The organism is Ruegeria sp. SATB027, assembly GCF_059613825.1.
Window position 1 is genome coordinate 1 of sequence record NZ_JBXWTH010000034.1, and the last position, 57,671, is coordinate 57,671.

At 55.6% G+C, this 57,671-nt stretch carries 46 protein-coding genes (1 of these 46 running past the window's edge); 25 read left to right on the plus strand and 21 right to left on the minus strand.

What is annotated here, in order from left to right:
* The 3 genes from AC2FPW_RS08790 to AC2FPW_RS08800 all read left to right on the plus strand — a co-directional run.
* Positions 1 to 723, plus strand: a 723-nt coding sequence (locus tag AC2FPW_RS08790; RefSeq protein WP_496813314.1) for a hypothetical protein, incomplete at its 5' end; no start/stop codon positions are given.
* 157 nt (positions 724 to 880) lie between these two features.
* On the plus strand, positions 881 to 1,672 hold the full coding sequence (locus AC2FPW_RS08795) for a sulfotransferase family 2 domain-containing protein (protein WP_496813316.1): 792 nt from the start codon (positions 881 to 883) through the stop codon (positions 1,670 to 1,672).
* Entirely contained in the window at positions 1,611 to 2,597 is a 987-nt protein-coding gene (locus AC2FPW_RS08800; protein ID WP_496813318.1) for a hypothetical protein, read from the plus strand. The genes AC2FPW_RS08795 and AC2FPW_RS08800 overlap by 62 nt, the downstream gene beginning before the upstream one ends.
* 19 nt (positions 2,598 to 2,616) lie before the next feature.
* On the opposite strand, the gene AC2FPW_RS08805 is transcribed toward AC2FPW_RS08800, so the two are convergent.
* Positions 2,617 to 3,423 carry a capsular polysaccharide synthesis protein gene (locus tag AC2FPW_RS08805; protein ID WP_496813320.1) on the minus strand — a complete coding sequence of 269 codons (807 nt, stop codon included), beginning with the start codon at positions 3,421 to 3,423 and terminating at the stop codon, positions 2,617 to 2,619.
* 340 nt (positions 3,424 to 3,763) lie between these two features.
* On the opposite strand from AC2FPW_RS08805, the gene AC2FPW_RS08810 reads away from it, so the two are divergent.
* A complete protein-coding gene (locus AC2FPW_RS08810) occupies positions 3,764 to 5,110 on the plus strand; it encodes an O-antigen ligase family protein (RefSeq protein WP_496813322.1) in 1,347 nt (448 codons plus the stop codon).
* A gap of 23 nt (positions 5,111 to 5,133) precedes the next feature.
* On the opposite strand, the gene AC2FPW_RS08815 is transcribed toward AC2FPW_RS08810, so the two are convergent.
* From AC2FPW_RS08815 to AC2FPW_RS08830, 4 genes are read right to left on the minus strand one after another with little or no spacing between them, the layout of a single operon-like run.
* Complete coding sequence (locus AC2FPW_RS08815; RefSeq protein ID WP_496813324.1) at positions 5,134 to 5,814, minus strand: polysaccharide deacetylase family protein; 681 nt, start codon at positions 5,812 to 5,814, stop codon at positions 5,134 to 5,136.
* Complete coding sequence (locus AC2FPW_RS08820; protein ID WP_496813326.1) at positions 5,811 to 6,854, minus strand: lipid II:glycine glycyltransferase FemX; 1,044 nt, start codon at positions 6,852 to 6,854, stop codon at positions 5,811 to 5,813. The genes AC2FPW_RS08815 and AC2FPW_RS08820 overlap by 4 nt, the downstream gene beginning before the upstream one ends.
* A 7-nt stretch (positions 6,855 to 6,861) precedes the next feature.
* Positions 6,862 to 8,082 carry a GNAT family N-acetyltransferase gene (locus tag AC2FPW_RS08825; protein WP_496813328.1) on the minus strand — a complete coding sequence of 407 codons (1,221 nt, stop codon included), beginning with the start codon at positions 8,080 to 8,082 and terminating at the stop codon, positions 6,862 to 6,864.
* Positions 8,079 to 9,038 (minus strand): glycosyltransferase family 2 protein, encoded by a 960-nt coding sequence (locus tag AC2FPW_RS08830; protein WP_496813330.1) that lies wholly within the window; start codon positions 9,036 to 9,038, stop codon positions 8,079 to 8,081. The genes AC2FPW_RS08825 and AC2FPW_RS08830 overlap by 4 nt, the downstream gene beginning before the upstream one ends.
* A gap of 152 nt (positions 9,039 to 9,190) precedes the next feature.
* Between AC2FPW_RS08830 and AC2FPW_RS08835 the strand changes: the two genes are divergently transcribed.
* From AC2FPW_RS08835 to AC2FPW_RS08845, 3 genes are all read left to right on the plus strand, one after another.
* Positions 9,191 to 10,297 carry a GNAT family N-acetyltransferase gene (locus AC2FPW_RS08835; protein ID WP_496813332.1) on the plus strand — a complete coding sequence of 369 codons (1,107 nt, stop codon included), beginning with the start codon at positions 9,191 to 9,193 and terminating at the stop codon, positions 10,295 to 10,297.
* A 34-nt stretch (positions 10,298 to 10,331) separates the two neighbouring features.
* Positions 10,332 to 10,964, plus strand: coding sequence for a GNAT family N-acetyltransferase (locus AC2FPW_RS08840; protein WP_496813334.1), 633 nt, complete (start codon positions 10,332 to 10,334; stop codon positions 10,962 to 10,964).
* A gap of 108 nt (positions 10,965 to 11,072) precedes the next feature.
* Positions 11,073 to 12,140 carry a DegT/DnrJ/EryC1/StrS family aminotransferase gene (locus tag AC2FPW_RS08845; RefSeq protein WP_496813336.1) on the plus strand — a complete coding sequence of 356 codons (1,068 nt, stop codon included), beginning with the start codon at positions 11,073 to 11,075 and terminating at the stop codon, positions 12,138 to 12,140.
* Between the two features lie 13 nt (positions 12,141 to 12,153).
* On the opposite strand, the gene AC2FPW_RS08850 is transcribed toward AC2FPW_RS08845, so the two are convergent.
* Positions 12,154 to 13,680: an oligosaccharide flippase family protein gene (locus AC2FPW_RS08850; protein WP_496813338.1), complete on the minus strand. Its 1,527-nt coding sequence runs from the start codon at positions 13,678 to 13,680 to the stop codon at positions 12,154 to 12,156.
* Positions 13,681 to 14,007: 327 nt separating this feature from the next.
* On the opposite strand from AC2FPW_RS08850, the gene AC2FPW_RS08855 reads away from it, so the two are divergent.
* Positions 14,008 to 15,270 carry a nucleotide sugar dehydrogenase gene (locus AC2FPW_RS08855; protein WP_480529090.1) on the plus strand — a complete coding sequence of 421 codons (1,263 nt, stop codon included), beginning with the start codon at positions 14,008 to 14,010 and terminating at the stop codon, positions 15,268 to 15,270.
* Positions 15,257 to 16,513, plus strand: a complete 1,257-nt coding sequence (locus AC2FPW_RS08860) for a glycosyltransferase family 4 protein (RefSeq protein ID WP_496813340.1) — start codon at positions 15,257 to 15,259, stop codon at positions 16,511 to 16,513. The genes AC2FPW_RS08855 and AC2FPW_RS08860 overlap by 14 nt, the downstream gene beginning before the upstream one ends.
* Positions 16,514 to 16,761: 248 nt before the next feature.
* On the opposite strand, the gene xrtD is transcribed toward AC2FPW_RS08860, so the two are convergent.
* The 5 genes from xrtD to AC2FPW_RS08885 all read right to left on the minus strand — a co-directional run bounded on the left by xrtD (position 16,762) and on the right by AC2FPW_RS08885 (position 23,939).
* Positions 16,762 to 18,381: a VPLPA-CTERM-specific exosortase XrtD gene (gene xrtD, locus AC2FPW_RS08865; protein WP_496813342.1), complete on the minus strand. Its 1,620-nt coding sequence runs from the start codon at positions 18,379 to 18,381 to the stop codon at positions 16,762 to 16,764.
* A gap of 119 nt (positions 18,382 to 18,500) precedes the next feature.
* The gene (locus AC2FPW_RS08870) at positions 18,501 to 20,048 is read right to left on the minus strand and encodes a hypothetical protein (protein WP_496813343.1); all 1,548 of its coding nucleotides are present in this window, start codon (positions 20,046 to 20,048) and stop codon (positions 18,501 to 18,503) included.
* 12 nt (positions 20,049 to 20,060) lie between these two features.
* Entirely contained in the window at positions 20,061 to 20,651 is a 591-nt protein-coding gene (locus AC2FPW_RS08875; RefSeq protein ID WP_480555470.1) for a polysaccharide biosynthesis/export family protein, read from the minus strand.
* Between the two features lie 138 nt (positions 20,652 to 20,789).
* On the minus strand, positions 20,790 to 23,240 hold the full coding sequence (locus tag AC2FPW_RS08880) for a tetratricopeptide repeat protein (RefSeq protein ID WP_496813345.1): 2,451 nt from the start codon (positions 23,238 to 23,240) through the stop codon (positions 20,790 to 20,792).
* A 69-nt stretch (positions 23,241 to 23,309) separates the two neighbouring features.
* Positions 23,310 to 23,939 (minus strand): sugar transferase, encoded by a 630-nt coding sequence (locus AC2FPW_RS08885; protein WP_496813347.1) that lies wholly within the window; start codon positions 23,937 to 23,939, stop codon positions 23,310 to 23,312.
* 656 nt (positions 23,940 to 24,595) lie between these two features.
* Here AC2FPW_RS08885 and AC2FPW_RS08890 point away from each other — a divergent pair.
* Genes AC2FPW_RS08890 through AC2FPW_RS08905 form a run of 4 tightly spaced genes read left to right on the plus strand, consistent with a single transcriptional unit; the run spans position 24,596 to position 28,786 of the window.
* On the plus strand, positions 24,596 to 25,513 hold the full coding sequence (locus AC2FPW_RS08890) for an ExeA family protein (RefSeq protein ID WP_496813349.1): 918 nt from the start codon (positions 24,596 to 24,598) through the stop codon (positions 25,511 to 25,513).
* Between the two features lies 1 nt (position 25,514).
* Complete coding sequence (locus tag AC2FPW_RS08895; RefSeq protein ID WP_496813351.1) at positions 25,515 to 27,053, plus strand: GumC family protein; 1,539 nt, start codon at positions 25,515 to 25,517, stop codon at positions 27,051 to 27,053.
* Between the two features lie 34 nt (positions 27,054 to 27,087).
* Positions 27,088 to 27,921, plus strand: a complete 834-nt coding sequence (locus AC2FPW_RS08900) for a CpsD/CapB family tyrosine-protein kinase (protein WP_209507440.1) — start codon at positions 27,088 to 27,090, stop codon at positions 27,919 to 27,921.
* On the plus strand, positions 27,902 to 28,786 hold the full coding sequence (locus AC2FPW_RS08905; protein ID WP_496813353.1) for a glycosyltransferase family 2 protein: 885 nt from the start codon (positions 27,902 to 27,904) through the stop codon (positions 28,784 to 28,786). Before AC2FPW_RS08900 ends, AC2FPW_RS08905 begins: the two co-directional genes overlap by 20 nt.
* Positions 28,787 to 28,852: 66 nt before the next feature.
* Here AC2FPW_RS08905 and AC2FPW_RS08910 read toward each other — a convergent pair whose 3' ends face one another.
* On the minus strand, positions 28,853 to 29,383 hold the full coding sequence (locus AC2FPW_RS08910; protein ID WP_496813355.1) for a VPLPA-CTERM sorting domain-containing protein: 531 nt from the start codon (positions 29,381 to 29,383) through the stop codon (positions 28,853 to 28,855).
* Positions 29,384 to 29,637: 254 nt separating this feature from the next.
* Positions 29,638 to 31,626 carry an acyltransferase family protein gene (locus tag AC2FPW_RS08915; protein WP_496813356.1) on the minus strand — a complete coding sequence of 663 codons (1,989 nt, stop codon included), beginning with the start codon at positions 31,624 to 31,626 and terminating at the stop codon, positions 29,638 to 29,640.
* Positions 31,627 to 32,172: 546 nt separating this feature from the next.
* On the opposite strand from AC2FPW_RS08915, the gene AC2FPW_RS08920 reads away from it, so the two are divergent.
* The 3 genes from AC2FPW_RS08920 to AC2FPW_RS08930 all read left to right on the plus strand — a co-directional run bounded on the left by AC2FPW_RS08920 (position 32,173) and on the right by AC2FPW_RS08930 (position 34,842).
* Entirely contained in the window at positions 32,173 to 32,301 is a 129-nt protein-coding gene (locus AC2FPW_RS08920; protein ID WP_280922689.1) for a hypothetical protein, read from the plus strand.
* Between the two features lie 277 nt (positions 32,302 to 32,578).
* On the plus strand, positions 32,579 to 33,820 hold the full coding sequence (locus tag AC2FPW_RS08925) for a hypothetical protein (RefSeq protein ID WP_496813358.1): 1,242 nt from the start codon (positions 32,579 to 32,581) through the stop codon (positions 33,818 to 33,820).
* Positions 33,817 to 34,842 carry a glycosyltransferase family 2 protein gene (locus tag AC2FPW_RS08930; protein ID WP_496813359.1) on the plus strand — a complete coding sequence of 342 codons (1,026 nt, stop codon included), beginning with the start codon at positions 33,817 to 33,819 and terminating at the stop codon, positions 34,840 to 34,842. The genes AC2FPW_RS08925 and AC2FPW_RS08930 overlap by 4 nt, the downstream gene beginning before the upstream one ends.
* Positions 34,843 to 34,878: 36 nt before the next feature.
* Here the strand turns inward: AC2FPW_RS08930 and AC2FPW_RS08935 are convergent, their stop codons facing one another.
* From AC2FPW_RS08935 to AC2FPW_RS08950, 4 genes are all read right to left on the minus strand, one after another.
* Positions 34,879 to 35,688 carry an FkbM family methyltransferase gene (locus AC2FPW_RS08935; RefSeq protein WP_209507445.1) on the minus strand — a complete coding sequence of 270 codons (810 nt, stop codon included), beginning with the start codon at positions 35,686 to 35,688 and terminating at the stop codon, positions 34,879 to 34,881.
* A 62-nt stretch (positions 35,689 to 35,750) separates the two neighbouring features.
* Complete coding sequence (locus tag AC2FPW_RS08940; protein ID WP_496813360.1) at positions 35,751 to 37,715, minus strand: hypothetical protein; 1,965 nt, start codon at positions 37,713 to 37,715, stop codon at positions 35,751 to 35,753.
* A gap of 232 nt (positions 37,716 to 37,947) precedes the next feature.
* On the minus strand, positions 37,948 to 39,294 hold the full coding sequence (locus tag AC2FPW_RS08945; RefSeq protein WP_496813362.1) for a sensor histidine kinase: 1,347 nt from the start codon (positions 39,292 to 39,294) through the stop codon (positions 37,948 to 37,950).
* Positions 39,284 to 40,015 carry a response regulator transcription factor gene (locus tag AC2FPW_RS08950; protein ID WP_496809215.1) on the minus strand — a complete coding sequence of 244 codons (732 nt, stop codon included), beginning with the start codon at positions 40,013 to 40,015 and terminating at the stop codon, positions 39,284 to 39,286. Before AC2FPW_RS08950 ends, AC2FPW_RS08945 begins: the two co-directional genes overlap by 11 nt.
* Positions 40,016 to 40,119: 104 nt before the next feature.
* On the opposite strand from AC2FPW_RS08950, the gene asnB reads away from it, so the two are divergent.
* Positions 40,120 to 42,036 carry an asparagine synthase (glutamine-hydrolyzing) gene (gene asnB, locus AC2FPW_RS08955; RefSeq protein WP_496813363.1) on the plus strand — a complete coding sequence of 639 codons (1,917 nt, stop codon included), beginning with the start codon at positions 40,120 to 40,122 and terminating at the stop codon, positions 42,034 to 42,036.
* 3 nt (positions 42,037 to 42,039) lie between these two features.
* Here the strand turns inward: asnB and AC2FPW_RS08960 are convergent, their stop codons facing one another.
* Positions 42,040 to 43,524, minus strand: a complete 1,485-nt coding sequence (locus tag AC2FPW_RS08960) for an NAD(P)/FAD-dependent oxidoreductase (protein WP_496813364.1) — start codon at positions 43,522 to 43,524, stop codon at positions 42,040 to 42,042.
* Positions 43,525 to 44,195: 671 nt separating this feature from the next.
* Here AC2FPW_RS08960 and rfbF point away from each other — a divergent pair.
* The 6 genes from rfbF to AC2FPW_RS08990 all read left to right on the plus strand — a co-directional run bounded on the left by rfbF (position 44,196) and on the right by AC2FPW_RS08990 (position 50,690).
* On the plus strand, positions 44,196 to 44,969 hold the full coding sequence (gene rfbF, locus AC2FPW_RS08965; protein ID WP_394444067.1) for a glucose-1-phosphate cytidylyltransferase: 774 nt from the start codon (positions 44,196 to 44,198) through the stop codon (positions 44,967 to 44,969).
* A complete protein-coding gene (gene rfbG / locus AC2FPW_RS08970; protein ID WP_496813365.1) occupies positions 44,966 to 46,045 on the plus strand; it encodes a CDP-glucose 4,6-dehydratase in 1,080 nt (359 codons plus the stop codon). The genes rfbF and rfbG overlap by 4 nt, the downstream gene beginning before the upstream one ends.
* Positions 46,042 to 47,274: a methyltransferase domain-containing protein gene (locus AC2FPW_RS08975; RefSeq protein ID WP_496813367.1), complete on the plus strand. Its 1,233-nt coding sequence runs from the start codon at positions 46,042 to 46,044 to the stop codon at positions 47,272 to 47,274. The genes rfbG and AC2FPW_RS08975 overlap by 4 nt, the downstream gene beginning before the upstream one ends.
* Positions 47,274 to 48,152 (plus strand): NAD-dependent epimerase/dehydratase family protein, encoded by an 879-nt coding sequence (locus AC2FPW_RS08980; protein WP_496813369.1) that lies wholly within the window; start codon positions 47,274 to 47,276, stop codon positions 48,150 to 48,152. Before AC2FPW_RS08975 ends, AC2FPW_RS08980 begins: the two co-directional genes overlap by 1 nt.
* Entirely contained in the window at positions 48,149 to 48,550 is a 402-nt protein-coding gene (locus tag AC2FPW_RS08985) for a GtrA family protein (RefSeq protein ID WP_496813370.1), read from the plus strand. Before AC2FPW_RS08980 ends, AC2FPW_RS08985 begins: the two co-directional genes overlap by 4 nt.
* A gap of 103 nt (positions 48,551 to 48,653) precedes the next feature.
* A complete protein-coding gene (locus tag AC2FPW_RS08990; RefSeq protein ID WP_496813371.1) occupies positions 48,654 to 50,690 on the plus strand; it encodes a B12-binding domain-containing radical SAM protein in 2,037 nt (678 codons plus the stop codon).
* 35 nt (positions 50,691 to 50,725) lie between these two features.
* On the opposite strand, the gene AC2FPW_RS08995 is transcribed toward AC2FPW_RS08990, so the two are convergent.
* Together AC2FPW_RS08995 and AC2FPW_RS09000 are read right to left on the minus strand one after the other, a co-directional pair.
* Positions 50,726 to 52,777, minus strand: coding sequence for a glycosyltransferase family 39 protein (locus tag AC2FPW_RS08995; RefSeq protein ID WP_496813373.1), 2,052 nt, complete (start codon positions 52,775 to 52,777; stop codon positions 50,726 to 50,728).
* Entirely contained in the window at positions 52,774 to 53,757 is a 984-nt protein-coding gene (locus AC2FPW_RS09000) for a glycosyltransferase family 2 protein (RefSeq protein ID WP_209507460.1), read from the minus strand. Before AC2FPW_RS09000 ends, AC2FPW_RS08995 begins: the two co-directional genes overlap by 4 nt.
* Before the next feature lie 243 nt (positions 53,758 to 54,000).
* Between AC2FPW_RS09000 and AC2FPW_RS09005 the strand changes: the two genes are divergently transcribed.
* On the plus strand, positions 54,001 to 55,506 hold the full coding sequence (locus AC2FPW_RS09005; protein ID WP_496813375.1) for a PepSY-associated TM helix domain-containing protein: 1,506 nt from the start codon (positions 54,001 to 54,003) through the stop codon (positions 55,504 to 55,506).
* A gap of 47 nt (positions 55,507 to 55,553) precedes the next feature.
* Here AC2FPW_RS09005 and AC2FPW_RS09010 read toward each other — a convergent pair whose 3' ends face one another.
* Positions 55,554 to 56,990 (minus strand): lipopolysaccharide biosynthesis protein, encoded by a 1,437-nt coding sequence (locus tag AC2FPW_RS09010; protein WP_496813376.1) that lies wholly within the window; start codon positions 56,988 to 56,990, stop codon positions 55,554 to 55,556.
* 307 nt (positions 56,991 to 57,297) lie between these two features.
* Here AC2FPW_RS09010 and AC2FPW_RS09015 point away from each other — a divergent pair, with 307 nt between their 5' ends.
* On the plus strand, positions 57,298 to 57,671 hold the start of the coding sequence (locus tag AC2FPW_RS09015; protein ID WP_496813378.1) for a glycosyltransferase family 2 protein. 553 nt of this gene lie beyond the right edge of the window; only the first 374 of its 927 coding nucleotides appear in the window; the start codon lies at positions 57,298 to 57,300; its stop codon lies off the right edge, out of view.

The window sequence follows — 57,671 nt, forward strand, 5'->3', positions numbered from 1 at the left end:
GGTACATCCGGTACGGATACCGGTGGTACATCCGGTACGGATACCGGTGGTACATCCGGTACGGATACCGGTGGTACGTCTGGATCGACATCGCCTTCTGTCCCATCCGGTCAAATGGTCTTTGACGACTTTGTTCTGGATATCGCGAACCTGCCAGATAACGGTCAGGCCGAGCTTATCGGTGATGCGACGGTTGTGGACACGGCGTCGGGTCCGGTGATCCAACTTGACGGAGACCGGGATCTTGTGAAATTGGGGCGTCTGACCGAGTTTGAAGATTCCGAGCAGATTGCTTTCACGGTTGAGTTTACCAGATCTGAAGCAGACGGCAGCACCCAGCGTTTGGTCTGGAACAAGGGCCATGTGGGACTGACGTTGACAGGTGATGGCCTGATTGCGCATGCCGCAAACAATGATGGCAAATTCACCAAGGGATTCCATGTCGATAATCTGGGCCTGAATGATACCGAAACCCATACGATCACCTTCTTGGTCGACCAGAATGCAGATCGTCTACAGGTTCTCGTCGATGGGAATGTGGTGCTTGATGAAACCAATACCGATTTTGATTTTGTCGATGCGCACGGCGGCAAGGAATGGGGTTGGGATCTAGGTTTTGCGAGAAATCGTTATATCGATGGTGAAATCAGCGCGTTTGCAATCGACGACGAGGTCGTTTTTGTAGACACGCAGGTTGTGCAGGACGATTTTTCGATTGCCTGACACGATATGCATCGGCGAAATGTCGGCGCATATATGGTTGAAAAATTACGCTGGCTGGGTGCAAGATCGCACCTGGCCAACTGTATTTCAGGACAGACATTCCCTGCCCTGGAGAATTGCGGCTGTTTCAGGCCGATCGTGTTGAAAGTTTCGAGTTATGATTTTGTCTGACAGCCATCGTTTTGTGTTCATTCACGTGCCGAAATGTGCGGGAACGTCTGTTCGTAATGCTGTTTTGTCATTCCATGATGCAGACAGCCGGTTTCTGAAACTGGTCGAGCGACATCCTGAACTGGGTGAAATAGACTATCGTCATCTTCCACTGTCGCTGCTGCGTGACCTTGATCCTGAGGCCTTCGGGAAACTGAAGGAATACGAAAGCTATGCACTGTTGCGGGACCCGTATCAGCGCTTTCAATCGGCCATGTCGCAACGCGCCAAAATGTATCTGGGCAAGGAATTTGCGCAGCTCAGCGATGATGAAATCCGCGCAGAAACCGAGAAGGTAGTGGCATATCTTCGTTCTGATCCTGCGGTGATTTCTCCGGAATATGTGCATTTTTCCCGACAGTCCGATTTTGTCGGGATCAACGGCGAACGGTTGGTGCGCAATCTCTATCCGGTCGAACATCTTGATCTTTTTGTTCAGGCTCTGACCCGGCAGATCGGCCTCGCTTCGCTGGAAATCGGGCATGCCAACAAGACCACGGTGTTTCGTCACCCGCAGCTGAAACGGGTTATGTATGGGGGGAGTGCGCTGGCCCGTCGCGTTTTGCCTAGCCCGGTGCACGAAGCATTGCGTGTCTCCGCCCGTCGCGTTCTGATGAAATCCGGTGGCACGCAACCGCATCCGGTCTTGAGTGAACCTGTTTTCCAGGACTTTATTCGTGACTATTATGCCGAGGATATTGCCCTGCACCGGGATGTTCTGGCAGGTGTTGCAGCGTGATCCGGCAGGCAAGGAACGGAGCGGGCAGGTGCAACCGGTAAAGGAATGGCGCATACATCTGGGTGCGCATAAGACCGCGACAACACATGTTCAGGATACGCTGCTAGCACATCGGGACCAGATGGCGCGACGGGGTGTGGATTATATCCCCCGGGAAGCTTTTGGTCCGTTACAGCGCCGCTATTCAAACCCCAGTCATTGGCGAAGAAGGTTCTGGTCAAGACCATTGGCCAATCAGTTTATGCGCCAGACTCAGGCGCTGCGCGGCGGAGCAGAGACGGTTCTTGTTTCGGACGAAGATCTGCTGGGCTATTCCGACGGTTTATTGTCGCCTGTCTTTTACCCGTCTTTTCGCGGGGCGCATATTGTCACCGAGATGCAAAAAACGGCTCCTGTTACGCTCTTTCTGGGGGTGCGCTCTTATGACAGGCTGTTGCCCTCAGCCTATGCTCAGATGATGAAATCCTTTGCGCCGGATCCGTATTGGCAATCCCGGATCGGCGCGGACGTTCTGAAGACGCCGCCCAGTTGGTTCGATCTGATCGAGCGTCTTATGGCGGCCTTTCCCGGTGCAGCATTGCGGGTCTGGCGACAGGAAGACTACAGCGCACACTGGCAGAAGATTCTGACAGCTTTTGCAGGCCGGAACGTGGGTGCATTCCCACAGATTCCACCACCCACAAGAACCACATCGCCATCGCAAGAGGCGATTCACCAGGCTGAGGCTCTGGATCGTTCACTGTCAGTTGAAGAACGCCGTATGTGGGTTAAGAAGATCTTCTATAATGACGGGCCGGATGCCGTCGCTGGCACCCCGTTTCGGCCATATCAAAGTGAAACGGTCAGCGCGTTGCGACAAAAATACGAGCAGGATCTACAAAGGATCGCCCGAGATTACCCGGATATGTTGATCCGGATAGAATGATGCAGCCAACCCTTGCGGGTCAGCCGACCTTGGGGCGTTTGGGAACTTCGGTTTCCGAGACGCGCAGCAATTTCTTCGCAATTTCAAGATGCTGAGCGTTCCATTGCCAGCGTAACTTTTGTACGGGTGCCGCGCCATCGTCCAGAATGCGGGCTACCCGGGCATGATCGCGTTGCCGCAAGAGGCATTCATGTACCAGATGCGGTCCGACACATCCGAATTTAGGGACTTCACGCAGGGCGCGCCGGAACGGGCGGCGCATGTAAATCAGCAGTTCAAATAATGTCTGACACCAGAAATACAGATGCGGTTTCTGGCGATTTTTCCAATACTGAACACTGTAGTCATACCAGTCCGCCATTATAACATTTTGCGGTTCGGAGGCCAAAAACCACGTTGCCACTTCACGCGTATATCCGGGCCATGTGAACCATCGGGTTTCCGGGGTCCAGAAATAGGCAAAGAACCCTCGCTGTCCGACAATCGGCAGCCAGTCATTCAATGGTTTGATACAGAACGCGGTCGCATCCGCCCAAACACCGCCGTGTTCTTTCAAAAGCTTGAACCGCAGAATGTTGGAATAAGATTGTATCGATATTTCTGGCGAGAGCTTTGGCATATCGACAAACTCTGCGACCGTGTCCTTGTCGAGAATGCGGAGGGTCCAGTCCGGGTTTTTGTCTTGCCAGGATGCAATGCACATCCGCACGATTTCGGGGGCTTCATCAATTCCTTTATCCCAGAACATCCAGATGTTCTTGGGGATGATCCGCGGCACAGCATTATCGAACCCGTCGGGTTGTGTCTTGCCGGCTTTGCGGGTCAATCTGCGGGCAAAACTGCGAAGCTGTTTACCCTTAACCAAAGATACAAATAAAAATAACCAAGGGTTCCCGGCCAAATCCAACGCTCCTATCGTAACCCATGTCGGTGTTTTAACGACCATTCCAGAGCCGCGCCAGAAAACTATCGCGATTGGCCTGCATCTATTTTTTGCTGTGTATTCACCGCCATGCTTGCGAAACAGTCGCAAGAAATACGGGGTATTGTTTTTCCTAAAGCGGTGATGGACCCTTGGATGATGCGGATTATACTTCCCTGGCGTACACGTTAAGCATTGTTGGTAGTATCGCACCGATCAGGTGTTCTCCAGAAAGGCACGGTTCATGTCACTTGTTATGCAGTCCGGTCACCAGACCGCTGCCGGCGCGGCCGAAAAGTCCCGTCACGGGTTCATAATCGCGCTTTTGATTCTGTCTTTCGTCATGCCGTTCTTTTTCTTCTTCATCGGCCTGAGGCTGAGCGCGTATCGTTTGTATTTTCTGGCCGCCACAATTCCGGTGCTTATTCAGTGGGCCAAGGGTGCGGCAGGCCCGGTGCGGTCGCCTGACATTCTGGTTTTGCTTGCGGCGATGTGGGCGGCGTTGGCCCTGTTTGCCAACCACGGGATAGGACGTTGGCAATTCGCAGGTATTCTGGTTGTGGAAACAGTCGTTCCATATCTGTTTGCGCGCGTCCTGATCCGGGACTACGTGACATTTCGAACGGCGGTGTGGTGGCTTTTTGCCATCGTTCTGGTGTTGGTCCCCTTCGCACTGTACGAAAATATCACGGGGAAACCGATCCTGCTGAACATATTTGGCGGGGTGTTTCAGGTCTATGCAGACGTGAATCAGGAGCCGAGATTGGGGCTGGAGCGGGCGCAGGCCTCAATGCCCCATCCGATTTTGTTTGGCGTTTTCTGTTCACCCGTTCTTGCGCTGTCCTGGTATGTGCTCAGCCCGGAAGGCGCATTCTTCAAGCAAACTCAACGCTCGATTATTGTTAGTACGGCTGTTTTCAGCTCTTTGTCTTCTGGCGCCTTCATGGGGGTTATGTTGCAGGCTTTCCTGATCGCCTGGGATGAGATTCTGAAGAAGATCAAAAGCCGATGGGTGATTTTCGCCATCATATTCGGCATTATCTATACCATCCTCGAACTGGCGTCGAACCGGAATGCGTTTCAGATCATTGCGACAGAGCTTACATTCTCCGCCGGGTCTGCCTGGAACAGAATTCACATCTTCAACCACGCCATTGACGATATTTTCCGCAACCCGATTTTTGGGATTGGTCTGGGTGAATGGACTCGCCCCAAATGGATGAAGCCAAGCGTTGATAATTTCTGGCTGCTCATCGCCCTGAGATACGGGATTCCGGCCCTGATCTTTCTGGGTCTGGCCGTCATTATCGCAAGTTATCAAATCATCCGTGCTCCTTTGACTGGCCTCTATGCACGGGTTCGAACCGGATTTCTGATTTCGTTCCTAAGTCTCAGTGTGTCTGCATTCACCGTGCATTTGTGGGATGCCACCTATTGCCTGTTCATGTTCCTTCTTGGCAGCGGCATGTGGTTGATTGATGCCCGGGAAACACCCGAAGGTGAGGGCGAACAGGTGCAGGGAACATCCGCCCGACGGGAAATCCGCTATACGCGCTTTCCCAAAGGACCTGACCCGGAACCTGCCGAGTAACAAGGTTATACGTTGGAATGTGTTTAACCGGTCACCGTCCAGCGACGCCGGGTCATTCCGACGGCGCGGCGCAGGCGGCGCAGGGCGGGCATGTGACCTGACAGAACGGCCTGCATTTCATCGGGCGACATATCACCACGCAGCGAGGTGCGGGGGCGCAGGAATGCACCTTGCCGCCATTGACCACCGTCACTTGACCACGCCGTCGTATAACCTGATGCACGCAAGGCCCGTAATACCCGCGCATCGTAACGTCCGAATGGAATCCCGGCCTCGGTTATCGACCGGCCGCAGATATCCTCAAGCTGTGCCCGGGATGTCTCCAATTCCTGCCTGAGCATCGCATCGTTCAGTGTCGGCCAGCTGACATGGTCAATTCCATGGCTGCCGATCAACATACCTGCGCTCTGCAGGTTATGCAGGTGCTTCTTGTGCAGCGATCCCGTTTGCCCGAGGCGCCCGGTCAGAACAAAGAAACGTGCATGAAGACCCCGGTCAATCAGGGCGGGCAGCGCAATATCATGATCAGACAGGTTGCCATCATCAAAGGTGATTGCAACAGCCGCCGGGTCAGGCATGGCGGCAACCTGGTCAAGGACGTATTCGAATTGCTCCCGCGACAGCCAATATGGCGCTTCGCCGGGCTCCAGCGAGCGCCCGGGATCTCCGATACCGTGAAAGTTGACGCTTGTCAGGTTGGTCATTTTCGCCGCCTCTTCAAAAGCGAATGCAGCGTTTCCGCGGCGCGGATCGCAGGCGCAGTTAGCCCTTTGGGTTGGAACTCGTAAGGGCCTGCCGCCTGTAGGTCTGCCCCCCCGGTGCGGTGCTTGAACCGTGTGACCGTTGGGTTTGAATCAGGGTCTATACCGCCCAGATCGTAGAACTTCATGCCCAGTTCTTTGCAGCGTAGAATGGAATGCCACATCAGGTAGTGTCCGGCATTCAGCCGTCGCCCGGCTTCAGCTGTGGCGCCGAAAAGGTAGACGGCGTTGATGCCGGCTCTGCCAATGGTCATGCCGGCGATGTCAGCACCGTCCTTCCGAGCGAACAGAACCTCATGGTCAAAATCGGACCCTGTAAGCCCATAGTAAAATTCGGGGGGAATATCCGGGCGAAACCCCTTGGTGGCCTGTACGTCTTGATATAGCGCGTGAAACCGGCTGCGAGCCTCTGCAATCGGAATGATATCCAACTCCAGCCCAGCCTTGAGCGCATTGCGCAGCGGATTGCGCCACTTGCCGTGCAGCGCGCGCATCAGCGTGTCTTCGTCCTGATCACAGTCTACTACGACAGTTCTGTAAGATGGGGACCGCTCTGAGTGGACAAAACCCTGGCTGGCGGCCAGTTCGTCGAGGGAGGGCACGTCATAGCGGGTAATCACCGGAAAACGCAGGCGCAGGATATGTCCTGTTGCTGTCGCATGCGCGCGCAGTGCCGCGAGCACCGCCTGCACGGTTTCGGGCGAGGGATCGGGGTGATCCCGATGCCGGAGCAATGGTCCCGCTGCAATCCATGCGATTCCGCGCCCAAGCGCGGGCAGGCGTTTGATGCGCAAGCACGCGGCGGCGACGATCTGTCCAGACGGGGTTTCCACCCGGACGAATTGTGGTTCTGCCCCGATCCGCCGTGCGGCTGCCTGTGCATAGGTCAGGCTCTGTTCATAGGTCAGATCCTGAAAAGCGGCGCTGCAGTCCAGCCAATCGGATGCAGACAGGATATGAAGAGATAGGGGTTCAGGGGTCATGATGGATTTATATCCTTGTCCTGACCCAGGCGGCCCATAAGGGTTTATGCCTCAGTGGAAGGATCGCTCTCAGGCGTGGAGTCAGGCGACCGAACCAGAGCCTGTAATAGGCCAGATGCAGCAGGCGCGCCCAACCCAGGCAGAGTTTGAGACGTATCGCGGCAAAGCCCGATTGCCGCGAGATGATCAGGCGGTGGGTGGGAACTGCTTCACCACCGTAGATCAGCTTGTAGCCGTAATCGCCAATCCCGGCCTCAATCCGTGTGATGCCGCCCTCAATCAGTTCTTCGATCATCTGAACCAGGCCGATCTTTCCCAGACTCAAACGTTCAAGCTCGGGGTCGGTTGATCTGGCGGGCAGGCGCCAGTGGCAGACCTGACCGGAAACCAGGCAGAACTGGGTTGCCAGAGCTGAACTGTGGCCGTGCTGCTCGACAAACCATGTTTTTTCGCTGGTTAGGGTCACTTTGGCAAGCTCACTGTAAAAGGCCTCACTCCCGGCCCAGTCGGTGAAATGGCCACCTTTTCCGGCCTTTTGCCATTGTTGGTTGTGAAACCTGACAAAGTCCTGGAATTGCACCGCGTCGGGATGGGTCACTTGCGTTGTCAGCCCATGGTCACTTTGCAGGCGTTTTAGATCCCGTCGATACTGATTGCGCCGCTTCTTGGACAATCGGCTCAGATAGCCGTCAAAGCTGCCGGGAAGCTCAAAGACGGTGTGTGTGCCCGCAGCACGATCCTGCAACGCCAATGGCGGGTGGGAAGACGCGTAATGGGCCACCGCATCACGCGCAGCGTGCAGAACCTGTCCGCGCTCGGATGCGGGGGTGAAGCTGATCAGATCGGCACACCCCCGCCCGAGAAGGTCAGACAGTGCCTCCGTCAGGCTGGGTGTCACGGCCCACTCTTCGGCTGCCAGGCGAAAAACCACTGTGTTTGGGTCTGTTGCAGCAAGTTTTGCGATACGTATCCTGATTGGCCCCAGCCAGACCGCGTGGATCATGAAAGGGATCAGGGCCACGAGATGCCCGTTCGCATTGCGCACCACCAATGCGCGAAGTGTTCGCCCCTGCCCAAAGTGCATCCACCATGTCAGTACCCAAACCGGGTTGGCATAGATATCCGCGCCCACCCGATCGGCAAGAGCGATCCATTCTTCCACCATGTCGCTCAGAGGTTCCACCCCATCAACCCACTGGAATGACAACTGGTTTGAAGCTTCGGTCACTCGACCGGTTCCTGTCTGATCAGATGATACCGCAAGGAAGCGCGCGCAAGCCGTCGTCGTGCGGCAGCTTCGTCATGTTGTCCGGTGGCAGACATCAGGAAACGCAATATAGAGGATCCGACAAAGATGGCCCGCCCACAGAACGCCCCCCAAAGGCCGTAGTGCTTGCGTAAATAGATCATTTTGCTTTTTTGCATTTGCACGAACATGCGTGACCGGATCTGAACCGTGCTTTTGCCACCCCCGTCCAGATGCAGAATTTGCGCTGCGGGGGAAAATACGCAAGACCATCCGGCGTCGCGAATGCGGCGGCACCAGTCGGCCTCTTCAGAATAGACAAAGAATGCTTCATCCAACGGGCCAACCGCTTCGAACACGTGACGGGGTACCAGCATGAACATGCCCGAAACCACATCAACCGGTCGTTCGGACTTTCGGTCCCAGTCTCCATATTCGGCATGGCCCAGAAGCCGGTTTTGCGGCGACAGGCGATGCAGCCCGAATTCGATCAGCGCAAGATTGGCAGGCCCGGGATCGGCAAAGCAGGTGCGCTGAATGGTGTTCTCATCCTCCAGCACCTGGCAACCGAGGCATCCCACATCGGGATGCTGCCCAAGCCAGTGGACCATTGTGTCGATCGCGCCGTCCAGAATGATGGTGTCGGGGTTGAGCAACAACAAGGTGTCCCCTTGCGCGATTTCCAATCCTTGATTGTTGGCGGCAGCAAAGCCCCGGTTGGTCTTATTCGCGATCAGCCGCACCCGAGGGAATTCTGTTCGCACGAGTTCGGCCGAGCCATCGTTTGATGCATTATCGACGACAATGATCTCATGCGGCATCATTGTTTCGCGTACGATGGACATCAGGCAATCCCGAAGAATATCCCGGGTGTTCCAGTTCACGATCACGATTGAAACAGCGCAGGCAGTTGACGTGCTGTTTGGTGATGAAATCATTATACTCTATTCTCGTTAACCATTCACATTTCAAATTACTTAGTCATTGTTTCATTCTATGAATACACTGACCACGATCCTCTGAAGGCAATTGTTGTTTTATAGCAGTCGTAAAAGTCAAAGCGTATAGACCAGTATATTGAGGTAATAGTTTGACAGCGCCGGACCTTCGAACCCAAGACGATATCGTGGTCGACTGTAGTGAATCCCTGAACACGGAACAACGCGCGGACTGGGATAGATTCCTGAAAGGGGCAAAACACCAGCACCCGCGGCAATCTCTGGTTTTTGCCCGTTCCGAGCAAGCCTCGGGTCGAAAGGTTCTGTATGCCCGCGCCCACTGCGGGGGCGGCGCTCTGGTGGCTGTTGGCCTACTTTCGCTTGAGCCGCACCCTTTTTTGCCCGGTGCCTGGTCCAAAGCTTATTGCCTGAGCGGCCCGGTATGCGACGACGCCCACAACATGGCTGCGTTTCTGAAGGCCCTTTGCGAACATCCTGAACTGGCCAGCGTGGGCAGTCTGAATGTCACCCCATTCTGGACAGAACAGGACGCGGTAACAATGGATGGCGTTCTGGCCGGGGACGGTTGGCGGGTTTCCGAAGAGGAGCAGTTCCGCGAAACCGGGTGGGTGGATATATCCGGGACCCGCGAGGAGATCATGAAAAGTTTCTCCAAAAGCGCCCGGCGCGAAGTCCGCCGCGCTGAACGGCAGGGCGTTACCTTCCGCATTGCAGAAACAAGCGAAGAGTTCGGCATCTTTCTAAGCAGCATGAACCGCCTGCGCGCCACGCGCGGATTGGAAGAATTGGACGTCGCTACATATGAGACGACATTCGAAGACGTGCTGCGCCCTGATGATATTGGAACCGTGATCATGGCCTGGCAGGAGGATGCGTTTCTGGCTGGCTTGTTGGTCTATCGCAGCAAAGACGTCGTGCATGGGCGTCACTTCACAACCGAGCCGGAACATCTCAGGGCTGCCGGCAATCTGCGTATCGCACCGGCATTGTGGCTTGAGGCGATGTGCTGGGCGCAGCAAAAAGGATGCGGCATCCTGGATGTAGAGGGGTATCGCGCTCCGGTTGCGGGTGACAAGAAGTTCAACATCCACAAGTACAAGTCGGAATTCGGGCCGCGCAGTATTCGACGGATTTCCGAGCGGCAGAAAATTGTGAACCGACATGTGTTTCTAACCGGAAATGCCCGTGATCTGCTGCGGGGGCATCTGAAAAAGGTCAAACGGGCGATCATGGGATGAAGCCTGGATGTGAGAACGATCGGCGGTGCTGAAGATGAAGTTAGCAAAGAAAGGCAAGATACAGCTGATCCAGGGCGCGGCGCGGCTGGGGCCGGGAATGCTGATCAAACAGGTCTGGCTGGCCTTTCTCGACAGTTTTGTACGCAAACGCCATCTGGTGTTCAGGCTCGATACTCAGAACAGCAGCATGTCGCAACCCGCTCTGAGCGGGGTTGGACGCTTGCGCGAGGTTTTGTCTGCGGACGAACTGGATCAGCCGGATCTGGCTTGGTTGACCGATCCACTGGCTGCGCATGACTGGGGTACTGTGGACTGGCTGGCACTCGGGTGGCGGCTTTGGGTGCTGGAGGAGGATGACAATGTGCAAGCCCTTGCCTGGGTGCGCGATGCGACGCACAGCCGCGATTTCTTTGTCCCCCTAGGCGAGAGGGAGGAGCTGTTTTGGCATGTCTATGTCCTGCCGGATTATCGAGGTCGCAACTTGCAGGAACGGCTATGGCGGATGATTGCGGCGGACCGGGCTTCGGATGGGGTCGAGGGGATTTTCACCAATTGCAGAGATTACAATCTGCCGTCCCGCAAGAATATTCTGAAAATGGGCTTTTCCCCTGTGGGGCAGTGTGACGAAAACCGGATCATGCGCCGCCGGGTTTGGCGAAGCTATTGAACTTTACAGGCTGACATGACCACTAAACCCACCCGGAACACCTTGTATTGTGGCGACCCCCCGATGCGCTTTTCCAACCTTTTCCGGTCGGACCCGGAGGGGGGTTATATGTCTCTGTTCAAGGGGCGTCGGGCGTTTCCAAGCTATAACACCCGTGTTGCGATCCGGGCGGCCTGCGACTTGTTGGAATTGCAGCCCGGGGATGAGGTTCTGGCACCGGCCTACAATTGTGGATCGGAAGTTGATCCGTTGATCCATGCGGGTTTGTCGGTCCGGCTGTTTCCGGTGGCGCAAGATCTGATTGCTGATCCTGCTCGGATCGAGCCGCTGATCTCTCCACGGACCAAAGTGCTCTATGTCATCCACTATTTCGGGGTTATTCAGCCGGCACTGGCAGAGCTGCGCGAGCTGTGCGACCGGCATGGATTGCGGATGATTGAGGATTGCGCGCTAAGTCTTCTGAGCGGGGCATCACCCGCCGAAGGTCGTACCGGTGACGTGTCGGTGTTTTGCTTTTATAAATTTGTTCCGGTTCTGGGCGGTGGTGCGTTGGTGATCAATGCGCCGGATTTGCAAAGCGTCAATCCGTTCAACCGTCCTGCACCGCGCAAGGTTGTCGTGAAAACGCTGGTGCGTACTGGTCTGACCGCCGCGCTTGGTTCAACGCGCGCAAAGGGAATGGTACAGGCGCTAAAGGGCAAGCCTGTGGCTGAGAATGCCCCCCCCCTTGAGAACGATAAGTTGGAGGATATTCCGGGGCACTACTATTTTGACCCGGCTCTTCTGAACGCAGGGATGAGCGTTTTTGCTTCCCGACCCTTGAAATCATTTTCCGTCTCTCAGGCGATATCAGCCCGGCGGTCAAACTGGCAGCGATACAGGGATCTGCTTGAAGGAAGTCCGGGTGTTCGCCTGTTGCTGCCCGAGCTTGCACCGGAGACCTGCCCCCTCAACATGTCGGTGATGGTGGCAGACAGGGACCGGGTCGTTCAGACTTTGCAAAGTAAGGGAATAGGGGCGACGCCGTGGTGGGCGGGGTTCAACCGCAACCTGGACTGGAGCGGTCAGGAAGAGGCAATGGCGCTGAAGAACAAGGCGCTGTCCCTGCCTTTGCACCAGTACCTCGGGGCGGCGCATCTGGACTATATCATCGCCCAATTACAAGCGGCGCTGTAACGGCATCCCTGGTTCAGGCGCGCTCGCGCCGGAGATGACCGCGCAGACGGGACAGCAGTGAAAAGACCAGTGTTTCAAACCCTTCGGGCCGACCCGCCATGACCCACAGCAGAAGGTGAGTCAATGTGTAGGTGATTACGCCAACGCAGACTTTGACCAGAACGATCACCATGAGGCGCGGGACATGTGCCCCGGTGTGCAGAAGCATATCAGCAAAGATCACCAAGGCGATCATGACGGCGCAGGACAGGATGCTGCGCCAGGCGACGGTCAGCGGTTCAAACAGGCCACCCTTGCCGAACCTTCTGGCAATGATCAGGGTGATAATGAGCGCGGTAAAGCTGGACAGGCCAGCTGCCGCCAGCGCGCCACGAAAGTCAAACTTGGTACCGACCCACATGAAAAAACAGACCAAAGCCAACAAGGTTGCGTTCCGGATGAACAGAATACGCGTTGACCCTTCGATATAGCTGGCGGCTCGAACATTCGCCTGTAGTGTTTCCAAGGCTTTGAGTGGCGCCAGGACCCAGATGACCTGAGCTGCGGCGATCCATTTGTATCCCATACCGACAAGGATCATGTCTTCCGAAATCAGCGCAGTTCCGATGCTGATCGGCAGAACGAAAGCCAGCAGCATCTCGTTGATGCGCATAAACGCTTTCTGGTTTTGCCCGGTTGATCGTGAGACATCTGCCAGACCCGGGTAGATCACGCGTTGCAACGGGGCAAATAACTGTGTCGTCACAATCGTGGTGATGCGGCTGCCGGCCCGGAAAATCCCTGCATCTGCAAGGCCAAGAGTTGCGCCGATAACAATCTGGGGCATGTTGTTGGCCAAAAACTGGGACAGTTGCGCGCCCATGGACCAGGAGGAAAAAGACAGGCTTTCCCGCCAACGAGATACCGAAAGCCTGGGAAACATCGGAGCAGTTGCGAATGTCCAAATGTTTCGGGTCGCAGCACCGACAAACAGGGCCACAATAATCGCCCAGAAATCCTGCCACAGCCATGACAGATAGATGGCGACACTGGCATAAGCGATACGATTGAACGTTTCCTCTGCTGCGGCCAGCGAAAACCTTAGGCCGCGTTCATACAGAAGAAAACGTGGGCTGCGCAGGGCGAGCAAAACCGAAATCGCTGCAACTGCAGGTAAAATTTCGACAAGTTCAGGTATGCCGAGCAAAGCTACTAGGGGTTTTGACAGCCAGACCAACGCGCCAGCTATCAATCCAAGTAGAATTTGCATGGTGAAGACTGTGTCGAGATGTTCGTGGGTTATATCATCCAATCGGATCAACACGATGCTGACCTGGCGCTGCAGCATCTCAAGCAGTGCGGTCGCAATTATGAAATAGGCAATGATACCAAAGTCTTCAGGCCTGAGAAGGCGGGCAGTGATGGCGAGCGTTGCAAAACCCAACGCCTGCCTGAAGAGGCCGGACGCCAAGAGAGTCGCAGCGCCCACTGCTAGGGCAGATCTGCGAGTCAGCATGCTGGAAGGCAAGCCTACTTTAGGAGAATGCGTCAATCGCACCATCTTTCTACATTTAGAACAAAAAACAATTTAACGCCTCAGTGTTTCTGGTTTTGCCTTCTCCCAAGGCAGATCTGGGCATGTCACCGGTAACTTTTGTGGCAATCCAGGCCAGTCGTTGGTAATCAGTTTGAAGGTTGTTATTCATCTAGTGACAGGGTCACATGATCTACGCTCAGTGTCAGAAAGCGTTGCCACATTTCAAGGAAAAATTGCGATTACTCCCACAATTTGAAATCAATTTGAGCAAGGACATCGGGTATGTGAAGCCTTGTATTCGATTTAGAAACAATTGAGTGACGACACCAGTTTTCAAGACGGTATGACAGTATGAAGATTGCGATTTTTGGTTTGGGGTATGTGGGGTTCACGGCAGCGTGCTGTCTGACCCGTGAAGGGCACGAGGTGATCGGCATTGATGTGAATGCCGACAAGGTGTCCGAAATCAACGCAGGCCAGCCCCCGATCAAGGAACCGAAAGTGGCCGGGTTACTGACCGAGGCGCTTGGGAAAAATCTGATCCGCGCCGTGGTCGAGATGCCGGATCTCGGGGATGTGGATCTGGCCATTGTCTGTGTGGGCACGCCCAGTTCCACCGATGGCTCGCATAACATGAGCTTTGTGGCCGAGGTGACGCGCCAGATCGCCGAAACCGTATCGCCCGACCGCGCGCGACCTCTGACGGTGGCCTATCGGTCAACCTTCCGGCCAGGCACCGTGCGGCAGCTGATCGAGCCGATCTTCCAAAGCTATCTGGGCGAGCGAACGGCGCAGGCGGTCGAGATCGTCTATAACCCCGAATTCCTGCGCGAGGCGTCGGCGGTGGATGATTTCTTCAACCCGCCCAAGATCGTTGTTGGTACAGCCGATGGTAATCGCTCGGCGGTAATGGACGAAATGCACGAGGGTCTGGACGCGCCGGTGTTCTACACCGCTTTTGAAGAGGCCGAGATCACCAAATTCGTTGACAACACCTGGCATGCCACCAAGGTGGCCTTCGCCAATGAGATCGGCCGTATCTGCCACAGTATGGGCGTGTCCGCCAAAACCATGCACGAGATTTTCGTCTCGGATACCAAGCTGAACATCTCGGCCTATTACACCCGCCCGGGCGGTGCGTTCGGGGGCTCGTGCCTGCCCAAGGATGTGCGCGCGCTGCAGCATATCGCCGGCGAGGTGGGAGCCCATACCCATCTGATCGACAGCCTGTTGCAGACCAATCAGGCGCACAAGACCTATCAGGCGCAGGACATCATGGCGCGGCTGCCCGAAGGCGGCCGGGTGCTGATGGCGGGACTGGCCTTCAAGGCCGGAACTGATGATCTGCGCGAAAGCCCCAATGTCGATATTGCCCGGCGTCTGCTGCAGGCGGGGTATCAGCTGTCGGTCTATGATCCGGCCATCAAACCTGCCGATCTGCGGGGGCAGAACCTGGGTTATGCCTTTACCCACCTGCCCAATGTGGGCCGCCTGCTGGTTGATCGCGCCACGGCCGAGGCCGGGCCATGGGATTTGGTGGTCGGATCGAACCGGATCGTGAACGAGCTGAACCTTGGCGATGCAGAGGTGATAAGAACCTATGAATATGACTAGCCCTGTGTCCGCCGTTCAGCCGATCTCGTTCGACGAGCTGCGCCAGAGCCAGCCGCTGAAAGGGCTGAAGGTTCTGATCGTGGTGGAAAACCTGCCCGTGCCCTTCGACCGCCGCGTCTGGATGGAGGCGCGCACGCTGGCTGCCGCAGGCGCGCTGGTCTCGGTTATCTGCCCCACCGGCAAGGGCCATGAGGAACGTGTCTGGGAAGATGAAGGCATCAAGGTCTACCGCCACCCGTTGCCGTTGGATGCCAGTGGCGCGTTGGGATATTTGCTGGAATATGGCGCGGCGCTGTTCTGGGAAAGCTGGCTGTCACTGAAGATCAAGTTCACCCGAGGGTTTCATGTCATCCATGGCTGCAACCCGCCCGATCTGATCTTTCTGGTGGCGCTGCCCTTCAAGCTGTTTGGCGTGCGCTATCTGTTCGATCACCACGACATCAACCCCGAGCTTTACGAGGCCAAGTTCGACAAGCGCGGCTTCTTCTGGAAGCTGATGAAGACGTTCGAGCGGCTGACCTTCGCCTCGGCACGGGTGTCGATTGCCACCAATGAAAGCTATCGCAAGATCGCCATTGAACGCGGCGGCATGGCGCCCGAGGATGTCTTTGTGGTTCGCTCGGGCCCCGATCTGAGCCGGTTGCAGCACCTGCCCCCGAACCCGGCATGGCGCAACGGGCGGACATACATGGTGGGCTATGTCGGCGTCATGGGCGATCAGGAAGGGATCGACCTGCTGCTGGAATCCGTGGCGCATCTGGTGCAGGTTCAGGGGCGCGACGACATCCAGTTCTGCCTTGTGGGCGGGGGGCCCAGCCTGGACAAGCTGCGCGAACAATCTGCTGAAATGGGCCTGTCAGACTATGTCACCTTCACCGGCCGTGCGCCGGATCATGATCTGTTCGAGATCCTGTCAACCGCAGATGTCTGCGTGAACCCGGACCGGGTGAACGAGATGAATGACAAATCCACCATGAACAAGATCCTTGAATACATGGCCTTCGAGAAACCCATCGTTCAGTTCGACGTGACCGAAGGGCGGTTCTCGGCGCAGGAGGCCTCGCTTTACGCCAAGGCCAACGATCCGATGGATATGGCCGACAAGATCACCGAGCTGCTGGCAGATGACGCCCGCCGCACCGCCATGGGCCGCTATGGCCGCGCCCGGGTCGAGGCGGAAATGGCCTGGCCCCATCAGGTCCCTGCGCTGATCGCGGCGTATCAGCGGATCTGGAAAGGGTAGGGCCCTATCTTCGCTCGTTGGCAGCTCTTTCGCTTATGTGCATTTGTCTAGTTCAGGCCTTCGGCAATTGAGCCTTTCCAGTCGAGCTTGGTGATTGTGACAGGATAAGGTGGTTGTGTTACAAAGTAATTCGGTCGTGGAAGGATTGGGGCAGTGCCTCAGTGTCTCTTTTATTCGTCTGTCTTTGAACACACCGGAGTAATTTTCGATTGTAATCGAGGGAAACCAAGCCGGGCTTTTACCTTAGATCAAAACGGCACAAACCGCGGTAGGCGGTTCAGGCTGGGTTCCATGAACCGCTGGAGTCGCGCATCCGCATCCGCCTCGGTTTCGCCGGGCAGGATGGGGGTGACAAATCGAACCAATGCGCCGTCGGTCCGGCCCATGGTGAATCCGTCCTGAATAACGCTCATCTTGGCGCGGAAATCGTTGACCATGCGTTTGCCGCGCTGTTCGAACCAGTAGTAGACAAGCTGTTTTGACAGTTCTTTCTGGATGACAGCGCGGTTGACGGTAAAGCTGCCGTAGGGGGTGTTGCCCGGATTGATCTCATATGGCTCAAGGCTGAAGATTTCCCAGCCACCTACGGGCAGGCAAACCTCGGGTGAATGGATGCCGTCGCCATCAGTTTGCTTGTCGTAGAAGGCCACGAACATGTTCACGAAATCGCCCGATCCGCTGTCGATATAAGTGGCATGGAGGTAATCGCTGGCGCCCAGAGTTCGTTCAACATTGGGATCAAGGCTGGTGGTCGACCCCGACCAGTCGCCCAATTGGCGCGGATAGAGGACAAAGGGGTCCCGCTCGACGAGTTTCACCTCGGAGGCGGGGCGCAGTGTCCATGCGGTCGAGACCGCAAGCGTCAAAAGCGCCGCGAGAGCCAGCGCGACCGAAGCGCGGATGGCAAAGATACGCAATGCGACGGTACCCAGCCCTTCGGTATCCAGATCGATTGCCTCGGTGAACGGTTTCGGATCAGGGGCCAGACGCTGCAAGCCGAGCGCCATGAGAAACAGAATGGCGACGCAGAGCAGGAAGATGATCCAGCCTTCGAAGAAATGCATGAACCCTTCGGCCTGTTCGATGCCATGCTGATTGACCAGAATGCCGATCACGCCGATGCGGATGGAATTCATCAGAACAGTCAGCGGCGCGGCCGAGACCAGCAGAACCACCTTGTGCCAGATCGGACCGCGGTAGAGCAGGGCAAAGAGGTATGAAAAGCTGAGGATCGGGAACAGATAACGCAGGCCCGAACAGGCCTCGGCCACCTGCAGCTTGTAGACCCCCAGATCGATGACATTGCCTTCGATAAAGACCGAAACACCGGCGAGCTGTACGAACCAGACGCCCAACTCGGACGACACCCATTGCAGGAAGATCGTGAGCTTCCAGTAGACGAACTGGGGCAGGGGCAGCATGAAGACCAGATGGATTACGGGCAATTGGTGGTATTTCCCGCGTTGCCAGCCGAAGACGGTCACCATGACGCCGCCCACCCAGATGATCATCGCATAGGTGACGATATCCGGAATTCGGGCCAGATTTCCCAGAATGGCGATGGTCAGGGCCACGGCAATCACCGCCACGCCAGGCCAGCGGTCGCGCACAATGGAATTGGGCGGCGGCATGTCCCGCAATTCACGCAGGAACAGGTACAGCGAGATGATAGGGATCAGCGGTCCGTGGCTGTATTCCGGCGTGCTCCACGCCGCGCCCAGCGAGACAATGCCGATCCAGAAAACGGGAAGCGACCCCAACACCAACAGGGCAAACCAGAACAGTCCCGCAGCGTTGATGGCAGGCAGGACGTTTCGGGCCGTCTCAAGCACTTTGCGGCGGCTGTCGTTCGAATCGAGGCGATGCATCACAAACCATCATGCATAATATGAGAGGCCCTGGAATTGTAACCCCCTCGGCCCCTGCGTTTATGATCCCACACGGATACAATCAGAAAGCAAGGGTTGGATTGTTCGGAGCCACCTTTTTAAGGTTTAAGAGTGAACCTCCGCCCAAGCGTCAGGAAGACCGAGTTAGAGGTCGCCTTGAATCCGTTCTGGTCATCCATTTCGTATTGATAACCGATGTTCATCGCCCAATCCTTTGTGATCGCGCGGGTATAGGAGGCATCGAAAGTACCGCGTTGACGCGGGTTGGACGGGCCCGGGCCTTCGCTTTCCTGATCGATGAAATTGACGCTGAAAGACAGACCGGATACCGGGTTGATAAAGTAATCATAGGCTAGAAAAGCCACGGTTTCCCGGGTTTCGTTGCTTTGTGTACTGGTACCGACCCGGCGCTGGATTTTTGCAGAGATTTGAGAGCTGGCCAGTTGATAGCTATAGTCGATCTGGCCAATTGGTGTGACTTCGTCAAAGGGCCCTCTGGTAAATCCGGCATTGAAGCTGAACAACCCGCCAGCCCATTGAAAGCTTCGACCAAAGGTGGCGTTGGATCTTGTACCATTCACGCCGAATGTCTGGTCGAGAAAAATATTGGCTGTGCCGTTCGACAGAGTTTTGTTCCAGGAAAAGTCCCAGACAAAATTTTCTGTAACGTTATTGGTATTGGTCGTGCGTAGAGTGTTATCGACCTGAGTGTAGCCAATATTCGCACTGACAGTGGTAACTGGGGATACGTCATATGTTGCACCAGTTGACACTGTCGTCGTATTCCGGTCGGTGCCTACAGCATCGTCTGCATTGAAGTCTATGTAACTAACGCGCACGTTTCCCTGTAGAATCGGAGAGATTCTAAGTATTGCGGTTGCTGCATAGTCATCCGATCTATTGTCGAACAGGTTCGGGTTAATTGTGTTCGTATAGCTGCGTTCGCGGTGGCTGTAGTTAAACCGGAAACCCAAAGGATCATTCAAACCAGTTTGCCAGTCCAGGTTTCCACGCGTATTGACCTGATCGCCCACGGTGCCGATGACATCAGAGGCATCGATGACGCCATCCAGATTTATATCGGTTAGTGACCTGTTGAAGGCTAAATCTCTTTCACGGTATTCGGCAAGCAATCGAAACTGGCTGTTAGCGTTGTCTCGTTGATATGTCAGCTGTGTGAACGGGTCCGAAAAACTGGATTCTGTTCCAATGATTGGTTCGTTGGCGATCCGATACAGCCCCGACAGGTCGAAGGTCAGAGTAGATCCTGGTGTCTGATTGACGAGGCCCAAGGCCAGTGTGTTCTCCCACCAAGTGGTCGACCCAAGGGAAGGGTCCGTTAGCCTGAGGTTGTCATCATGCCGGAGTGATGACAGGTAATCCAACGTTATGCTCAGCCCGGTTCCGGTGCCGCCGGTTTGCCGGGCGGCGGGCGGCAGACCGACCCTGCGCGCAGGGTTTCGTTGAGCCTGTTGAGAGATGAGCTGTAAGCTGGGGGCGCGTTGTGCGGCCGTCGATGGCGCAGCCGTTTGCTGTACAGTTGTTTGTTGCGTCAGGTTCTGCTGTCCAACCGCAGGCGTCAGCGAAAAGAATAAAGCTACCCCGCCCCCCAGCGTGGTGGATAGTTTATTTTTGGATTTTCCCACCTGTATAAGCCCCTATTCGAACAAACGGCGTGCGGGCACCACAACAACGTCTCCGGTCTTAAGAACTGTATTGCCTTTGATGCCACTGCCCGAGCCATCGTAGTTATATTTATATTTGTTTACCGCGCCTGCTTTACTGTCAGCCCGGCGCAATTCGATGCGCTTGCGAGCCGCGAAATTGGTCAGGCCGCCAGCCTGGGCCAAAACCTGAAGAATAGTTGTTCCCTCGGTTGCAAGATATTTTCCGGGTGCGTTGACTTCACCCATGATAAAGACATCAATTGTCGGTCCGGTTGGAGTGAGAGACCCGGGAAACGCAGGAGGTGCGACCCTTGCAATCGATGTAAATACGGTCGGCGGTGCATTGAAATTTGGTGCCAGCGCCGATGCCAGGGATGAACTTAATCCATTCGTTGATAGTCCTCCTGCCCGAATTGATCCGGCAAGGGGAAAGGTGATGGAGCCGTCTGGCAAAACCAGAACGGTCCGGTTCAGGGAAGGGTCTTCCAATACTTCAATCTGAAGAGCATCACCCGGCTGGATCTGATAGGATTGCGCCCAAGCCCCGCTCGCCACGACCATAGTCATGACAAACGCAATCAATGAACCGATTACTGTCCGCATGTTCAAATCTCTCATATTTTTCCCCTTTATGCCAACTCATTGGTAACGAAACAATCTGCAGCGTTTCATACGGATGCGAGATGCGGCAGATTTGCAGCGGATTCCGCTTTGGAAACACTATTGCCCCAGCTTGTCCGCGGAACTGACCTGTTCGATCTCTTCTTCCAGCGAAGGTGAAATGTTCAGGGGAACTCCCGTCGCCCGTGCTGCACGATACGCGCGCAGGGCGTCCTCTCGACGGTCGACAGCGGCATAGGCTTTGCCCAGATGATATAGAACTGTGGGGTGATCGGGGAATGCGCGCGCTGCGAGTTCAAGATAGCTGACGGCCTCGTCATAATTGCCCATTCTGTAAGAAACCCAGCCATAGGTTTCCTGAAAGACAGGCACGCGGGTGCCGCGGAGTCGCCTTGCCAAAACGCTGGCGCGTTGCAGGCTTTCGTCATCGCTGCGGTGGGTTGTCAACAGGCTGGCCAGGTTGTTGGCCACAACCAAGGATCGGTTGCTGAGCGGGTAAAGTTTTTCATAGACCGAGATCGCCTGATCCAGCTCTCCGGAGCGTTCGTGATCTGCCGCCTGCAGCATGAGAAGTTCGGGGTTCTCGGGCAATCTGGTCAGGGCATCTGTCAGAATGCTTTTGGCCAGTTCAACCTCGTTGCGTTCAACGATCAGTGCGTGCAGTGATAACCAGGCCCGCGTTGTATCCGGATAGTCCTCGAGGATCGCGCGATAGAGCTGCTCAGCCTCGCCGCGTTTGCCTTCGCCCGTCAAGGCGTGGGCCTTGACCAATCGCACCGGCAGAGAATCCGGATCTTCTGCAAGCAGTTCGTCAAGGCGAGCAAAGGCGGCAGTGGCCTGCCCCTGTGCCAGCAACGAGCGAATAAGTGCGATATCGGCTGGCAGGCCAAATTCGGGATCATCTGTTAACTCGTTCAGGAAGGCAGTCAGTTCCTCCGTGCGTGCCTGGGCTGCAAGCATGTGGGCCTTGAGTTCATTTGCGAGGCGCCGTGCCTCGGGGGTGTTCAGGTCCTTGACAGAGCGCAGGACAACCTCCAGCCGCGCCCAGTCTTTCATACCCAGATAAACTTCACCCAAAAGGAACAGAAGATCGGGTTCTTCTGATGTCTGCTGTAGAGATGCGATCAGGATGCGTTCGGCAATTTCCGGGTCATTTTCTTCTATTAAGAACTGAGCGTAGCGCAGTGTTTCCTCCGGCGCATTTCGCGACACTTCCGTCGCCAGGGCCAGCATTTCCCCCATCAGCTCCCTGTCCCCATTGCGTTCATGAGCCTGCGCCATAAGGGTCATCAATTGCGGGTCGCGGGGGTCTTGGCGAAGCGCTTCGCGCAATTGAACAATGGCATCACCAATATTGTCTTCTTCAATCAACCATGATGCCTTGAACTTGAGCGCCTCAACTTGGGTGGGATCTTCTGAAAGCACGTTTTCAATCAAGGTTCTTGCTGCGCCGGGGTCGTCAGTTTGGAATAGCATTCTTGCAAATTCCACCTCGTTTTCCCTTGTCTGAATGGTGCGTTGCGCGCCTTCAAGCAATGCGTGCATCTCGGCAATTGCGGTCTGTTTGTCGCCAGAACGGAATTTCAATGCGGCGCGTATCGTTTTGAAGCGTGCGGTATTGGGTCCGTTATGCGTGATGATCGTATCCAATTCCGTAATCGCGGCCGATATACTGCGATTTTCGTTCAAAAACGCGACCAGACGCTGGGCTGGCATGTAATCTGTGTCTTTTGGGTCCACCTCTGAGCGCAGCATCTGTTCTGCGGCATCCAGATTGTCCTGGTCGATAAAATGCTGGACGAGTAACTGTTCGACGCCTTCATCGTCAGGGAACACAAATGCCATTTGTCTGAGCAGCGTTTCGATTTCAGTGGGCTTGTCCAGTTCCCGCAGCGCGCGAAGGCGAATCCCGTAAAGGTTTTCCTCCTTTGGATTGATATCAAGTGCCGCACTGGTCTCGTTCAAGACGCCGGTCCAGTCCTGGTCGCGGACCAGATGGTCAATCACGATCTGCCGCGCAGTCATCAGATCGGGGTGTTTCTCGATCATCTTGAGGGCGGTGTGGACAGTGAAATCCACGCCTGCGGCATCGCCATTTCTGACCGCGTCGGTATAAGTCAGCGTGTTGTTGATGGATTTGATTTCGATATCGTTCGGGGCCAGTGCTGCGGCAGCGCCGCCGTAACGTCTGACATCATCCCAGTTGCCAATTTCCAGTGCCATCTCGGCAAGGCTGCGCTGTCCTTCGAGGTTGTCCGGATATTGCTCTACCAGTCTCAGATACTGGCTGTAGGCACCACGGATATTGCCCCGCTCGCGCTCCAGCCGGGCGAAGGTCAGTCGCGCCTCTTTGTGCTGACCGTTGAGTTTGAAGACATTCCTGAATTCGACCAATGCGCGCTCGACGTCACCAGCTTCCAGATGAGCCAGTCCGGCCTGGAAATGCGCCTCCGCGCGTTCTTCGGCCGAGTCGCACGCGCTCAATAACAGGGCTGCGGCCAAGAAGGCGCTGGCCAGCAATTTGTTGATAGAGGTTCCGGCTCTGCTCAATGCTGCACTCCCGCAAAAGTTACGAAATCGCACGCAGCCGACAGTTTTACCCGGCCACGCGTTCCGGGTTTAACACCCGGTGCCGCGCAGGACGACAGAGATAGTCCGGATCAGGATTGACACATCTGTGCCGAACGACATGCTTTTCCAGTAGTTTGTGTCGTGATAAGCGCGTTCGGCAAATGAAGACTGGTTGCGCTTGGACACTTGCCAAAACCCGGAAATACCAGGGCGCATCGCGTTGTAGAATTTGCCGGGATACAGTTCCTGTTGGTTCACCATCATCGGGCGAGGTCCGACCAGGGACATTTCACCCACAAAAACGTTCCAGAACTGCGGCAGTTCATCCATTGAGGATTTACGCAGGAATGTGCCGAATTTAATGATGCGTGGATCGTTGCGAAGCTTCTGGTTGCGGTTCCACTCTTCCCGGGCTTCGGGGTCGGCTGCCAGATGTTCTTTCAGCACGGCCTCAGCGTCATGCACCATGGTGCGCAGTTTGAGCAGCTTGAAAACCTTGCCGTCTTTTCCAACCCGCTCCTGCCGGTAAAACGGTGTTACGCCCTGACTGGCCAGAAATACGGCCAGAAGCACAACCATCGGAACGACGAACGGCGCTGCAAGCAGTGTAAACGCGATATCAAAGATGCGTTTTCCCACACCTCTGTAGAACCCCGGATACTGAACTGAGGTTGGCATAACAGAGATGCTAGAGTAGCCCGCGCCAGCGTTGGCCACTTCTTTTGAATGACTTGTCACTATTTAAACCCCCAACACACACAAATACTCACGAACCACTTACCAAACTCAGGAACAGAACACGCTCGACCTCAACTACATATACTTAAAATCTTATATTTTTATACCACTTCGACCCTGCGTTTGCTCACTCGCGAGGCCACTTTCCCGTAATCAAGTGTTAACAAATTCGGCTTGGCTTGCAAAACAATAATACTGGCAAGGACACCTCAGAACGACTTAGTACGAGAGTTTTCCAACAGGATCGTGAAACTTTGCTCAACTGGTCTGTTGAAAGTTCAAGGGTTTCTGTTTCCTCATTGGGTACAATGGATTAAATTTTGTGCTTTTGGAGCCAACTTTGACCTCCCGGAGGCCTTTTTGACTCGTGTTCAAGCCAGATTGCCAAGGCGCCATCGACGGACCTTTTCCAAAGGCGTAGATGGAAACAATTGCGAGAAATATTTCTGATTGAAGGGGGCCGCAGGTCAATTCACCGCGTGTGCAGTTTAGTGGTGCCTGCTATCTTGATTTTGTGGCAAAGTAGTACCCAAGTACTTTTTGTTTATGTGACGTGTTCTTTATGTAAGGGATTTCTGGTGGTTCAGAGTTTAAGTTTGGATGATCTCCAGGGGGCCGGTACGAGGTTTGACAAGGCGGAAGGCAGCCGAGGTGCAATGGCGTCCAGTGACGGGTTTTATCTAGACTATTTCGGGCTCGATCGGCGGCCCTTCACACTGCTTCCGGACCCCGGATTCATGTACTGGTCACCGCTGCACAAGCGTGGGTATTCGGTGCTGCAGTTCGGCATCATGAGCTGTGCACCCATTACAGTGCTGACAGGCGAAATCGGGGCTGGGAAAACAACTCTGGTGCAGCATCTTCTGAGTGAAATGGAAGAGTCGATCACCGTTGGGCTGATCTCGAATGCGCAAGGGGGGCGAGGAGAGCTGCTGCAATGGGTTCTGCATGCGTTGGGCCTGCCAATTAACAACGACGCCCCTTATGTTCAGCTGTTCCGGGATCTGCAGGATTTTCTGGTCGCGGAATATGCCGAAGGGCGGCGGGTGGTCCTGATCTTTGACGAGGCGCAGAACCTGACAGTCGAAGGTCTGGAAGAAATCCGTATGCTGACCAATATCAACTCGAACACGGACGAACTGATCCAGCTTGTTCTGGTTGGCCAACCTGAATTGCGCGACATGGTTCTGGACCCCAAGATGCGCCAGCTGACGCAGCGCGTGGCCGCAAGTTTTCACCTGGAACGGATGGATGAGTCGTCCGTCGAAGCCTATATCAGACACAGAATGAAAACGGCCGGCGGGTCCGGCGGTGAGTTTACAGAAGATGCCTGCAAGGTGATTTTTCAGCAGACCCGCGGTGTGCCGCGCTTGGTCAATCAGTTCTGCGACTTTGCCCTGCTTTATGCCTGGACAAATGAAGCGGACAAGGTCGACGAAACCATCATCAATCAGGTGATCGATGATGGCGTGTTCTTTGGCGGAAACTCACTTGAGAAGGAGCTGACGGTCTAAGATGGGTCCTGTACGCTACTATTCCTCCATTTTCCTGCGGCGGTTTCCGTATTTCCTCATTGTGGCGACGATTGTCTCTGCGATTTCTGTCACCGTGGCAATGACCTTGCCGCCAACCTATTCTTCCACAATTCGTCTGATTGTTGAATCGCCGCAGATTCCCGGAAATCTGGCGGCCAGTACGGTTACGACGTCTCCGTTTGAACAGCTCCAGATTGTTGAACAACGCTTACTCACGCGACCGGTTCTTCTAGATATTTCGCGCAAATATAAGGTGTTGCCGAACCAGGATGAGGCTACTCCGGATGAGATACTTCATGAGCTGCGCTCAAATACCCGGGTTCGAATTTCTTCCGGTCGCAATCAGGCAAACCTGATGTCGATTACGTTCGACGGTAGAAGCGGGCCAATCGTAGCCGGCGTGTTGAACGAGTATCTAACTGAAATTCAAAAGCTTGATGTCGAGTATCGTAAAGAACGAGCATCTGACACCCTTGCGTTCTTTGAGCAGGAAGTCGAGCGCCTTGGTGCCGAGCTCGACCGGGCCGACGCGAGGGTTCTTGAGTTTCAGAGTGAGAACGCTGGCGCCCTGCCGGCCAGCCTGCAGTTTCGCATGGCGCGGCAAGGAACATTGCAAGCCAGTCTTCAGCAAACCGATCAGCAGATTTTTACCCTGCAGAAGCAGCGAGAGAAACTGCTGGAAATCTACAGCACGACAGGTCAGATCACGACTGTTGGACAGCAGCCGCAGACACAGGCCCAGCAACAGCTAACCCAATTGCGTAACCAGCTTGACAACCAGCTGGGGATTTATTCCGAAAGCAGCCCGCAGATTAAGATTTTACGTGCCCGGATCAACCGTTTGGAGGAAGTTGTCGCAGCTGAACAGAGTACAAGCGCAGCTACGACAGCCACACAAACGGGAAACTCGTCACTTGATCTGCAACTAGCTCAGTTGGATTCACAAATCGCCGCACTTGAAGATCAGCGAACTGTCACTGAGGAAAGCCTTGAAAAGGTAACCCAGTCAATTGAACTGACTCCTGCAAATTCGATTACGCTGGCAGAATTGCAGCGCGACCAAAGTAATATCCAGGCGCAATATAATACAGCCGTTTCCCGTTTGGCCTCGGCTTCAACTGGTGAGCGGATCGAAGTTACGTCTCAGGGGCAGCGTATTTCGGTAATTGAACATCCTTCTGTCCCCAGCACACCGACCAAGCCCAACCGTCTGGTAATTGCAGGCGGGGGAATAGGGACTGGTATCGCCTTGGGTTTGGCTTTGATCTTTTTGCTTGAGGTGTTGAACCGGGCCCCGCGTCGACCTGAGGATCTGATCAAGAAGCTGGACGTGTGGCCCATCGCGACCATCCCATATGTACGATCTCGGGGTGAAGTGATGAAGCAGCGCCTTATCTGGGTTGTAGCCATTCTGGTGATTATGATTGGTGTGCCTGCAGGCGTTTGGGCTGTGCATACCTATTATCTGCCACTGGATCTGTTCGCTGAAAAAGTGATCGACAAGCTTGGGGTGTTCTAGTGATTTCTGTTCTGATTGAATCAAGGAGGGTGTAATGGACCGTCTTCAGCAGGCGATTCAGAAGGCCCGCAGGGCACGAGACAGCCGTCAACAGCCTCAACCACTGCAGCCAGTAACTGAAGAACAGCTGCATGTTCCCCAGGAAAGCGCGGATGAGGACATCTGGCTGACTGTACCCGAGATCGTGATCGACCCAGGGCTCATCTCCCGCAAGCGTCTGATGTCTTTTAACGGTGGTGCTGATGCAACGCCTTATGACATGTTGCGGACCAAGATGTTGCAGCAGACCTTGTCCAAAGGCTGGCGGAGAGTGGCGCTTACCTCTCCCTATAGCGGGTGCGGTAAAAGTACGGCAGCTGCAAATCTGGCATTCAGCCTGAGCAGACAGGAGGACTTGCGCACGATCGTGATCGATTTCGACATGCGGCGCAGGGGATTGGCAGAGATACTGAAGCAAACCGGAAATTACAGTATGGCCGATGTCATCCAGGGAAAAGTGCCGTTTCACGAGCACGCACTGCGCCACGGTAACAACGTGATTTTTGGGTTGAACTTCTCTTCAACACGCAACCCTGCAGAAATTCTGCAAAGCCGACGGACAATCGAATTTCTGGAGCAGCTCGAAGCGGAATACAAACCCGATGTCATTCTGTTTGACACGCCGCCACTGATGGCCAGCGACGACAGCCATGGTTTTCTTAAGAATGTCGACTGCGCTTTGCTTTTGGCAGCAGCGGAAGAAACAAGCATTGATCATATCGACATCGCCGAGCGGCAATTGGCAGAACTCACGAATGTCATGGGAATTGTTTTGAACAAATGCCGGTATATCAGTGGGGCCTTCGGGAATGAGTACGGCACGTACTGAAGAAGCTCCGGTCGATGCGGTAATCATACCTCATTATAACGACCTTCCAAGGCTGGAACGATGCCTGCACGCACTCAGGAAAAATGACCTGGGTGGAACCGAAGTCGTTGTTGTAGACAACAACTCTCCGATTTCGCTGGATGGCATCCGGCAGGCCTTCCCCGAGGTGCGCTTTCTTGTGGAGCCGCAAAAGGGAGCAGCCCATGCGCGCAATCGTGGCGTAGCGGAAACGACGGCGCCACGATTGTTTTTTATCGATGCGGATTGTGTTCCTGCGCCGGATTGGCTGACGGTCGGACGCCAGATCGCAGATTTGGCAGATTTGATCGGAGGCCGGGTTGACGTGTTTGATGAAACCCCGTCACCCCGCAGCGGGGCCGAGGCATTTGAGGCTGTATTTGCCTTTAATTTCCGCCGGTACATCGAAGTTCAGGGATGTTCAGGGGCAGGCAACCTGCTGACTCGACGGGATGTATTCGACAAGATCGGTGGGTTCATCAATGGCGTATCCGAGGATCGGGAATGGACCATGCGCGCCGTTGCCCGGGGCTATAGTCTGATTTACCGGGACGAGTTTTGCGTCAGCCATCCATCCCGGCAGGACTGGCTGGCCCTGAAGGCCAAATGGCGACGGACGACGCAAGAGGGATATCAGCTGAACGGAACAAATGCTGCATCGCGTTTGCGGTGGGCTATTCGTGCATTGGCCATGCCAGCAAGCGCAATCGTACACACCCCGAAAGTTGTATCCAGTAACAAATTGGCCTCAACCGGTGAGGTCTTGCGTGCAATCACCACCTTGTTCCGGCTCAGATGTCAGAGGATGGTCTGGATGCTGCGCCAGGCATCGGGCGGTAATATCTGATCAAGCCAATTGAAAAGGGACCGCAAAGCGGCCCCTGGTCATGTAGGTCAGATTTGTGTGTTTTGCTCAGGCAGCCTTGCGGCGACGGGTCAGGGCCAGACCACCAAGTGCAGTCAGAAGCAGAAGACCACCGGCCGGCAGCGGAACTGCAGCCACATCAAAGTCAAAGGACACGTTTGGTGCAGAAGAAGCCCAGCTAAACACGAGGTTCTGGCTCAGGGTGTTTGGGGACAGGCTGCTGAAGATTGTGCTCAGTGTCGTTGTCACACCGCCCAGGACAGATGTCGAGGCCAATACATTGGAGGGGTTGTTTGCATCGACCCAGCTTACAGTCAGGCCCAGCGGAAAAGCGTTGGTCAGCAGGCGAATGCCGATGGTTGCTTGCGCAGATGCGGACAGAGGATCAACCGGAGAAGTGAAATTGACAGAGTAGACACCCGGGCCGCCCGCAGCTGTGTCAACCGCGCCAAAAAACAGGTTATCGGATGTGATGTCATAACTGCCGCCGGCAGCTACCTGTGTCAGAGCGCTGGCCGAACTGCTCATAAAGACAGCGGCTACAAGCCCCACAAGCATCATTTTCAAATTTCTAAACATTAAAGGACCCACCTTTTATTTCCACCTAACAGAGTCCATGCATACCCCTAGCACGGCACCTACTGTTAAGATTGATAAATCATTTCTGTTTGATTGCTAAGGTCTTTTTGAGAAATTATGTTTTTTTTGCGGCATCTAGGCGCTCATGAGAGCATAATGTAGTCTTATAGATTAGTTTGTTTCTCTTTTGTGAACGTGGGTGGTGTAATTGTTAAGAGAATCAGGAGTTCACGGAACGTCTGGCGCCCAGAGCTTCACTTCCGCTCCAGCCCAAGCACTGCGCGTGCGTTCTGAACAACCTGCATCCTTTTGCCAAAGCGTTCTTCACCTGCGTTGCTGAAGTGGTCGCCATCCGACCAGAAAAGAACATCACAGGATAAGAAGTCTTCCGGGAAAGACAGTTTGAGCAAGTTGTGTTGTGACATGAATTCCACCGGCGATGCTGAAAGAGTTTCGGCGATCGTAGCTTCGAGTTTCAAAAAGACCTCTTCCGTTCCGGGGCGAAGCATATAAGGGTAATCACATCCCGCCTTCCGGATAAAGGTCGGTTGAATATGTGGCTCGATACGGGGGGATAGCCAGACTGTCGGAATATGGGATGCGATGCGTTCCAGATATTCCTTTACGGCCTGAACATAACCCATATGGGGCTCGAAACGGGGTACGGGTTCATTTGGCGACAACCTTTCGAACATACGCCTTCCGCCTAAATCAAACCCGGCCCCGTGCAACAGATAAAACCCCGCCTGTTCATAGACTGCGAATTCAAAAACATCTGGGCGATCTTCAATGAACTGAGCAAGTTCCATGTAAGCACAACCAGGCAAAAGCGTATGTGGACGACACCCGCCTGAGACAACGCCGACTATGAAGGGCTCGTTGGCCTGTGATGTGGTTATAACTGCACCGTAAAGGTCAATCGCGTGGCTGTCGCCTAGAACGAGAACACCGGGACCATACTTCTGCGCACAGTCGGTGGCACGCTGACGAGCGGTCTCATCAAGCGTGCGGATGTCGAAGACGCAGTCGCCATTATCAAAGCGCGACAGCGCATTGGCGAGTTGTTCATTATACGCATGCTCTGTCAGGGTAAGCATACGTTTTTCTGCTTCAGACATGCGCGCCAGATAGGCGTTGCGCCAGCCTTTCGTCATCTGTCCCCAGCCGCCGAATGCCACAAACAACAATGAGACCGTGACCGCCAGGATGAAAACCGGCCGCCGGGCAATGGAATGCGGCCCCGAAGTGCGGCGGAACGGCGTTTCAACATAGCGCCAGCTTAGATACGCGATCACGAATGTCAGAATGATCAGGCAGATGAGCGCGGTTGGCGATGGGGCCCATGGCGTCCAGAGACGGGCGAAGGCAAAGAGCGGTTGATGCCAAAGATAGGCGCTGTAGCTGATAAGCCCGAGACCGACGAAGACGGGCTTGGCCAACAGTTTTCCCGTTGCTGTTGTCGGTCCGGCAAACAGGATCACAAAGACTGTGCCACCGACCGGGAGCATAGCATAGACCGATGGGAATGGCGTCGTCTCACCAAAGGCAAAAATGGAGACTCCGATCATTACGACGCCCAATGCGGCCAGCAAATCATGGGAGGTGGTGCCACGTCGCAGGATCATGGCGCAGAACGATCCGGCCAACAGCTCCCACGCACGCGTCGGCGCGAGAAAGAATGTGGCGCTTGGTGCATTCCGCGCACCCCATTCGCACAGCACAAGGCTGAGCAGGGCCAAAAGCACCAAGATGGGAACAAGCAGTTTTCTTCTATAGGTCCATAACAGCAGCAAAAGCAGCGGGAATACGATATAAAACTGCTCTTCTACCGCGAGACTCCAAGTGTGAAGAAGCGGTTTCTCTTCCGAGTCGAGATCAAAATAACCGCTCTCGACCCAAAACAATACGTTCGAAGCAAAAAGGCCGACGGCCGCGACGCTTTGCGCAAAATTCTTTGCTTCCGTCGGTGTCATCAGGAAAATCGCCACCGGTATGCAGGCGGCGACCATAACTGCCAGAGCGGGAAGAATGCGTCGGGCACGGCGCTCGTAGAATTTCAGAAGAGAGAACGTACCAGCTTCGAGTTCCTTAAGAAGGATTGAGGTAATCAGATAACCCGAAATTACGAAAAAGACGTCGACGCCGACAAAACCGCCTTTGAAGAGAGAAAAGCCAGCGTGAAAAAACACAACTGGCACTACCGCGATCGCACGTAATCCATCTACTTCGGGTCTATATTTCATTTTCGAAAACTGGGAACTGATTACTGACGAAGTGGGGTCCGGAGAAATATAAAAACGGTAGATGAACGTGGCGTGGCTGAGGTCGTCATGCTCTGTTCATGTTCATGGTGCGCGCGCTGTTAGAGGCTGGTGAGCGGACCTGCTGACACGTACAGCATAAGGTTTGGCCGCTGTCCTGCCTGCATCACCGCACCAATTGTCTTGTAAAAATAAAATTTGCGCCTGAGATCAGGCCTGATCGCACTGCATTCCGGACGGGAAACAATTCCATCCAAAACGAACCACTGTCTGCAAGAAAGTTGGTGCATGGCGTCTGTAGGTGCCCCCTAGCTGGAAAAAGATATGAAACCCGAAGCTTGTCATATTTCTCCTTCGACGCACCGGAAGTTTCGTGTAGCGTTGAGTTGTTATTGTACTGAGTACAGGCGCTTATTTTCGATCGGATTTTTTGCAATTTGCCCGTTTGTTTGAAGTGCCTGCCTGTGAGCAGGGAGATAATGCGAATTGATGCTGTGCCTGAGACGGCAGAAATTGCGGGAACCGCTGATGAATTCGTCCGGGGGTGTAACCAGCGCCATGAAATTGGGCGCTTTGGTTGGGATATGCATCCGGGAAGTGGCTGAAGGTAACAACTGCCTGTTTCAGCCTGCTGCGATGGCGATGAAGGAGCTGTAGGACGGTGATGGCCGCGCAAACTGCATCGGGAAGATCACCCCGAAGGTTCAGAGGGGCTCTGCTGTTTGCAGCGACGGTGGTCATTTGCCTGGCGGTTTTGGTTATCAATCGCGGCCCTCTCTATTACTTTGACACTGGGAGCTATTTTCGACAGGGCAATATAGCTCTCTCACTTATCCTGCCTGCACCAAAACCGGCCGGTGCTCAAAATGGGACAAGTGGCAGCCAGGCAGAACAAAACGGTGAAGAGGATGAAGTAACCGGCGGATCACGCTCGATGGCTTATGCGCTGCTGGTTGCGACTTTCTGGCGGGGCGATGCGCTGGGGGCCGTTGCGGGGGTTCATCTGGCCGCATTGTTGTTCGCAGTCTGGCTGACGATGCGCCTGTTGCAGCGCAGCGCACAAACCGGGCGTAGCACGCTGCAACTGGTAACCATTCCCTTATTAGCGGGGGCAGTGACCGCGCTGCCCTTCTATATCGCCTATGTCATGCCGGATATTTTCACATCGGTGATGCTGATCCTGATTGCGGCGGTTGTTGCCGCAGGTCGTTACATGAACTTGATAGAATGGCTGGGCGCGCTGGCCTTGGCAGCGTTCGCGGTGGTCCTGCACCCCTCGCATCTGGGGATTGCCGTACTGATGGTGCCCTTTGTCGTGCTGGCTGCCTTGCTGCGTCTTGGATATGGGCGATGGCTTGCGGCAGGGTTTGTTATATGCCTTGTTGCGCTGGCCATTGCCGAGCGCAAAGCATTTGAGTTCGCAACAGAAACCGTTGCGCGGAAAGAGGTAATCTATACACCCTATATCACGGCACGTCTGATCGTTGACGGCCCCGGCCTGGACTATCTGGATGATGTCTGTCCGCGCACCGATCTGGCAACCTGCGCCCTGCACGAGGCTTTGTCTTGGTCCGATGACCCTTACCGATTGACCGCTACTCATATCATTTTCGAACAATCCGAAAAGCTGGGGTCTTTCCGGTTGATGCCGATCGAGGATCAGCGAGCCGTAGCAGCCGAACAACAGGCCTTTTTCCTGCAGGTTTTGGCCGCCCGGCCGTTCGGGACGATCTACGCACTTGGCAAAAATGCGTTCACCCAGCTGGGAATGAACAGCATCGAGATGACCATCCCGAACGAGGCTGTCATCCGAAACGCAAAATCGCTTTCGGGACTGCCCGAGGCGCAGCTGGCGGTTCTCGACAAAATTGTCCTGACGCGCGATCAGCCTTGGCTGGGTCCGGTCAATTCCATCCACGCGACAATCTATCCGATCTCGGCAATCATTGTGATCGGGTTGTTGCTATGGCCTGGACGAGTTGCCCCGCCGCTGAAACTATTCGCCCTGTTCATCCTAATCGGAATCGCAGTCAACGCGCTGGTCTGTGGCGGGGTCTCGCAACCCGCAGACCGATATGGTGCCCGTGTGATGTGGCTGCTGCCCTTTACGGCTGCCTTTCTTTTTCTTGTTCAGCGTTCGTCAGTGTCGCAAGACACGGCCGGAGATACCTCGTGACTTCAGATCAAACCCTTTCCATCAGCGTCGTCATGCCCGCCTACAAGGCCGAGCATCTGCTGCCCCGTGTCCTGACACCCCTGATTGAAATGCTGAACACCGACCAGGTGCAGCAGGTTCTGGTTGTCGATGACCAGTCCCCGGACGGCACTGCGGCTCTTGCCCGCGAAATGGGGGCCACGGTTCTGACCACGCCGGTCAATGGCGGGCCGGGGGCTGCGCGCAACCTGGCCGCCGAACACGCCACCGGTGACATCCTGTGGTTCGTCGATTCCGACGTCATCGCCTGGCCCGATGGCCCGGAGCATATCCGCCGTGCCATGTCCGAGGATAATGTCGGCGCCGTGTTCGGATCCTATGACGACGCGCCGGATGGGCAATCGTGGTTCTCGCGTTACAAGAACCTTCTGCACCGCTATCACCATCAGCGCGCCCGGCGCGAGGCGCGCACCTTCTGGGCCGGGTGTGGCGCCATCCGACGCGATGTGTTTCTTGAGGTCGGTGGCTTTGATGTGAAAACCTATGAGGTTCCGTCGATCGAGGATATCGAACTGGGTTACCGGATCGCGGGGACCGGTCGCCGTATCCTTGTCGAGCCACAGCTGCAGGGTAAACACCTGAAAGTCTGGACCATCCGCAACAGCCTGAGCACGGATATTTTCTGCCGCGCCCTGCCCTGGGCCCGGCTGATGATCTCGCGTGAGGGGCTGACGGATGACCTGAACACCTCAATGGCCGAGCGGGCGCGGGCTGCAATTGCGGGGCTGTTGCTGCTGTCGCTTCTGGTCCTGCCATTCTGGCCGGGGGCATGGCCCCTGCCCTTATTGCTGCTTGCAGCCGCCTTTGTCGCCAATTTCGATCTGGTGCGCGCCATGTCCGGGCATGGCGGACCGTGGTTCGCATTCAAATGCCTGCTCTATCACCAGGTCTATTATGTCTACTCGGCCACCATCTATGTCTGGTGCCTGTTCGAATATCACGTGCTGGGGCAGAAACAGAAACTCCATGTCACGCGGAACTGACTGTTCGCGCGACATGGGTGCGTGCCAGAGGCAGGTTCAGAACTGCTTTGCAGGTAATTGTTCGAACGGTAATTTCTCAACCTGATCGAAGCGCGGGTTGCTTTCATGCACATAGAACGTGTCGTAAAGCGAATTGCGCACGAAATGATAGCCATTGGCGAACAGCAACTCGTTGAGCTCCGGCGTCGGGCGTTCGATTGTCATGGCCAGGAAACGGTATTTGTCGAATGGGAAATTGCGCAGAATCCGCGTTTCCGACCCTTCGACGTCCAGGCTGAAGTAATCGATATCCTTGGGCGCGTTATAGCGATCGAACACCTCATCCAGAGGTACGGCCTCAACCGTTACAACCTTGCCCTTTTCCCGGAACCGGGCCAGTTTCGAAGCGCGTCGCTCGGTCATATTGTCGGCCTCATCCACCAGCAGGCTGCTGCGCTGACCGTCAATCATGAACTCCAGCTTTCCCGGTTCGGGATCAACCGCCAGCGGAACCGGGGTGGCCGTGCGGTGATGCCAGTTTGTAATCCGATGGTAGTTGACCGGGTTGGGTTCGATCAGCAAACCGGTCCAGCCATAATGCTTTTCCAGAGCGAACGTGTTTGAGTCTGAGAATCCATCGGCGGCACCAAGCTCAACAAAAAAACCATTGCGCTTGCCATTATAGACTTCGTTGATCACCCACATGTCCTGGCCCCTGTCAGACACACGTTTGGGCAGGTAACCGAGATTGTTCATGGCGAACCGGCGGCTGACATTCCGGGCGCTGACCACGCCGATATAGGCGAAATAGGCAGGCTTCTGGAGGACCGGGTATGATTCAACCAGTTTTGCAAGATTTTGCTTCATAGAGTTCTCCATTTAACTGCCCGTTTTTCTTCGGGACAAATCTTATATTTCTCAATCGGTGGCTATCTTAGACCCGCTACTTTCGCGATGTCCCAAACCGGGTAGGGTGTCTCACGCGTACCCTGTCCGAAGATGGTATCAAGTGGTACGCGATAGGCACGTGCAATACTGACCGGAACATCGGTGTTCCCGAGGTCATTTTCGTAAACCGTCTGATCGCGCGCCACCAAAACCCAACCCTCCAAAGCTTCGCCAATTACAGTTTCTCCATCCACCAGAGCTGCTGTTGCCGCGCGTATAAAATAATCTGCGGTCGTAGTGTCCGGTGCAGGCATTCTGGCATGAACATAGACCGACAACTGGCCAGCCATATAGCGCTTTTCCAACTCGGCCTGTGTCCAGATGGGCGGGAATGCCCCGGCAATCAGTGCCGGAACAACACGTATCTCGTTCATGTCAGGGAACGGGTTCTCATCAGTTTCGATAGAGATACGATAGCCAATATCCCGGGTCTGGGTAAACGGGCGCAGAGTTTCCGGCCAGCTGATCCAGGCGCTGACCGCAAGCCCTGTCAGAGCACAAGCCAGTGCAGAGACCGGAGCAACCTGAACCGGCCGCAAACGCCAGAAGACAATCAGTGGTATGACTGCGGCGGGTGCAAAATGATGGGGCAGGATGCGATAGGCCTGAACGTAGAAAAACAGAACATAGGCCAGGACCATCAGCGTCAGTGTTCTGGACAGCTTATCCTGCCAGGGCCAGGCCAGCAGTGCCAGGCCGGGCAGAATCCCGCAAGGGAGCAGCCAGAACAGGAACCGCCCGGTGTCGAAGATCGTCACGAAGCGCAGGCGGCGCAGAATACTGTCAGCCCCAAACTCATCGGACACGTCCATCAGCCCCCACCATGTCAGCATCATCTCAAACAGTGACGCCAGAACCAAGACCCCAAGGGCGACCATCCCTCCCGCAATCACCTGCCGGAACGGTAGTGGTCGGGTCAGAAGGAAGTGGGAAATCAGAAAAAAACCGATAAGAAGGGTGCCATTCGGTGCGGTCAGCAAAGCCAGTGTTGACACAAACGCCATCCCGACGAACCTGCGTTCGCTGAAGAACAGGATATAGCCCAGCACCCCCAGCAGGATCATCGGCTCGCGCGCCATGGGCAGCGCAATGTCGGCAAAATACGGATTGTAGGATGGATTGAATGCCATCACGAACGAAAACAGCAGCAGGGCTGCCCCAAGCCCGAAAACGGCTCGTGGGTCAGTATGTCCTTCGGGATCGCGTACAAAGGACAAAATCACCCCAAAAAGGATCGAAACCCCTGGCAAATATGCAAGACGGATAGAGACTTCATAGGGTCCGAAAAACCGCATGAACCCGCTTTGCAGGAAGGTTTCCGTCATCATTTTCGGGGTCGGATACCCCCCGACCCCCCCTGCATCCGGTGGCCAGAACGGCAGGCCACGGGTCATGAACAACATCGCGTTCAGAAAGCTGTGCGCCCCGTCGTCATTCAGCGACTCCCAGTAGAATTTCGGAGCCAGCAAGAGCAGAACAGCCAGCGGCAAGGCAATCATGCCGGCTATATCCCAACCCCTGCCCCGCAAGATCTCGGGGTTGGGTCGGGCTGCGATCAGGCCGATGCCGGGCAGGCAAAGCAAAACAAGCAACAGAATGAAGGCCGTCCCGGCCATGGGAACACCGCTGACGGCCTGTACCGTTGCGGCGAGCGCAGGCACTCCGAACAAGGATAATGTAAACCCCTTGAGCAGCCAGTGCTCAAATCGGTCCCCCTGCGCAGCAATTCCCAAAGCCATCAGCAACCCCGGTGCCACAAAAAGCGCCGAAGCAGACAGCGCGACCAGAGGAACCCAGACATAGGAAAATAGAACGCCGCCGACTGCGAAATAGGGCGATACCTCATCCAGCCGCACCGCATCAGCAGCAAGTGTTGCTGCGACGCCCTGACCGGCCAGTACAATGCCAGCCAACACAATGAGTGAAATAAAAAGGCGCAATACCATCACGTCTTATACAATCTCATCAAATACAGCAGTCGACGATTACCCAATGAAAGGCATACTGGATGTCAGCTGAAAGCATATGTCTTCAATCAACCAATCTACTGATAACATGTAACTCTCATCTGGTTGCGTGTTTTATGCCCAACGGATGGATTGCATGCGCAATGTGATATCAATACTGCAAGCATACCCACATTGGTGATTTCAGGGAAACAAATAGCCGTATAGGTATCTATTTCGGCGTTTCGATCCATCCAGGCAGTATGACCAACACTTTCGCCCCTCCCAGAGCGGATGTCCCGATATGGACCATTCCTCCATAAAGCTCGGCTATATCCCGGACAATCAACAGGCCTAACCCGCGTTCACCCCTGTCTTCACCGGTGGACACGTCGGACATCTGCCGACTTTGCTCCATACCCGGGCCATCGTCTTCGATGCAAAGCGTAATCATATCCTTGCCCTCTGCGATCGCTGAAATACGCACGTGGCTTTCAGCCCAGAAACACGCGTTTTCCATCAGGTTGCCAAAAATCTCCTGAATGTCCGCCATCTCGCCGAAAAATATCATTCCGGCATCTATGGTGATTTCCACCTCGGGCATTTGGTCTCTGAAAATAACACCAAGCGCATACATTACGTCTTCGGCGCTGGTGCGAACGGCTGAAGATTTGCCATAAGGACGTTCGGTCCGGGCGCGGCTGAGGTTGCGCTTGATGACCCGCGTCATCCGATCGACAAGGCCAATAATCTGATCGCGCCTGTCATCATCCAGCGCTTCGGCAACGCGGATCAGAGCGGCCAGCGGCGTTTTCAATCCATGCGCCAATTCGGCATTCTTCCTACGAGTTTTTTCAAGATTTGTGTTGTTGCGGCGATGCAGCTCTCGCAACTCATCAACCACTGGGATCAAGTCTGGCGGCCAGTTTTGCCCATCAATGATCGTATCGTGCTGGCGCATGGCTTTGACAGATTCGCTGAGCCGTTTGAGCGGTCTGAGACCCCGGTTTACTGTAAAATAGACTGAAACCGAAACCGTCAGGGCGATACCGAAGAAAACCAGTGCAACCAGCTGGGTCGCGCTGCGAATTCCTTCGCTGACACGTCGCATGGGCGCCGCAATCCGAAAGCTCAGCCCTTCTTCGGGCGCGGCTCCCGGAAAGGGGGCAGATATACCGCGCACAAAGCCTCCGTTAGGGCTTATGAAATCACCTTTGCCCGAGGGCGGTACGGCAAGGACCGTGCTGTTCGCGGTGACCGGGCCAAGTGACGGAGATTGAAACAGAATCCTGGAGCCCCCCCCCTCCTGATCTTCGATAAGCTGCCAAACCCAGTTTACTTCTGCCAGGTCATAAATTCCGCGCCCAACTCCTTCGGACAGCTCTATGTCGGTCCCGTTCAAAGTAATCCGGCTGGATTCGATCAACAAATCCTGGGCCAGAAGCAATTCCAGTTCGCGGATTTCCTGAACGCGATAGAGCTGAATGAAAATAGCCGCGCCAAGTCCAAGTACGGCACAACATATCGCGATTGACGCAATCGATACGCGACGTGGAATCGTGGCCCAGTCACCGATCATCTGTGGGAATCCGATAACCTTGCCTGCGCACGGTTTCCACCAAAGAGGCCGCCATCTTGCGGCGCAAGCGCGAGATCAAAACGTCGATGACGTTTGAATTCAAGTCTATCTCCTCGGCATAGATATGCTCAATCAGGTCTGCCCGGCTGACGACCGAACCCGCATGCCGGGCAAGATGCTCCAGAGCGCGAAATTCAAACGCGGTCAGCGAAACTGTCCGACCCTTGAAATAGGCTGTCTTTTCATCGGGCAGAACTGACAGGTCCCCGACTTCAATCGAGGGTGCGCCGCGTCCGCTTGCGCGCCGCACCAAGGCTTCGAGCCGTGCCATGAGTTCTTCGGAGTGAAAGGGTTTTGCCAGATAGTCGTCAGCCCCGCTGCGTAGCCCGGATACGATGTCATTCCAACTGTCACGTGCCGACAGGATCAGAACCGGGGTCGCCATATTGCGACTGCGCCATTCGTGCAGAACCGAAAGCCCATCCAGTCCCGGCAACCCCAGATCCAGAACAATGATGTCCCAATCTTCGGTCTCCCCCAGAAACAGCGCGTCATTACCGTTATCAGTCAGCCTTACGACATCGCCACGCGCTCGCATCAGGCAACCAAGATTATCGCGCAGCGTATCGTCGTCTTCGGCAACAAGTATTTTCATCAGACCCTCATAGCTGACACGCGCAGCGAACATGAACAGGGCATGACAAAGGCTGACATGTGCCATTCATTCCGCTCTTTCTATAGTGCATCTGACCCGCCGTCGAAAGCGATCAGAATCTGATGTGGTGGGTTTTGCCTCGCTAACCTACTGTAATACCGGAGTTCCGAATGTGTGGCCTGTTTGGTATCTTCCCAGAGGATGCAGCACAAATCCCTGACAATCTGCGGCTGCGCAAAAGCGCGTTTTCCATACGTTATCGCGGCCCGGATGCCAGCCATATTCTGACAGAACCCGGCCTTGGGTTGGCGCACCGACGCCTGTCCCTTGTCGATACCGATATACGGTCGGATCAGCCTTTCAAGGATCCAACGGGCCGTTACACCCTTGCCTACACTGGTGAAGTCTACAACTTCAGGTCCTTGCGGTCTGAGTTGGAAGCGTTGGGGATTTCCTTCCGGACAACTTCCGATACCGAGGTTGTTTTACACAGTCTGATCCAATGGGGTTCGAGCGCACTGATCCGGTTCGAAGGCATGTTCGGACTTGCCTTTGTCGACCGCAGCACGCGGCAGGTCCTGCTGGCAAGGGATCGCTTCGGAATGAAGCCGCTTTATTGGGTGCAAGGCCCGACCAAAGAAGGCCCCGCCTTTCTGTTTGCGTCGGAAATAAAAGCTTTCGAGCCGTGGATGACAGTACAGCCGGACATCAACTCGGTAACAGCTTATCTGATGAATTCCGGAGAACCGGATCCGGGTCAGACCTTCTATAATGGCATCCAGAGCCTGGCCCCAGGGACTTGCCTGCAGTTTGACGGGTCGGACAAGATCAAGATTTCATCTTTCTTCCGATTGAACGATTTCTTCGACCCCGATGAAATGATCCGGCTTGACGGCTTGCCCACGCCCGAAATTGTCGATGAGTTTGCGGATCTGATGCACAAATCCTTGGCCGCGCATTTGTTCGCCGAAGCGCCTGTTGGGGCTTTTTGTTCAGGCGGTGTGGATTCGTCACTGATTGCTGCCATAGCAACAGCACAACATCAAAACCTGCCGTTGTTCCATGCCAATGTGAAAGGTGAACGCAGTGAAGTTGATGCGGCTCGCAACCTAGCCAGAAGTCTTAAACTGGAGTTGCACGTTACCGATGTCGATGAGTGCGATTTTATTGACATGCTTCCCCGAGTCATTCGGCACTATGAACGCCCCCCCTCAGAACCTGCAAATTGCACGCCACTGATGATGGCGGCCCGGCTTGCAACTGATTCCGGAATGAAAGGTCTGATTTCTGGTGCAGGCGCAGACGAATTGTTCCTCGGAAATCCCCGGTTTGGGCGAAAGCGTTTGAACGATGGATACAGACGGCTGATGCGCCGGGTGCAGGCAATGTCGGGCATAGGGTCCATCCTATCTACGAAGAGCGCAAAAAATCTGGTGCATGACCATGCAAATCCGGGGGAGCCGCAGGAGATCTCCTGCCATCACAACGCATCGCCACAAAACCCCAAGGATCACGGCAGACAATGGACGCTGGATCGCATGCGCCATCCCCTGTCAGAGCTTTTGCATCTCAATGACACGATGGGCATGGCCGCAGGTATCGAAGTGCGGCTTCCGTTTTTGGATACCCGATTAGCCCGGTTTTCCGTCAATCTTCCGACCCGGCATAAACTCCGGCTTTCACCCTTTGCCTTCGGGAACGCTCATCCGTTTGTTCGCAACAAATGGGTCGTTGAAGAAGTCGCCAATCGTTATGTCCCGCGCAACCTGAGCCCCCGTATCAAGAACGCGACACAGACGACGGTATTTCAGCGACTGGAAATTCGTCCTGAATACTTCAGGAACGCCCATCTGCGGCACCTGATCGGCCTGACCCGGACCCAAATGCACGACGTAATCACCGAAACGGCCCCGGACCTTCGGTTGCGGCTTTTGCTGGCCGAAGTTTGGCTACGATGCGGACTGGACCATCAGGACGAAGGTCGGGAAGTTGCCAGATTACGCGACCACGTCATCATCTGGCCGGACACATATCATCCCAACCCGTCAATCAGAAACAAACCCACAAGCACCGCAGTCCCTGGCTAAGGATCAGAGCGCAGTGCTTTTACGAAAGTTTTTTTTTGGCGCAGCCGTTTTCTTGGGGTTGGCTTCAAACTCTTCATGGTAGGAGCGTTCCACATTCACGTCCCAGACGTCGTAGTTCTCGCCCATGATATTGCGGGCGGCATACATCGCCGACAGCATCGAATGATCCTGATTGTTATAGCGGTGCAGACCATTGCGACCCACGGTCTGGAAGTTTTCCAGCGTTTTCAGCCAGTCACTGACCGTGTCCAGTGCCTCTTTGTATTCGCTGTCATAGACCGGATAGGCCTTGGGTTGCCGGATAACCGCACAATCGATGACATCACTGGCTTTGGCCAGACCAAGCTTTTCAAGTTCCTCACTGGCGAGGTGTTTGAGATCCTCGTCGGAGGAGGACCAAAGCCCGTCGCCCTTCTGGCAGAAATATTCCATCCCGATCGAGGCAGTATTCTGGTCGGGTAGCATTTCCTTGGACCAGGCGCGGAAATTCTGAATGCGACCGACCTTCACCTTGGGACTGTGGATGTAAATCCAGTTGTCCGGGAACGGATCGGCGTGATCCAGAATCAAGGTCACAATCAGGAAATCGCGATACTTCAGGCGATCGGCAGCCTCGACCACCTCGGGCGGTGGTGGTGGATCAAAGGAATGGATCAGATCGCGCACGGCCATCGAATTGATGAATTCCTCACCCTCGACCCGTTCGGTTGTTTTATCACCGTTTTCGTCCCAATGACGCACATCAATCGATGTGACGCGGTTGCCATCGCGGTTCACCTTCACCACTTCGGAACGGGTTTCGACCGAACCGCCCTTTTCCTGGATCAGATCGCGGGTCTTTTCCCACATCATGCCAGGGCCCAGGCGGGGATATTGGAATTCCTCGATCAGGCTGGCCGTATCATTGGCACCCGAAATCGCATTCCAGACCGCCTTGGGCAGGGACAGGTTCTTGATCCGCTGCGCGGCCCAGTCGGCCCGGATTTCCGACGGTGGAATACCCCAGACCTTCTTGGTGTAGCTGTGGAAGAAATGCATGTAGAGCCGTCCGCCAAAGCGGTTGATCACCCATTCTTCGAACGTGTCTTCCTGCGGTTTTGGCCGCAGCTTCCATTTGATGAAGCTGCCGATGATCTTGTAGGTCTCGTAAGGGCCGATATTGCCCAAAGCGTTGAAGATCCGGAGCGGATAATCATAGAACTTGTTGCGGTAGAAGATGCGGCTCAGGCGTTGCACGGTGATGAAATCATCCCCCATCACCTCATGCCACATGTCCTCGACCTCACGCACCTTGGTGAAAAACCGGTGCCCGCCTATGTCAAAGCGATACCCTTTATGCGTTTCAGTTCGGGAAATGCCGCCCACCATATCCGAAGCTTCAAAGACCCGGAGAACATGTGTGCCGCTCAATTTTTGCAGTTCATAGGCGGCTGTCAGCCCGGCTGGGCCGCCACCGATGACTACAACGGGAACAATATCTTTTTTCAAATGACTAACACCCATACCAAAACACTTACCTAAGGCTACAAGAGGTTATCCGGGATTCACAACAAAATCCTGTCAGCCCCTTAAACAGAGTGCCTGAGTTTTGATGCCCGGCCTTTCGTACAGAAAATCGGCACCCTGATTAGACGAACCGCACCCGCTGTCCATCCCACAGAGAGAGGGGGCAGATGCGAACCAGATCGCCTGTGTCGAAAACCGGTTCAAAATTGGTGAAAACCTCTGTCTCCTGTATAGTCCCAAACTGCATGTGCTTTTCCCAATAATTTGAATCGTAACGATGTTTTCCGACCGGTATAGCTTTGTCAAAATTTCCCGCAGGTGTGAAATGTGCATTTGGTTCGCGCAATTCTGATACAACATGTACGACCCTGAATATGAGCTCCTTTGAGCGCTATCTCTGTGATGTTCTTCACTGGATTGCCCGGCTGAAAGGGCGCATCAACAATATCGTCTCTTTCTCCCCATTGTGTATGGTTGAGCGCCAAGGCAACAGGAAATTCAGTGCCTCACGACTCGTGGCTTTGTGAATCTTGACAGGGTGGCGGCGCTGTCGTCCTAATGCGTGCGAATGTTTGCAATAACCCGGATGCCCAGATCCGGGTTAAGACGAGTGTATTGGTAGCCAGTCTCGTTGTTAACGAGGGAGCAATTTTATGAAGTGCGTTATTCTGGCCGGCGGCTTAGGCACGCGGCTCAGCGAAGAAACCGTCAAGATACCAAAACCCATGGTCGAGATCGGTGGTAAGCCGATCATCTGGCATATCATGAAAATCTACGCGGCCCATGGCGTCACGGATTTCATCGTCTGCCTGGGGTACAAAGGTTATGTCATCAAGGAATTCTTCGCGAATTTCTTTCTGCACAACTCGGACGTTACGATCGACCTGGCCAATGGCGGTCTTGAAATTGCAAACAGCAAGTCAGAACCGTGGCGCGTGACATTGATCGACACCGGAGACGACAGCCAGACTGGCGGGCGACTTCGCCGGGTCATGCATCTGCTCAAGGATGAAGAAGCGTTCTGCCTGACCTATGGCGACGGTGTTGGTGATATCGACATTCGGGCCGGGATCGATTTTCACCGGGCGCATGGCAAGCTCGCAACCGTCACGGCAGTTCCTCCGCCCCGCCGCTTCGGCCAGCTCGAGCTGCAGAGCAATCAGGTCCTGAATTTCTCTGAAAAACCCGTCGGGGATGGTGGGCTGATCAATGGCGGGTTTTTCGTGCTGTCCCCCAAAGTGGGCGATTACATTGACGGCGACGATACCGCCTGGGAACGCAGCCCCCTGATGAACCTGACGCGCGATGGCGAGCTGATGGCCTTTGAACATAAAGGCTTCTGGCAGCCCATGGACACTATTCGCGAACGCCAGGAACTGGAAGAACACTGGGCCACAGGCAATGCGCCGTGGAAAATCTGGGAATGAGTGCGAGCGCGTTTTCCGGACGTAGGGTGCTTGTAACCGGGCATACCGGCTTCAAAGGCGCCTGGCTGGCTGCCTGGCTGGCCGAGGCTGGTGCAGAAGTCGCCGGATACGCCCTTGCCCCCGAAACGAAACCCGATCTCTGGACATTGCTGGATCAGCGCAAAATAAGGTCGGTCACCGGCGACCTGAATGATCGCGCGGCCCTGGACCGGATCATCGCGGAAACCGACCCTGAATTCGTCTTTCATCTGGCGGCGCAATCCCTGGTCCGGCGATCCTATCGCACTCCGGTTGAGACCTTCGCCACCAATGTTCTGGGCACGGTTCAGCTTTTGGACGCACTGCGTGCAGCCCCGAGCCTGCGCGCGGTGGTGGTGGCAACTTCGGACAAGGCCTACGAGAATGTCGAACAGGTCTGGGGCTATCGCGAAACCGACCCGATGGGCGGGCATGATCCGTATTCCGCGTCGAAGGGTGCGACCGAAATTGCGGTCGCAGCAATGCGGCGCAGCTATTATTCACCAGATGCTGCCGATCCACATCCGGCCCGGATTGCCAGCGCACGCGCGGGCAATGTCATTGGCGGTGGCGACTGGGCCGAAGACCGTTTGGTTCCCGATATCGTGCGCGGCTGTCTGAGCGATGAAGGACGCGTCATATTACGCTATCCCGGCGCAATCCGCCCCTGGCAACATGTTCTGGAACCTCTCAGGGGGTACATGATGCTGGCCCAGAAGCTCGAACAGGACGCCGCCTACGCAGCGGGCTGGAATTTTGGCCCCGAACGTGACGATGAACGCCCGGTTCTGGATGTAGCCCAGGCGGTCATCAAGGCGCTTGGGCAGGGCCGGATCGATATCGATACCCCGGCGGATACGCCGCATGAGGCCAAGATGCTTCGGCTGGATGTATCGCAGGCGCGCGCGCTGCTTGGCTGGCGCCCGGTCCTGAGTTTTGACGACACCGTCAGGCTGACGGCAGACTGGTATGCGGGCTGGGCCCGCGGCACTCCGGCAACCGAGCTGTGCCACGCCCAGATTGCCGAATTCGAAACACTGAGTATGAGACAGGTATGACCGGCACGACCCATCCCACCTGCCGCCATTGCGGCGCGGATCTTGAGATGACGCTTGTCGATCTCGGACTGTCCCCTCTGGCCAATTCCTATGTCGACCCCGCGAAAGCGGACAAACCGGACCCGGTCTATCCGTTGCACGCCCGCGTCTGCACCGAATGCTGGTTGGTTCAGGTGGATGATGTCGTACCGGCGGAAGAGATTTTTTCGACCGATTACGCCTATTTCTCCAGCTTCTCGGACAGCTGGCTGGCCCATTGCCGGGATTACGTGGAAAAAATGGTCGACCGGTTCGATCTCGGACCGGATGATCTGGTGATCGAGATCGCCTCGAATGACGGATATCTGCTGCAGTATTTCGTTGAAAAAGGCATCCCGGTTCTGGGGATCGAACCTTCAGGCAATGTGGCGGCGGCGGCGCAGGAAAGGGGTGTGCGCACGCTGGTCGATTATTTCGGCGAGGCGCTGGCCCGAAAGGTTGCTGCGGTCGAGAAACCTCCGGCCCTGATTGCCTCGGCCAATGTGCTGGCGCATGTGCCTGACATCAACGATTTCGTTGCCGGCATCGCCACGCTTCTGACGGGGGACGCGGTCTATACAGTTGAATTTCCGCACCTTCTGAACCTGATCAAAAGCGTGCAGTTCGACACGATCTATCACGAACATTATTCCTATCTGTCGCTGCTGGCGGTCGAGACAATCTTTGCCAAGGCGGGTTTGCGCGTCTTCGACGTCGAAGAGCTGCCGACCCACGGCGGATCGCTGCGGGTGTTCGCCTGCCTTGAAGGGGCCAGCCACCCCGAAGGGCCGGGCCTGGCCAAGGTCCGCGCGGATGAGACTGCGGCACAGTTCGACCGGCCTGAAGGTTACATGAATTTCACCACTCAGGTCGAAGCGCTGCGCGATGGGTTGCTTGCCTTCCTGCGTGAAACAAAGGCGCGGGGCGACACGGTTGCCGCCTACGGTGCCGCTGCCAAGGGCAATACGCTGCTGAACTATGCCGGGATCGGCCCCAATCTGATCTCTTACTGCGTCGACCGCAACCCGGCCAAACAGAACACGCTGCTGCCCGGCAGCCATATCCCCGTGCATGGGGTCGAAGCCCTGCGCGAGGCGCCGCCGGATTACGTGCTGATCCTGCCCTGGAACATCCGGGATGAGGTCATCGGGCAACTGTCCGACCTGAAGGTACGGTTCGTGACCGCCGTGCCGGAAGTCAGGATCAGCTGATGGCACGGGTTCTGCTGACCGGCGCAACCGGATTGATCGGACGCGCGACGGTTCCGGCTCTGACACAGGCGGGCCATGAGGTGGTGACGCTGGGCCGCAACCCGGCAAACGACATCCCCTGTGATCTGCTGGACCCCAGCGCCACCACAGCAGCTCTTGAAACAGCTCGCGCCAGCCATCTGGTTCATCTGGCCTGGCATGACGGACCACGCGACCGCTGGGCTTCCCCGGCCAATCTGGACTGGATGGCCGCCACGCTGCACTTGGTGCGGGAGTTTGCGCGCATCAGCGGGCGGCGTGTGGTCTGCGCCGGAAGCTGTGCCGAATATGACTGGTCGGTGCCGGAGCTGACCGAAGCAACGCCTTTGCGGCCCCGGACCCTGTATGGGGCCGCAAAGGCTGCGACCGGTCTGGCGCTGTGCGCAGGCCAGGATGCGCTTGGCTTGTCTCTGGCCTGGGCCCGCATCTTCTTTGTCTACGGACCGGATGAACCACCGGGCCGGTTGTTTGGCGATCTGATTTCAAATCTGAAGATAGGCGAGCCCGTAGATTGCACCGATGGACGACAGGAACGGGATTTCCTGCATGTCGATGATCTGGCGCGCGCGCTGGCGCTTTTGCTGGAAACCAATGTCACCGGTGCGATCAATATAGCAAGCGGCACCGCCGTCCCGGTCCGGCAGTTGATTGAAGAGGTGGCAAACCAGATGCATCACCCTGACCTGATCCGGCTGGGGGCTATCTCCCGCGCGGCAAATGATCCCGACCGGCTGGCAGCGGATGTAACCCGGCTGCGGAACGAAGCCGGATTTACCCCGCAATATGATATCGTCTCAGGGGTGGCGGACGTTCTTTGTACAGAAGGGCCCCACGTATGAAAAAGCTGCTTATTCCCCGAAAGAAATCATTCATGCGCTTCGCTTTGGTCGGGGTACTGAATACGGCGTTTGGTTATGCGCTGTTTACCGGCCTCAGCCTGTCAGGCCTGCCACCCCAAGCCGCATTGGCGATTTCGTTTTCCGGTGGAGTTTTGTGGAACTTCATGACCCACGCCCGGCTTGTCTTCGACACCAAGGGTTTTGGGCGTTTGCCCTATTATGTGCTGTCCTATCTGTTCGTCTACGCGTTCAACGCCCTTTCGCTTGAGGGTTTGCTGTCCGCCGATCTGCAACCGATCATCGCGCAGGGGGTACTTGTTTTGCCCACGGCCATTCTGGCCTTCATCATGATCTCCAGGGTGTTGACGGGTCACTTCCCCTGGCAGCAGAGTGTTTGAAGATGATTGAAAATAACATTCCGGCACATTGGCCATCGAAGTTCAAACCGACCGTGGAGCCTAAAATTTGACATAAGAACTGTACCGCGAGGATAGTTAACTAATGCGTCTTTACCTTGCCGATCTCGGCCATAACCTCGTTACCGCTACGTCGGACACCTATCCGTTGGGTGTCGGCAATCTTGCTACTTTTGCCAAAACCTATGCCAAAAGCCCGGCACCGTTGGAGGTTGCAATCTTCCGCGACCCTCAGGAATTGAAGGCAGCCATTGACGCGGCGGTACCCGACATCATCGGTTTCTCAAGCTATTCCTGGAACCATCATCTGGCCCTGTCCTTTGCGGATTACGTCAAGGCGATCAATCCCAATGTTCTGACCCTCATGGGCGGCCCCAATTTTCCACTGACCGAAGAAGAACAGGACAGCTGGATCCGGACCATGCCACAGATCGACATGCATGTGCGCGGCCCCACCTATGAGGGCGAGCGCGCCTTCCTCAGTACGCTGCAACGGTTCATCGATGTTGGCGCCCGCCGCGAAGGCATGTGGGAAGAGGCCGTTGATGGCGCGCTTTACGTGCACCCGAAAACCGGAGAGATCCTGCGCGGGAGCGAGCCGCCCCGCATCCGCGATCTGGACGAAATCCCGTCACCTTATCTTGCCGGGCTGATGGACAAGTTCTTTGACACCGGCCTGTTTGCATTGATGCAGCTGGCCCGCGGCTGCCCGTTCACCTGTGCCTTCTGCAACTCGGCAGTCAAATCGAACTCGAAAGTCTTCCGCCATTCGTTTGAGCGTACCAAGGCCGATCTGGATTACATCGTGGCCCGCATCAACCACGCCAGCCCCTTGTGTTTTGCTGACGACAATTTCGGCATGTATGTGCAGGACGAAGAGGTGGCCGACTATCTGGGCCATCTGATGGATAAATACGACTGGCCCAAATACATCCGGACAACCACCGGAAAAAACCGCGGCGACCGGATCATCAAGGTGATGCGTAAGGCCAAGGGCCGGTTGCCGATGACCTCGTCGGTTCAGTCCCTGAATCCGGTAGTTCTGAAGAACATCAAGCGCGACAACATCAGCCTGGATACCTATACCGAGGTGCAGCAGGAGCTTCATTCAAAGGGCATGCAATCCTATGGCGAGCTGATCCTGTGCATGCCGGGTGAGACCAAGGAATCCTTTATGGATGCGGTCGACAAGCTGATCGAAACCGGTGTCAGCCGGGTGGCGGCACACCAGCTGATGCTCCTGCATGGCGCGCCACTGGCCAATCCTGACAGCCGCAAAGAATTTGGTTTCAAAACCCTGCACCGGGTCGTTGCCCGATGCCTGGGCAAATATAACGGACCAACCGTGGTCGAGACCGAGGAAATGGTGGTCCAGTCCGAGAATTTCTCGTTCCAGGATTACCTAGATACCCGTGTTTTCCATCTGCTTCTGACGATCTTCTATTATGAAGACAATTTCGAAGAAGCCTTCCAGCTGGCGCGTTCTCTGGACATCCGACCGTTCCAGATCATCAAGCATATGCAAAAGATTCTGGATCAGGCACCGGAGCCGTTCCGCAATGCATTGGCTGGTTATCTGGAAGAGAACCAGGCTGAGCTGTTTGAAACCCGCGCCGATTGCGTGGCCTGGGCGCAGGACAATTACGATGACCTGATCAGCGGTGAACTGGGGGGCAATCTGCTCAGCAAATACTCGATGATTGGCCGGTTCATTGTACTGGACGAAGCGCTTATTTTCCTGAAGCGGGCCATCTCGGACCTGCTGGATGAAGGTGATCACGAAGCGCATGCGATGCTTGATACGATCATCAACTATTACAGCGCCGTGATGCTGCATGCTCCCTTTTCACAGAGTCTGGAGCATGAACCGGTCTGGAGCTCACCCTTCGATGTCGAGGCCTGGCGAAATTCGGGGTATGAAGGCTCCTTGCGTGATTATCAGTTTGACACCCCGCGTGAGTTCCAGACGCAGGTCGATCCTCGTGTGAAAACGACCCTGCTGTCCCGGATCGACACCTTTGGCGAGCATGCCTCGGGGTTGGGCCGGTTCACGCGCACGATGTTTGCCAATGATTTCAGACGCAACTTTGTGGCCGCCGAAAACCAGCACGCTGCTGAGTAATTACGCTCGGGAAAACCCGACTGACCCGGGGCGTGTCAGTCTGCGTCGCTCAGGTAAACAACCTCGCGTCCGGGGAAGGCAGCGATAATGGCGGCGTTCTGATCCGGCCCCAGATCATTGAGGAAGATCGGTTTATTCTGTGGCAGGAACGGATCGTTGAGATAAAGCGCAGACCCTATATCCCCCTTTGTCGAAACAAAAACCAACGCATTGCCCAGATCAGCGGCTTCAACCTGTCGCCTGATGTCACCGTTATATCCGCCATATCCGTCATATTTGGAAACACCGCGCCAGGATGTGAAACTGACAACCGAAATGGCGCAGAGCAATAGAACGACACAATGCAGGCGGCCGCGATACTGCTCGGGCAACCGGTCATTGATCGCCTCGATCCCAGCCGCGGACAAAACCAGGATAGGCAGCAATGCCGTGTGCCAATAGCGCGGTCCGAGGTAGAAGGTGCCTGTGAACCAATAGAAGAACAGAACAGCCACGAGGGCCGCAAAGATCACCAGCATCGCACGGTCAAACCCGGTCAGCTTTTTGCGCCAGATAAAGACGATCCAGAGCGGAACCAGAGATCCGAATGTCCAGCCCAGAAGTTCGAGGTTAAGCGAGGCAATCGCATTGATCAGGTTCAACACGGCTTCGGCGGGACTGTGACCGATCCAGATATCCAGCGCGCCCCAGCTCTGGGCGGGCGGGCCCACATTCTCCCCAAATCCAAATGCGTTTTGCGTGTCCGGCCACAGACGGCTGAGATAGTCGGCTTGTGCGGTCAACAACGGATCGCCCGTGATCGCGTGATTGACCAGAAAAACGACAGACCCGGACAGGATGCCCCCGACACCACAGGCAAGCACTTGCCCGATCCCGGCAGGCAATCGGCGAAGCACCCACAGGCCTGTCAGACCACCCACGATCAACCCGTCCAACGGTCGGGTGACAAACCCCCATCCCAAGGCCAGCCCGGCGGCAAATGCCAGGAATACCGCCCGGCGGGCAGACCCTTCTCCGGCCCGAATCAAACACCACCAGGCCAGTAAGATCGTCACCAGCATAAGCGCGTGGTTCATCAGCGTGGCCCCGACAGCCAGCACCCAGGGTGAGGTTGCCATAAGCAACGCGACCATATCCGCGCGTTCCCGGCTGACAGCCCGGCGGACAATGTCATGAGCTAGCCAAACCGATATCCCGGTCAGGATCGGATTGATCACCCATGGCGCCCCGACCAGCACCCCAAGGCTCAAAACGATGGCCCAGCCCTGTGCCGGAACACTGATCCATTTGCCCTCATGTATTTCGAGAAGATAATATTCCAGTGCGGGGTGTGCCGCTTCGGGCGGGGCCGGAGCCCAGAGCGTGCCCGCCGCAAAGGTCCGTGCCTGAAAAAGATAGGCCAGCTCATCCTCGACATGGGGCACCCGATCGAACGCCGTCCAGGCCAGTATGGCGCTGACTAAAGTCGCAAACACCGCCAAACCAGCCGCCGGGATACGCGGCATGTGATCAGGCCCGACGACAACAAACATGGCCAATAGCGTGGCCAGTTGAACCAGTGACAACATACCGCCAACACCGATCTGCAAGCCATAGGCCACATGATAGCCATAGGCGATATAAGGAGTTGCCGACAGGCTGAAAATCGCGACCAGAACCATCAGCAGAAACAGGCGAAATATCCCCGCTTTGGCGAAAAGACCGCCGATGGCTGCGCGCCCTGAGGGCCGTATGAGAACAACGCCGATCACCGCCGCCTGCATCGCCAGTATCGCCAGCATGATCAGGTTCTCAGGCGGGTCCGCAGAAATCTCAAGGCGTGGAAACCAAAGCGGTTGCGTCAGCCACAGCCGGGCTGCCCCGCCCAAAAGAGCTATTACACTCAGAATGCCAAACAGAACCTGACCACGCAGCCAGAAGAAGCCCAGAAAAAACACCGAAGCCACCACCATGCACCCAAACCATATGCGCAGCTCGGGCAGAGTTGCATTGGTAACCGGTGCGTCAACAGCCCAGGCCGGGCTGGCGCAGAGCGCCATCACAAGCGCAAGGCCGCACCATTTGCCGCGGCTCAAACCGGCAATCATGCCAGACGCTCGTCTCTAGTCAGTGCCGGGTCCCGCGCAGGACCTTCAATGTTGATGCGTTCCTGCTCGGTCACGATGGGGCCCCCGCGTACCTGATTGTGGATCGAGGTGATGTATTCCCCCAACATTCCAATAAACAGCATCTGGATACCTGACAGGAAAAACAGGGATACGATGATGGTTGTCGTCCCGCGCGGCGCCTGATCGGGATTAAAGAAAAACAGAACCGCGGAAATGAGCGAAAACAGAATACAGCCGGCCGCAATCACCAGTCCGCTGATCGTGCAGAACCGCATCGGGGCACGCGTGAAAGAAAAAATAGCATTCAGCGCCTGATCGGTCAGCGCCATCAAGCTGTGCTTGGTCAAGCCGCTTTTCCGCGCCTGCCAGACATAAGGTTTGATGATCCGACGGAAGCCGCAGCTGGCAATGATGCCGCGGATATAAGGGTAGTGGTCATTGTGGGCCAGCACTGCCTCAAGCACTTTGCGGTCAATCAGTTGAAACTCTCCGACCGATGGTTCCAGCCAGACGTCCGACAGACCATTGACGATCCGATAGAAAAGGCCGCGTGCGTTGCGCATCACGAACCCTTCCTCTCGGGTACTGCGGGCACCGGCCACCACGTCATAGCCGCTTTCCCACAACTCGACGAACTCCGGGATCAGCTCGGGCGGGTCCTGCAGGTCAACAGGCAGCATGACAACAACCCCGTCACCAGTGGCATAGCGCAACCCGTTGAAGGTTGACCGGAACACCCCGAAATTGCGGGCATTGACCACCACTTTCACGTCCGAATCCTTTGCGGCGATCTCGCGCAGGATATCCACGGTCCGGTCCGTGGAGGCATTGTCGATGAAAATATGCTCGCGCCTGTAGCCCGGCAGTTCCTTGTCGAAAATCGACTTTACGGTTTCGTAACAATTCGCCACGTTGTCTTCTTCATTGAAGCATGGCGAGACAATGGAAATTGTTTTCATAGCTCTATTTAACATCAAACAGCACCGCTTACCCCAACAATACCCGGGTATAATTATATCATCCCGCGAAGTTCGGGATTCGCACAACACCTAACCTGCGGGAATACCATGAAATAACGTGTGCTCATCGCAACATCAAAAGCCCAATTCACCCCTCTTCTGCGGCAAGGCTATCTTGCCATTGTTTCCAGCACGATTACTCGGCTTAGTGTTCCCAGACATTGTAGACAGATAAACATTCAGATGAACCGCAAAATCCGCAATTCACTTTTCAAACTCCACACTTGGCTGGGACTGCATCTGTCGCTTTTCTTCGCATTCATGTTTCTGACCGGCACATTGCTTGTTGCCGGTTTCGAACTTGAATCGGTTGGTCGTACGGCAATCTGGACCACCGCCACCAAGGAAGAACGTACCGCCAGCTTTGGCGCAATTTACGGCAGTATCAAAGAGACCCACCCTGAAAGTCGTGTCTTTGTCATCCATAGGCGACCGGCCCCCTGGTTCGTGGACCGTACAGCAGCCCGCACAGGCTGGGGAGAAAAAGTCAGCTTTTGGACCGACCCCACCACTGGCGCGGTTGTCGCGGAAACACGACCATTGGGCTTTCGCAACATCCTGCGTGATCTTCATGACACGTTCCTGACCGAACAGCGGATCGTATTCATGCTGGTCTGCGCCATGTCGGTCGTGCTTTTGTTTCAGCTTGTCAGCGGCCTCATTACCTATCGGCGCTTCTGGAAAGGGTTTTTCCGCTGGCCTGGCCGCGCAGCCGGCTTCCGATCATGGGCAGGCAGCACGCATCGACTGACGGCCCTCTGGGCGGCGCCGCTGCTGTTTTTGACCGCTGTGACCAGCTTCTATTTCCTGTTGGGCAGTCTCGGACTCGACGGCACCAGACCACACCCCAAGCCCCCCGTTCCCCGCGATGCAGCTCTGCCCGCCAATCTTGATGCGACCTTTATCGATCAGGCAGAAGCCCGGGCCCGGGAAGCGCTGCCAGGGTTTGATCCGTTCCTTGTATTCCTGCCAGACAAAAAGACAGATAGTATAAACTTTTCCGGAAATCTGGATGGCCATTCAGGCTTTTTCGGAACAGGCAGCGTGTTCATAGATCCCGTCACACTTGACGTTCTGGGCGCATTTACGCCGGATGATATTGGAGGGTTCACCTATTGGAAGCCCTTGATGGATATGCTGCATTTCGGCACCTGGGGCGGCGGGTTTTCGATGGCGCTATGGATTATTCTTGGCCTGATTGCCACCGGCCTTGCTGTTACAGGAGCCCTGATTTTCGCGGTCAGAATTGCCCCTGGCGCCGCGCAATATGGCCCGTTCAAACGCATCTGGCGTGGTATGGGATGGACCCGGTGGGGATACCTTCTGTTATTGGCAGGTATTCTGTTTACCGCGTATTACCGTTTTGGCCCTAATTCCCACGACAGAACCAGAGCTTTTGCAATCGACGCCCCACCGTCGGTTGCCCGATTGATTATGGATGCCCCACTCCGGCGCGACACCGCCCTTGATATCCAACTTCGGATCGGTGAGCCTGATGTTCAGGCTGCAGCGATCACGATCAATGGCGATGAGGTGCAGGCGGTCAAATTCACACAGAACGGTGACAGGGCCATCGCCAGTTTTGAGCTGCTCCCTTCGGAAACGGAGAACAATATCACAGCTCACCTTAAAAAATCCGACGGCGGGGAAAAGACTGTCAATTTCCGCCTCGGCGCACCGATTTGGTAGCGGCCTGTCCCGCTCATCAACCAGGATGGGTAGCGCATTAATATGTGCTACCCACTGACCTCTTGCGGGTCAATCTCGGGACCTGTTTCCTCTTTCCTGCGCACCATTGCGATCAGCAGACGCAACCTGTCGCGCAAAAACAAAGCAGCCAACAGACAATAAACAACAATTCCGGTCGCAGTGCCGATCAAAAGACGCAAAACCTGAGACATCCCATCCAGTTGCCACGCAATTCCAAACACTGCGAGAGCCATTCCTGCAGATAGCAGAAACGGTGCGAGATGCTGCCGCATCAAAGCCGGGCCGGGCAGCCCTGCAATATGCCCCAGATTGGCGAATTTGAGCGGCCAGATCAGCAGAAAGACCGCCACGAAACCAGCTGTGACAACCGGTAAGCTATAAGGGGCCAGTACTACAATCGCTGCCGCCGCCAGCGCCACTTCGACCCAGGACAGAACCGCCAGACGCCCGGCCTGACCTGCCGCCAGACAAAAGGTCTGCTGCACCTTTTCGGCGCACAGATACATGCCGAACACCGACATCAGGCTCAGGACCGGAGCCGCCGGAGCCCATTTCTGACCGAACAGCAACACCAGCGCGGGTTCCGACAGAACCGCCAGCCCGGCAAAGGCGGGAAAAGCCAGAAACCCGGTCAGGCGCATGACGTCGATCAGCAAATCCGCCGCTTGACCTCCATCGCGCGCCGCGGCGCCAAAGGCAGGCTGCGCCACGGTGCGCAGCGGTGTGATAATCAGGAACGAGGCCGTCTCGATCACGCGCCAGGCAATTGCATAATACCCCGCCGGAACCGGCCCCAGCATCGCGCCGATGATCACCGCGGGGGATTGCACCGCCGCCAGTTCCGCCGCGCGCAGGCCCAGAATCCGGTGGCTGAAATGCAAAATCCTGCGCATGTGATCCCGCGACGCGTGAAAAGCCGGACGCCAGGATACCGCGCCCCAGGCCATCACGATATTGGTCGCTGTCATCGCCAGCCGCTGACCGACCAGGCTCCAGACCCCGTAACCGGTCAGCGCCATGCCAATTCCCACAACCCCTCCGACCGCCGCGCCAAGTGCTGCACGGATGGCCAGAACACGGAACTTCATTTCCCGGCGCAGGATCGCCACAGGCACTGCCGTCAGCGAAATCATCAGCACTGTTGGGGACAATCCTATCAACAATTCGCCCGCAATCGGCTCATTGTAGAATTTCGAGACCAGCCCTGCCCCCAGATAAAGCGCAATTGTCAACACCCCCCCGAGCAGCGCCAGCAACCAGAAAACCGAATTCAACCGCTCTGGTGACAGCGCATCACGGGTCAGCAGAATGTCGGAAATCGTTTCGCGGACCAGAAATTCGGAAAACAGCACAAAGGCCGCAACCATCGCCAGCAGGCCAAAGGCTTCGACCCCTAAAATACGGGCAAGAATGGCAAAAATGATGAAGTTGAACGCCTGTTCGACCCAGATACCAGCCGACATCCAGGCAACTCCGCTGCTGAAACTCTGCCGCCCTGACATCCGTTTCCTTCCTGCTGCCCGCACCCCGCCATGTTCCAGGCGGCACATGCCTCAAACACTTGCACCTGCTGCGTGCAGTATACGTAATTACAAACTTGACGCCTTAACGGTCGAATTTGGTCAAATTTATTGTCTATGTTCAGTCTGTACGTGTTCGAATACTATACGCAATACAGGGAATTATGCCCGTTACGTTCCATGCGCCACGCAAATCTTGCAGCGGGGGCTGGGGCTGGGACTATTAAGTGAATAAAAGGTTTTCATTTTCATGAACAAAGTCGCAGAGCCGATGGTGACGAACAGCACCACACCCGAAGAGCTGATCGCATCGGACACCGCCGGCATGAGCCTGAGTGTGGTCATCCCCGCCTATAACGAGGAAAACGCCGTCCGCCATACTGTCGAGGACGTGCGCACCCATCTTGAGCCGCTGAATATCCCTTACGAAATTATCGTGGTGGACGACGCCAGCCAGGACAACACCCGCGCCGAGGCCGAGACCAGTGGTGCCACCGTTACCTTCAACGACGTCAATTCCGGCTATGGCGCCAGCCTCAAGCGCGGGGTGCGGATGGCGCAGCATGAATATGTGGCCATTCTGGATGCCGACAGCACATACCCTGCGCGCTATCTGCCGGGCAT

Bases quoted from the DNA above. Each gene is read 5' to 3' on its own strand.
- AC2FPW_RS08795 (WP_496813316.1), top strand. From the start codon at position 881: ATGATTTTGTCTGACAGCCATCGTTTTGTGTTCATTCACGTGCCGAAA.
- AC2FPW_RS08810 (WP_496813322.1), top strand. From the start codon at position 3,764: ATGTCACTTGTTATGCAGTCCGGTCACCAGACCGCTGCCGGCGCGGCC.
- AC2FPW_RS08815 (WP_496813324.1), bottom strand. From the start codon at position 5,814: ATGACCAACCTGACAAGCGTCAACTTTCACGGTATCGGAGATCCCGGG.
- AC2FPW_RS08820 (WP_496813326.1), bottom strand. From the start codon at position 6,854: ATGACCCCTGAACCCCTATCTCTTCATATCCTGTCTGCATCCGATTGG.
- AC2FPW_RS08830 (WP_496813330.1), bottom strand. From the start codon at position 9,038: ATGATTTCATCACCAAACAGCACGTCAACTGCCTGCGCTGTTTCAATC.
- AC2FPW_RS08840 (WP_496813334.1), top strand. From the start codon at position 10,332: ATGAAGTTAGCAAAGAAAGGCAAGATACAGCTGATCCAGGGCGCGGCG.
- AC2FPW_RS08845 (WP_496813336.1), top strand. From the start codon at position 11,073: ATGTCTCTGTTCAAGGGGCGTCGGGCGTTTCCAAGCTATAACACCCGT.
- AC2FPW_RS08850 (WP_496813338.1), bottom strand. From the start codon at position 13,680: ATGGTGCGATTGACGCATTCTCCTAAAGTAGGCTTGCCTTCCAGCATG.
- AC2FPW_RS08855 (WP_480529090.1), top strand. From the start codon at position 14,008: ATGAAGATTGCGATTTTTGGTTTGGGGTATGTGGGGTTCACGGCAGCG.
- AC2FPW_RS08860 (WP_496813340.1), top strand. From the start codon at position 15,257: ATGAATATGACTAGCCCTGTGTCCGCCGTTCAGCCGATCTCGTTCGAC.
- xrtD (WP_496813342.1), bottom strand. From the start codon at position 18,381: ATGCATCGCCTCGATTCGAACGACAGCCGCCGCAAAGTGCTTGAGACG.
- AC2FPW_RS08885 (WP_496813347.1), bottom strand. From the start codon at position 23,939: ATGCCAACCTCAGTTCAGTATCCGGGGTTCTACAGAGGTGTGGGAAAA.
- AC2FPW_RS08895 (WP_496813351.1), top strand. From the start codon at position 25,515: ATGGGTCCTGTACGCTACTATTCCTCCATTTTCCTGCGGCGGTTTCCG.
- AC2FPW_RS08900 (WP_209507440.1), top strand. From the start codon at position 27,088: ATGGACCGTCTTCAGCAGGCGATTCAGAAGGCCCGCAGGGCACGAGAC.
- AC2FPW_RS08905 (WP_496813353.1), top strand. From the start codon at position 27,902: ATGAGTACGGCACGTACTGAAGAAGCTCCGGTCGATGCGGTAATCATA.
- AC2FPW_RS08910 (WP_496813355.1), bottom strand. From the start codon at position 29,383: ATGTTTAGAAATTTGAAAATGATGCTTGTGGGGCTTGTAGCCGCTGTC.
- AC2FPW_RS08915 (WP_496813356.1), bottom strand. From the start codon at position 31,626: ATGAAATATAGACCCGAAGTAGATGGATTACGTGCGATCGCGGTAGTG.
- AC2FPW_RS08920 (WP_280922689.1), top strand. From the start codon at position 32,173: ATGAATTCGTCCGGGGGTGTAACCAGCGCCATGAAATTGGGCGCTTTG.
- AC2FPW_RS08925 (WP_496813358.1), top strand. From the start codon at position 32,579: ATGGCTTATGCGCTGCTGGTTGCGACTTTCTGGCGGGGCGATGCGCTG.
- AC2FPW_RS08935 (WP_209507445.1), bottom strand. From the start codon at position 35,688: ATGAAGCAAAATCTTGCAAAACTGGTTGAATCATACCCGGTCCTCCAG.
- AC2FPW_RS08940 (WP_496813360.1), bottom strand. From the start codon at position 37,715: ATGGTATTGCGCCTTTTTATTTCACTCATTGTGTTGGCTGGCATTGTA.
- AC2FPW_RS08945 (WP_496813362.1), bottom strand. From the start codon at position 39,294: ATGATCGGTGACTGGGCCACGATTCCACGTCGCGTATCGATTGCGTCA.
- AC2FPW_RS08950 (WP_496809215.1), bottom strand. From the start codon at position 40,015: ATGGCACATGTCAGCCTTTGTCATGCCCTGTTCATGTTCGCTGCGCGT.
- asnB (WP_496813363.1), top strand. From the start codon at position 40,120: ATGTGTGGCCTGTTTGGTATCTTCCCAGAGGATGCAGCACAAATCCCT.
- rfbF (WP_394444067.1), top strand. From the start codon at position 44,196: ATGAAGTGCGTTATTCTGGCCGGCGGCTTAGGCACGCGGCTCAGCGAA.
- rfbG (WP_496813365.1), top strand. From the start codon at position 44,966: ATGAGTGCGAGCGCGTTTTCCGGACGTAGGGTGCTTGTAACCGGGCAT.
- AC2FPW_RS08975 (WP_496813367.1), top strand. From the start codon at position 46,042: ATGACCGGCACGACCCATCCCACCTGCCGCCATTGCGGCGCGGATCTT.
- AC2FPW_RS08980 (WP_496813369.1), top strand. From the start codon at position 47,274: ATGGCACGGGTTCTGCTGACCGGCGCAACCGGATTGATCGGACGCGCG.
- AC2FPW_RS08985 (WP_496813370.1), top strand. From the start codon at position 48,149: ATGAAAAAGCTGCTTATTCCCCGAAAGAAATCATTCATGCGCTTCGCT.
- AC2FPW_RS08990 (WP_496813371.1), top strand. From the start codon at position 48,654: ATGCGTCTTTACCTTGCCGATCTCGGCCATAACCTCGTTACCGCTACG.
- AC2FPW_RS08995 (WP_496813373.1), bottom strand. From the start codon at position 52,777: ATGATTGCCGGTTTGAGCCGCGGCAAATGGTGCGGCCTTGCGCTTGTG.
- AC2FPW_RS09000 (WP_209507460.1), bottom strand. From the start codon at position 53,757: ATGAAAACAATTTCCATTGTCTCGCCATGCTTCAATGAAGAAGACAAC.
- AC2FPW_RS09005 (WP_496813375.1), top strand. From the start codon at position 54,001: ATGAACCGCAAAATCCGCAATTCACTTTTCAAACTCCACACTTGGCTG.
- AC2FPW_RS09010 (WP_496813376.1), bottom strand. From the start codon at position 56,990: ATGTCGGCTGGTATCTGGGTCGAACAGGCGTTCAACTTCATCATTTTT.